Source organism: Aliirhizobium smilacinae (assembly GCF_006335145.1).
Taxonomy (GTDB): domain Bacteria; phylum Pseudomonadota; class Alphaproteobacteria; order Rhizobiales; family Rhizobiaceae; genus Neorhizobium; species Neorhizobium smilacinae.
The window spans coordinates 744,591-801,434 of sequence record NZ_VDMN01000002.1 but is presented as its reverse complement, the minus strand read 5'-3'; the positions used below and the strand labels follow the sequence as shown (position 1 = coordinate 801,434).

Sequence of the window (56,844 nt, the reverse complement as noted above, 5' to 3'; positions counted from 1 at the left end):
GGATGATGCAATCGCACATAACGCGCCAGATCGAGCCCGTCTGCCTGCCCCGGCATATCGATATCGGTCAGAAGAATATCGAAGGTCACGTTGTAGCGAAGCAGTTCGATGGCTTCATCGGCAGAGGACACCTCCACGACATCCCAGCCAAATCGCCGCATGCTATCCGCAGCATCCAGACGCAGAAGAAACTCATCTTCGGCGATGAGAATGCGTCTTGCAGCTTTCTCGGCACCCGCTGCTCCGGAGAAATATGCAGGTATCATTCGCCTCGCCCTTCCGATCCGGTGGCAGAATTCGCGAGACCACCTTTGGTTCCGCGATTTTCAAAAGCCACGAATACGCCCATACCACCGAAATCAGGAATGACGGACCGGAAAGTGGACTAATGAGGTACGATCATTGGTCGTCCGGTTATCGGGTCCGGCATAACCAAGGCTTTCAGGCCGAAAGCCGATAGCAGATTGTCTGGAGTGATGACGTCTTCAGGCTGACCTGCCGCCACCAGTCCATTGCCGCCGAACAGAATAAGATGGTCGGAGAACCGTACAGCCAGGTTCAGATCGTGAAGCACGGTGACAACCGTCGTTCCATGATCGCGATTTCGCTGCTGCAGCAGGGACAGAACCTCAAGCTGGTGCGCGAGATCAAGCCATGTCGTCGGCTCGTCGAGCAGGAGATATGGCGTATTCTGCGCCAGCACGAGCGCAATCCAGGCCCGTTGTCGCTGGCCGCCGGACAGTTCGTCGATCGGCCGATCGGCAAGATCGCTCAGCCCGACCTGTTCAAGAGCCTGCTGGCATACTCTGGCATCCTCCTCGCTCCATGGCGCAAGCAGCCCGCGCCATGGCGTCCGCCCCCGACGGACAAGATCGGATACCGTGATACCCTCCGGCGCCTTCGGCGATTGCGGCAGGATGGATAGACGGCGCGCCAACAAACGCGTATCGATCTTGCCTATATCGTCTCCCGAGAGACACACCTGTCCAGAGGTAGGTGCAATAAGGCGAGCGAGAGCCTTCAGAAACGTCGATTTTCCGCAACCATTCGGCCCGAGGATCGAGGTTACGCTTTGATCCGGCACAGCTATGGAAAGCTCCCGGATGACGACACGCTCGCGATAACCGAGAGTGAGGGATGTGGTGGTCAGCCCGGTTTCGATCATACTTCTCCCGCCTCAACTTCTTTCCAGAGCAGCCACAGCAGATATGGCGCCCCCATGATTCCGGTCATCACACCCACGGGCAATTGCAACCCCGGGATCGCCGAGCGCGATATGACATCCGCCAGAACGGTGATCGTTGCGCCCGCAATGGCTGCCGCCGTAAGACGTGAAGCCGGATGCTTGACGCCGGCGATCCGCATGCCCAGCGGTCCGGCCATCATCGCGACGAATGGCACCGGCCCCGCGACGGCCACTCCAACGGCCGCAAGAAGGACACCGGTGCAGATCAGCCCATATCGCGCACGCTCCACGCGCGCGCCAAGACCGGCGGCGAGTTCGTCGCCAAGCTCCAGCAGCGCCATGGCCCGAACCTGCAATGCAAGCACGATGAAGAGCAATGCCCCCAGTCCGAACACCTGCAGGACATGTCCCCAATTGCGCGCCGCCAGAGAACCGGTGAGCCAGCGCTGGGCATCAGCCGCCTCCTGAGGCGGCATCCGGATCACGAGGAAACTGCTGACGGCCGAGGCAAAAAAGCCGATGCCGATACCGACAAGGATCAGGGTCAGCGGCGATTGCCGACCGCCCCGATGAAACGACAGCCCGGAGACCAAGGCTGCCGCAACCAGCCCGCCCAATGCAGCGAGGATCGGCAGAGGAATGAACAGTCCGAAGGCAACGCCGGCGACCACGGCACAGCCTGCCCCGGACATGAAGCCCATCACATCCGGTGCCGCAAGTGGATTGCGCAGGAGTATCTGGAAGATCGTTCCGGACGCTCCCAGAGCCGCGCCTGCTCCAACAGCAGTCAATGTCGAGGGGCCGCGCAGAACTCGCAGCGTCAAGGCCCCCGGTCCGGTTCCGGTCATCAGTCCACGCAGGAGTTCTGCGGGCGTGACCATGATCTGCCCGACCGCCAGCGAAACAAGGATAGCTGCGGCCAGCAGGCCGGCAAGCAGCGCCCATCCTCTTAAAACAACGTTGCCGGAGCCCATGCCACTCACGTCAGCGCTCCGGGCTTCAGACGTCGCACGACGAAAATAAAGGCCGGTGCTCCGACCAGTGCCGTCATGATGCCAACGCGAATTTCGGCGGGCGCCACCACCAGCCGGCCAACCGTATCCGCAAGCAGGATCATCGATCCTCCGAGAATGGCCGACACCACAAGCTCGCGGCGCAGAACGTGCCGGCCGATACGGCGGGCAAGAGGCGGCACGACCAATCCGACAAAGGCAATCGGGCCTGCCACGGCGACGGCAGCGCCAGTCATCAGCGTAATCGCGGCAAGGGCAGAAAGCTGCACAGCACCGGGCTTCGTTCCCAGACCACGCGCCAACGTCGATCCGAGAGCAAGCGCTTCGATGCGAGGGGCGATGACCGCCGAAATCCCCGCGCCCACAACGAGCGCGATAAACATGGCTTCGAGCGGGCGTGCATTCGCTTGCGCAAGCGAGCCCGTGACCCAGAAGCGGAAGATCTCAAGCGTCTCGTTGCGGGAGAGAATGATCGCCGAGACCAGAGAGAGAAGCAAAGCATTGATCGCAACGCCAGCCAGTGTCAGCCTGACCGGGCTGCCGGCGCCACTTCGGGCACCACCGACAAGAAACACAGCGATCGAGGCTATCGCAGCGCCCGGAAATGCAAGTGCTGCCATCATGCCGCTATCGGCATAACCGGTCACCAGCGCACCGACAACGACAGCAAAAGCTGCTCCCGCGTTGACGCCCAGAAGGCCGGGATCTGCCAGCGGATTGCGCGTCACGGCCTGCATGACGGTGCCGGCCATTCCAAGGCCCGCACCGGCAATCAGGCCCGCGATGAGGCGGGGGGCGCGGACCGACCGGATGACTGCATGCGTAGGGTCGCTGGCATCAAAGGCAAAAAATGCCTGCCAGACGTCGACAATTCCGGCGTTACGCACGCCCACGACCAAGGTCAATGCGACGGCAACAAAAAACAGCAGTACGAGCCCGACAGCCGCTTTCAAGGCGCCAATCCCGCCGCAGTGCTGGACGCGACCGGCGTCTTGGGGTCACCGTCGAGAGCCAGAACGATGTCATCCTTCAGCGCTTCGAGAGCATAGGGCAAGGATAGGACGCTGCCGAAACTCAGCGCTGCGGCCATCACTTCACCGGCAAAAACCTCACGGCCCTCGATATGCGCGCGAAGCGTATTGCGCAGCGGCAAGGCCTTGATGTCCGGTACCTTGTCCGTGGTGGATACCCAGATCAGCAGGTTCGCATCCAGCGGAGACAGGTCTTCGGGCGAAAGGCGTGCATAAAAGCCTTGCGTCTCGGAGAGCGCCTGGATCTTCTGGGGTGGCTTGAAGCCGAGTTCCGACAGGAATGTCGCGCGGGTATCGGAACCAATGAAAGCGCCAGTCTCGCCGCCGAAATTATAAGCGCAGACCGCTGTCATGCCACTCCAGTCGCGATGAGCGTCGCGCACCGCCTGGAATTTTGCTTCGACATCTGCAATGCGTTTTTCGGCCAATTCCACCTTGCCCACAGCCTTGCCGAGCATCCGGGTCAGGTCATCCCAACTCGTACCATAGGCCGCCTTGTCCTTCGGCTGCATCAGCACCGGCGCAATCTGAGAGAGGACGTCATATTCGTCCTTCGATATGCCAGACCCCACCGCGACGATCAGATCCGGCTGCAGTCCCGCAACCACTTCCATCGAGACTTCGCCGGAAATCAGTTGGGGCTTGGCATCGCCGAGATAAGACCGTGCCCACGGCCAAACGCCGTAGGGTTGGTTGCCGAACCATTGACGTATCCCAACAGGCACGACATCAAGCGCCAGAAGTGCATCGTGAACATTGTAACCCAGGGACACGACGCGCTCGGCCGGTTTTAAAAGAACCGTTTCGCCAAACACGTGCTCGAATCGCAGCTCTCCGTCGGCCGCAGAAGCAGAACGTATGGACGGGAAGAATGGATCCAGACCGGCGGTCACGGCAACCGCACCGGATATCCCTGCGGCCATGCGCATTAGAACCTGACGGCGTTGCATGTCGTTGCCGGCCTTAGCCGTGTTTTCGCCAGAACCGACCGTTCGCATCACTCTTCCTATCATAATCAGCAGCGGCCTGTTTCATCCCGATGGCACAGCCGTCTCAACCCAAGCCGCAAAATAAAGGCATCCCTCGACAGAGCCGAGGAATGCCTGAACTTGAGTTAATTTACCAGGTATATTTCCACGTTGCTGCACCCTTCCAGCGATCACCGCGGAACAACGGGCGTGAAACACCGAGAAGACAACTCCCGGCTATCGCGCGCAGCGTTGCCTGGAGATAGCAAGACGTGCCGCCCGGTCCAAAATCAGGCCCCAGGCGATTTATCTTCCGGCGTCTTCAGATAACTGACAACGGCATCGGAGATCATCTGTTTGTGGCGTGCCATCAGTTGAGTCTCGGACAGGTCACGCCGAAAGATCGCGCCGAACGTGTAGCGGTTCGATACGCGGAAAAAACAGAATGCGCTGATCAGCATATGGACATCGATCGCGTCTGTCTGGCGAAGAAAAACGCCTTCTCTCACTCCTCTTGCAACGATCCTCTCCAGCGTCTGGACGATCGATATGTTCAAGTCACGAAGCGTTTCCGAGCGCCGCATATGCACGGCACAGTTGATGTTCTCGCTACTGACGAGGCGGATGAAGTCAGGATGCGCTTCGTCGTAGTCGAAAGTCTCGGAAATGAGGACTCGCAGCGCCTCCTCCGCTGACAGATCGTCAAGCTGCAGATCTGCTTCCAGAGTTCTGATCTGCCGGTAGGAGCGCTCCAACGCAGCGAGATAGAGGTCTTCCTTGCTACCGAAATAATAATAGATCATCCGCTTGGAGGTACGGGTCTTCTCGGCAATCGCGTCAACGCGCCCCCCGGCAAGGCCGTGCGTCGCAAACTCTTCGGTCGCAACATCCAGGATGTCCGCTTTTGTCCGCTCGGGATCGTTTTTTCTGCGGCTTGGGCGTTTTTCCGACATCGGAGCACTCCGTGGCCCCCTTGGCCGGAGCAAATTCAATGAAGGTGTCGTAACCCGCTTAAAACGGTCATTCAACACTTCCTCTTGCCAGTCCCCCATCAACTGATCTATCAGGAGCGGGACAGGGGTGCTCCGTATTGCCGGGGTTGAGATTCGGTCGCCATGACCGTGGACCCTTTAGCTGATCTGGATAATGCCAGCGGAGCGAGGTTTAAGATGTTTTCCGGCGCACAGATTTCCCTTTACCCGATGTCAGACGATTTCGTCGATGTCATCCTCGGCGCATTGTCCGCGCTCGATCCCTACCGGGACCAATTGCGAATCGAGACGGACGATATCTCGACACTCCTCGTCGGAACGCCAGATGTCGTGCTTGCAGCGATGCGTGACCTCTTCGTCGCAGCCGCGAAATCCGGCAAGCACTGCGTCATGCATGCGATGCTGTCACGTGGATGCCCGGGAGAACCGGATGATCCGATTTGCCATGTGCCCGAGTTGACCGGGCCACTGGCACCGATTGAAGAGCGCAAGGCGCAGGCATTGGCGGCCGTGTCTTCCATCCCCCTCGCCGGCCAGCCGACCGCAGCGCAATTTTCTCTCTATACGCTCGGCATCGGCCAGCACATGGATGAGATCTACGGATGCATCGACTTCATCAAGTCGTCAGGTGTGTTCGACCGGTCGAAGAATTTCTGCACCAAGCTGCGTGGCGACGCGGCGCCGGTTTTTGCGACTGTCGGCGAGGCCTTCGTCCGCTTCGGATCGCCTCAGGGTCACGTGACCATCGATCTGACCGTTTCGGCCAACAGCCCGACGACCCGCTAGCCAGGCTACGGATAACCCGATGTCGTCAAATGCTTCTCGCATGCCTGGCCGCATGATTTTCAATCATATCTGGCGAGCATTGCCTGCCCTCATCGCCGCCGGCAGCCTGCTGCTTGCATGGGAAATCTATTGCCGCTTCTCCGGCATATCGGAGACGACGTTGCCCGCGCCGTCCCAGGTTCTCCTTCAAGCCTGGCTCAACCGCGAAGCATTGTGGGTCAACACCGTGCCGACACTCCGGGCAACCTTGCTCGGCTTCTCGTTGTCACTTGTTCTGGCATTTCTTCTGTCAGTCCTGATCGACTTCTCCACATTGATGCGGCGAGCGCTGTTTCCGATTTTTATCGCCAGCCAGACCCTGCCACTGGTGGCGATTGCGCCATTGGTTGTGCTGTGGTTCGGCTTCGGTCTTCTACCGAAGATCCTGCTTGTGGCGCTTGTCACGTTTTTCCCCATGCTGGTCGCCCTTGCCGAAGGCTATGCCTCGACCGAAGAGGAAATCGAGGAACTGCTCGCCTCGATGGGAGCATCCCGCTGGAAGCGCTTCTGGCTCGCACGCCTGCCCTCCGCCGTTGCCTACTTCTTCGCAGGATTGCGCATATCGATCACCTATGCCGTGGTCGCGGCAATCTTCGCCGAATATGCCGGAGCCGCCAAAGGCCTCGGGATCTACATGCTCAACGCGAAAAACAATTTTCGCCCTGACCTCGTGCTCGCCGCCGTTCTTATCAGCTCGTTGCTGACCATGGTTCTGTTCAGCGCCACATGGGCTGTGCAGCGACTTGCAGCACCATGGATCGAGAGCAAATCCGGGAGAAGCAGATGACGCAAGCACTGCTTTCCCTCGATCGGATCTCACTGAGCTACGGCGATATCGATGTGCTGCGTGATGTCTCACTGGACGTCATGCCGGGCGAATTCGTATCGATCCTCGGCCCCTCCGGAGCCGGAAAGTCGACCATATTCAAACTGCTGACCGGCGCAGTGGCGGCACGCAGCGGCGAAATCCGCTTTGCCGGCAGACCGCTTGCATCGGACGACAAGCCTTTTGCCTTCATGCCGCAGCGTGATGCGCTGATGCCCTGGCGACGCATCATCGACAACACGACGCTTGGCCTCGAAGTGCAGGGAATGAGCCGAAAACAGGCTCGCAAACAGGTAGAGCCGCTGTTTGAAGAATTTGGTCTTGGCGGTTTCGAACAGCATTATCCGCACGCGCTTTCTGGCGGCATGCGCCAGCGAGCGGCACTACTGCGCACCGTGGTGCAGGATCGGCCCGTACTGCTGTTGGACGAGCCGTTCGGCGCTCTTGATGCGCTTACCCGCAACCAGATGCAGATCTGGCTCGAAGCGATGTGGCTGAAACACCGCTGGACCATCATCCTGATCACCCATGACGTCCGGGAGGCGGTGATGCTCTCCGACCGGATCCATCTGCTCTCGCCACGGCCGGCACGGGTGGAGCAGACGATTGCAGTTCCGCTACTGCGCCCACGTTTCAGCCATCCGACAGTCCGCACCGAGGCAGCGGTCATAGAGACCTCCATCCTCGGTTCTCTCCTATCTCCCGACAATCAAGAACAGGAAGGACCGACGCCATGAGCCATTTGTTGCTGAGCCGACGCGCCACCCTTGCGACACTCGCGGCCCTCGCCGTGCCGGCACTGCCGACCCGATCCCGCGCTGCGTCCAGGGTCTCGGTCGCGCTCGACTGGACGCCGAACACCAATCATATCGGCCTGTTCATCGCCAGAGATAAAAGCTTCTACAACGAAGCAGGCATCGACGTCGAAATCCTCCCCTATACGGACACGTCGGCCGGCACCCTGGTCGCGAACCATGTGGCAGATTTCGGCATCCTCGGCTCGATTGCGCTTCTCACCCAACGCACCGCAGGCGCCGATCTCGTCGCAACCTATGCGGTAGTACAGACCGAAACAGGCCGTCTGGTCTACAAGGGAGGCCGCGCGGACATCAGTCGCCCGAAGGATCTGGACGGCAAGACCTATGGCGGTTTCGGTTCGGCCTGGGAAACCGCGCTGATATCGTCGATCATCCGCCACGACGGCGGCAAGGGGGAGTTCGAGACGATCACGCTTGGCACCTCCGCCTATCAGGCATTGGAAAACGGTGCCGTCGATTTCACGCTGGAAGTCTACACCTGGGAAGGCGTGAAGGCCGAACTCGAGGGATTGAAACAGGGCGCTTTCCGCTACGCCGATTTCGGTGTGCCGGACGAGCACACGACTCTGATCGGTTCCAACAGCAAATTCCTGAGCGACAATCCCAAGGAAGCCACGGCTTTCCTGCAGGCGACCAGAAAAGGCTATCGGTTCGCCATCGAAAATCCGGACGAGGCAACCGACCTGCTGATTGCCGCCAACAAGGATGCGTTGACTGACAGAGCGCTGATACGAGCCTCTCTCAAGACCCTGATCGAGGGAAAATATCTCGCCAGCGCCGATGGCGTCATCGGCAATATCGATCCCTCGAAATTCGAGGCGATCGGCTCTTATGCCTATCAGGCCGGCATCCTCAAAGGTGCTGCCGGCAAGCAGCTTGATGCAAAACCAGATTTTTCCGGTTACTATACCAACGCGTTTCTGGCAGCACAGTGATGGAGAAAAGGCTCCGACCTTACAGGCTGGCGCCCTTCTTTTTCAGGCCCTGATGAATGCGAGAAGGTCAGGATTGAAACATCCGCCTGCGTGGTCAGCATGCCATGCGAGCAGCACGCCCTCACAGAATACCCCAGGCACGAAACCGGCCTCGGCCCGTCAACTCTCTCAATTGCAGTTCCGAAGCGATCTTCAAAGCTCCTTGCGGCGTGACGGAAAGGGACTTTGCAATCATGCCCGACGAAACCATCGGGCGGGACAGAACAAGATCGACAAGCTGCGGCAGTTTCGAGGACTGACGTCGTCCGGCAATCCGGTGCTGCATCTGTTGCCGCGCGAGCACAAGACGGTCATGTTCCTTCAATCCCGTTTCGGCCGCTTCGGTGATCGCATCGAGCAAGGCAAGCAGGCGAACAGTCTGCTGCCGGTCTGTGCGGCGTTCCCGCCCGACCTGCTTCAGCCCCAGATTGAATGCGGCAAGATGAGCAACCGTGACGCCCTCTTTCCTCAGGAGCGATGCGGCGAGCAACCGCCCTAACCACGGTGCATGCTGCAGCACCTGCAACTGGTTCCAGGCATCCAGTAGAAGCACCGCACGCAGAACCGGCGGCAAGCCCAAACTTTTTTCGAGTACGGCCTGCCATTCGGCAAGCCTTTCATCCTCGTTCCAATCGGGCTCATAAAGAAACGGGACACGCTCCTTCGTGTAGCTCGGTGGCGATGGGCTTAGCACCTGCGAAAGTGCGGCCTCGCTTCTGGCAACCACCGCATCGATCTCCGCCAGATACCGTGCCAGTGGATCCTCCACATCCTCCGGCTCTATCGACTTTATCTCCAGGGGTTTTTCTATGGACGAGGCCGAATGCTGATCTGCCGACTTCCCGCGCAACTGGCTCAGACCCTCGCGACTGAGCGCCCAGCTCGGATCGTGCTCCAGTATCCGTCGTCGCGTACGCAGGATATCGTATGCAATCGTCAGTTCATGGGTCGGGACACGAATGCCCATCGCGGCATCATGCAGAACAAGATCTTCCAGATGAACAAGCTCGCCGTCGATCCAGAGAGAGGCGACGGCATCGATGAAATGTGAGCGCTCGATCCATCCCGGCCCGACCGCCGATCGAGAGACGCGCTCATCCAGGCGTGTCATCGCCGCAGTCGCTCGGCAGACCGGCTCCAAGAGCCGATGCAATGGCAAATCTGCGAGATTATAGCGCATACATTTAACTGGCCCCAGAATCGGTGCCACATGATAACCAATAGAGCCGCCGGGGAGAAATTTCCCTTTCCGGTCGATTCTAAACTATTGCCGAGAGCTGTGAATATACGGCATGGCGTGAGGCTTCCACCACTTGCCACGATAAAGAACTAACGTTTTCCCCGAACAGGGGTTGGGTAGTCGAAACATCCTCGACACGAGACGAGCCTGCACTACCTATTGGTCCGGTAGCTCGATCACTCATGCGCCGGCATCAAGACCGGCCACCGTTCAGGGAAGACCCCATGTCGCTCACGAAGAAGTTTTCCGGCCTGCTGCTGGCCTTGTCTTTATCCGCCACGGCCGCTTCCGCGCAGGTGGTCGTTTCGTCAAAGATCGACACCGAGGGCGGTGTCCTTGGCAACATCATTCTTTCGGTTCTTCAGGCAAACGATATCCAGGCAACCGACCGTATTCAGCTCGGTGCAACGCCCGTTGTGCGCAAGGCAATCACCGCCGGCGAGATCGATATCTACCCCGAATATACCGGCAATGGCGCATTCTTCTTCGAAAAGGCCGACGATCCCGCCTGGAAAGACCCGAAGCAGGCCTATGAAACGGTGAAGAAGCTCGATCTCGAAGCCAACAAGATCGTCTGGCTCACCCCATCCCCGGCAAACAACACCTGGGGCATCGCCGTTCGCCAGGATGTCGCACAGGAAAACAGCCTCAAGACGCTGTCCGATCTCGGCAAATTTGTCAGCGGCGGCGGAAAAATCGTGCTGGCGGCCTCATCTGAATTCGTCAATTCAGCCGCCGCCCTCCCCGCTTTCCAGACGACATACGGCTTCAAATTCAAGCCGGAACAGCTGATCACGCTCTCAGGCGGTGACACCGCGGCGACGATCGCAGCTGCGGCGAACCAGACGAACGGCGCCAATGCGGCAATGGTCTATGGCACAGATGGCGGTATCGCTCCATCGGGTCTGGTCGTGCTGGAAGACGACAAGAAGGTGCAGCCCGTTTATCAGCCTGCACCGATCATCCGCCAGGATACGCTCGCCAAGAACCCGAAGATCGAGGAATTGCTGAAGCCCGTCTTCGAGAAACTGGATCTTGTGACTTTGCAGGAGCTGAACGGCCGCGTTCAGGTCGGTGGAGAACCGGCAAAATCCGTCGCCGAGGACTTTTTGAAAAAGAACGGCTTCATCAAGTAAGCCCTGAGCGAGGGAACGACGGCGTTGCGGGCAGGACTTGAGAAAACGGGCATGCTGATGGCTGCCATCGTTCTGGCGGCAACGCTTTTCCTGCCTTTCGTGGTGGTGAAGCCGAACCGGATCCTGCAGGGACAGGGCCGCTCGCTGGCGGAATCGCTTGCCCCCTGGGCCGGCACGGCCCTGACACTTGCACTCCTGCTCGTCGCCCTGTCTCTGATCTTCCGCCTGCCGACCGGCGTCAAGCTTGTCATCACGATGGTCTCTCTGGCAGCAACAATACTGGCACTCGGCGGGGCAGCGCATGCCCAACTGCCGCCCGGCAATAGTTACGCGCGCGTTTCACCCGGATCGGGCTTCTGGCTGCTGCTGTTCGGCCTTTCTCTCGCGACGATCGACGTGATTGCCAGACTGAAGCCCTCGCCTCAGTTTCGGCTGCTGCTTCTGCTGATCGCAGCGATCGTTATCGGTGGTATTTTTGCTTCCGGCATTCTCTCCGAAATCTCGGTGATCAAGGAATACTCCAATCGTTCGGATGCGTTCTGGGCGGAGATGAGACGGCACGTCACGCTGGCGCTCGGTTCCATGTGCCTGGCCTTTGTTCTGGGAGTGCCGATCGGCGTGTTGTGCAATCGGGTAAAATGGCTGCGGGCCAGCGCGCTGAACACACTCAATATCCTCCAGACCGTGCCGTCGATTGCGCTTTTCGGTCTGCTTATCCTGCCGCTCGGATGGATCGCCGCAAACATCCCGGGCGCGTCGGCGATCGGCATTGCCGGCATCGGCGTCGCGCCCGCCTTTGTCGCGCTCGTGCTCTATTCCCTATTGCCGGTCGTCGCCAACACGGTCGCCGGCCTCGAAAACGTGCCGCGCGAGGCAAATGATGCGGCACGTGGCGCCGGTATGACCGACATGCAGCGACTCGTATCGATCGAATTTCCACTGACTTTCCCGAGCCTGCTTGCGGCCGTCCGCATCGTCCTCATCCAGAATATCGGAATGGCAACGATTGCCGCATTGATCGGTGGCGGCGGCATGGGGGTCTTCGTCTTCCAGGGCCTTGGCCAGTCGGCCATGGACCTCGTCCTGCTCGGTGCCCTCCCGACGGTCGCCATGTCCTTTATCGCCGCGATCATTCTTGGTGCGCTGGTCGATTTCAGCACCTCTCCGGGCACGGAGGCCCGTTCCGCATGATCGACATCCAGTCCGTGACAAAGCGATATGGCGGCAAGGCCGTCGTTGATGCCGTCAGTTTTTCGGTTCCCGAGGGTTCGATCGCCGTCCTGGTCGGCACATCTGGATCAGGCAAGACGACGCTGCTGCGCATGATCAATCAGCTCGTCTCGCAGGACGAAGGCGCGATCCTGATCGGCGGGGAAGATACGCGCGGCATTCCGGGTCACGAGCTGCGCCGTCGGATCGGTTACGCAATCCAGGGCCACGGCCTGTTTCCCCATCGCACGGTAGCGGAGAACATCGCCACGGTTCCACGGCTGCTGAAATGGGAAAGGTCACGTATCGATGCCAAGGTTGCGGAACTGCTGACCCTCTTCCAGCTCGATCCCGCTCTTTATGCCGACCGTTATCCGCATCAGCTTTCGGGCGGACAGCAGCAACGTGTCGGTGTCGCCCGCGCACTTGCGGCCGAGCCAAAAATCCTTCTGATGGACGAGCCCTTCGGCGCGCTCGACCCCGTCCTCCGGGGCACCGCCCAGGACGAGCTGCTGGCAATCCAGAAACGGTTCGGCACCACCATCGTGATCGTAACCCACGATATCAACGAAGCCTTCCATCTTGGCGACACCATCGCCGTCATGGACAAGGGAAAACTCCTGCAATACGGGCATCCCATCGATCTCCTCAAAACACCGGCAACGCCATTCGTCGAAGGACTTGTCGGCACATTCGACCGCCCTTTCCGGCTATTGTCGCTCGGCACGATCGCTTCTGTCGTTGAACCGGGCGACGCACCCGGCGAGCCGATCGGCATCGACAAGACCCAACAGGAGGCGCTTGCCGCATTGATGTGGGCCGGTGCGCAGGTCCTGCCCGTGACGGCCGAAGATGGGGCGAAGCTTGGCCGCGTCCGTCTCGAAACATTGCTCGGTCAGGCGATCAGACCACAATGAAGTTTTGGCCGCTTATCCCCCGTCTCATTCTCCTCTCTCTGTTGATCGCTTTTCTGGTTTCGCCCGAAAGCTTCGAATTCCTGTTCAAGCCTCTGGTGCAGGCCAATGCCCCGGCGATCTACAACCAGGGAAGCCTTGCATCGCTGACGCTTCTGCATGTGAGGATGGTATTTTTCGCGACCTGCGCCGCGACGATCGTTGCCGTTGCGCTCGCTATTCTCGTCACCCGGCCATTCGGAGCTGAATTCCTGCCGCTTGCCCGAACGGTGGTCAATATCGGCCAGACCTTCCCGCCGGTCGCGGTGCTGGCACTTGCCGTTCCCGCCATGGGCTTCGGCAACGGGCCGACGCTGGTCGCGCTGTTTCTCTACGCCCTGCTGCCCGTGTTCGAGAACACAATGACGGCCCTGACGACGGTGCCGCGGGCGATCTCCGACGCAGCAAAGGGTAACGGCATGACCGCGCTCCAGACGTTTTGGCAGGTGGAATTGCCACTCAGCCTGCCGATGATCGTCGGTGGCATCAAGATATCCACGGTGATCGGGTTCGGCACGGCAACGATCGGTTCGACGGTCGCAGCCAAGACGCTGGGTGAAGTCATCATTGCCGGACTGAATTCCAACAATCTTGCCTTCATCCTGCAGGGAGCGCTCCTCGTCGCCGCCCTTGCGATCCTCGTCTTCGATCTTTTGTCGATGCTCGAACGATCGCTGATGAAATGGAAAGCCGCCTAGGCGGCTCTCCGATGGCTATCACTCCTCGCCGGAGCGCGGCTGTACCTGCTGCGGACCAAGGATCTCGCGCTTGCCGACATGGTTGGGGGCGCCAACAAGGCCTTCTTTTTCCATCCGCTCCACCAGCGAGGCGGCACGGTTGTAGCCGATAGACAGGCGGCGCTGGATATAGGAGGTCGAGCATTTCTTGTCGCGCTGGACGATCTTGACGGCACGCTCATAAAGATCGTCGCCATTGTCTTCGGCACCCATCGAGCTCTGGTCGAAGACGGCTACATCCTCTTCTTCCTCGATACCGTCGTCTTCCTCATCCTCAGTGACGCTGCCGAGATAGGATGGCTGGCCCTGGGTCTTCAGATGCGCGACGACCTTCTCCACCTCGTAATCCGAGACGAAGGGACCATGGACACGGGAGATCCGTCCGCCACCCTTCATGTGCAGCATGTCGCCTTGGCCGAGAAGGTGTTCGGCACCCTGTTCGCCGAGAATGGTGCGGCTGTCGATCTTCGACGTCACCTGGAAGGAGATGCGGGTCGGGAAGTTTGCCTTGATCGTGCCGGTGATGACGTCGACGGAGGGACGCTGGGTCGCCATGATCAGGTGGATGCCTGCGGCACGCGCCATCTGCGCCAGGCGCTGTACGGCGCCTTCGATCTCCTTGCCGGCAACCATCATAAGATCGGCCATTTCGTCGATGATGACGACGATATAGGGCAGCGCCGTCAGGTCGAGCGCCTGTTCCTCGAAGATCTGCTCGCCGGTGCTGCGGTCGAAGCCGACCGGCACGTTGATCATGATCGTTTCATTACGATTGCGCGCTTCGGAGACGCGGGCGTTGAAGCCGTCGATATTGCGGACATTGAGACGCGACATCTTACGGTAGCGCTCTTCCATCTCGCGCACGGCCCATTTCAGCGCCAGAACCGCCTTCTTCGGGTCGGTAACGACAGGCGTCAGCAGATGCGGAATACCGTCATAGACGGAAAGCTCCAGCATCTTAGGATCGACCATGATCAACCGGCATTCTTCCGGGCGAAGATGGTAGAGCAGCGACAGGATCATCGTATTGATGGCGACCGACTTGCCCGAACCGGTGGTGCCGGCGACAAGAAGATGTGGCATCTTTGCGAGTTCGGCGATGACCGGCTCACCGCCGATCGTCTTGCCGAGGCAGAGCGGCAGGCGGTAGTCGGTGCCGATATAGGAATTGCTCTCGACCAGTTCGCGCAGATAGACGGTCTCGCGCACCACATTCGGCAGTTCGATGCCGATGACGTTGCGGCCGGGAATAACGGCAACACGGGCAGACAGCGCCGACATGGAACGGGCGATATCGTCCGACAGGTTCATCACGCGCGAGGACTTTACGCCTGGTGCCGGAGCAAATTCGTAAAGTGTTACGACCGGACCGGGACGAACATCGATGATCTCGCCCTTGACGCCGAAATCTTCGAGAATGCTTTCGAGAAGCCCGGCGCTCTGTTCGAGCGCCTCCTGGCTCATCGTTTCTTCTTCGAGCGGGGCCGGCGGCTGCAGCAGATCGATTTCCGGGAACGTGTAGTCATCGGCGAACTGCAGGACGCGCGGCTTGCGGGCAACCACCGGTGCGGCAGGCTGGATCTCGATCGGCTCGATAGCCGCTACGGATTGTTCAACCACAGCTTCGGCTGGCGTAACATAGGCGGCAGCATCGATAAACGGCACAGACAGCGGCTCGATGGTCGTCTGTGCCGGCGCGATTTGCCTGATCGCGATCTGGCGATAAAGGTCGATGGCCGACGGAGCTTCGTGAACGACGGGCACGATCACCGGCGCGGCCGCAACGACGGCCGGCATTGGCGCAGGCGGCACGAAGCGGGTGACGGTCGGCTTAAGTGCGGCGGAAACCGGCTTCGGCAAGGGCTGGACGGCCGGAAGAACCCGCGGCGAAGCTTTCTGCTCGACGTTTTCCGAAGCACCCAGGCTCATCATCTCCCAAATGAGATGATCCGGAATGGACGTCGCGCGACGAACCGGTGCGTTTGCAACGGGTACAATTTCTGGCAGCACTGCGGCTGTAACACTCGACTGACGATATATCGGCTGCTCGACAACCCGTTGAATGGCTGCCTCGATCGGCTGCGAGACGGAAGCCGCTGGCGCGAAAGCCTTGCCGATCCGGCGCTGGAGATTATTCACTTGGGAGCCTGTATTTACATGGTGTGGAGCCGGATGGCCCTTGCTGACGGGGACAGCGACCGGCTGCGGCGCGTGTACGGAGGTCAGGCCGCCCACATGACCGGCATCTTCTGCCGCATCGTCCGTTTCCGATTCCGGTCTGGCGGGGCTGCGGCCCGGCGTGCGGGTGAAACGCACATTGGGCGCAAGAATGAACGCACGCTGCCAGGTCGGAAGCTTTTCGGGGTCGAGCTCGACCGCCGGGATGGGCTCCGGTAACGGCAGAGGCTGCTCCGCGTCATTGGCCGCCACGAACTCCTGTTCGTCGCTCCAATTCGCGTTTTCGCTTGGGGAAATGTCTTTGCGGGAAGGCGGAAAATGCATGTACGCGAAACCATCAAATAACGTGATCACACCGGTCTCTGTTAATAAAAAGAAAACCTTAACCAGGTGTTTCCGAGAACCGTCTTTTCCGCATCATTTTAGAACGAGCGAAGATGACCACTCATCTTCGAGCCGCAATACGAGCCAGAGAAATCCTTGCATTTACAGCGGCTTCAGCGCCGTTCGGCGTAGTCTATACGAACGATTCCATGACGCTGAAGCTTGTCATAAAATGTCTTGCGCGGAATACCGAGCGCTGCGATTGTCTGCTGCACGTCGCCGCCGAATTCGATCAGCGTTTCGCGGATGATATCCGCTTCGTAGCGCTCCAGACGCTCCGGCAGACCGGCGCCATTGGCAGAATCGGTGCGCGGCGCCGCTATGGACGGTTCAAGGCCGAGCACGAATCTTTCGGCATAATGAGAAAGCTCGCGGACGTTGCCCGGCCACGAATGATCCCTCAGGTGATCGACGACAGCGCGCGGCAGGTCGGGAACCTCACGATCAAACCGTCGCCCGGCCTTTCTGACAAAATAATTGAACAGAAGCGGAATATCGTCCCGTCGCTCCCTCAGCGGCGGGATTGTCAACGTCACCACGTTCAGCCGGTAATAAAGATCTTCGCGAAAGATGGATCTTTGATCCGGATGGCCGAGATCGACCTTGGAGGCAGCCACGACGCGCAGATCCACGGGTCGCACCTCATTGGTGCCGAGCGGCGTGACCTCGCGCATTTCCAGAACCCGCAGCATCTGCACCTGGGTGGAAAGCGGCATGCTCTCGATCTCGTCGAGGAACAGCGTCCCACCGCTCGAATGCTCTATCCGCCCGACGCGCTTCTTCTGCGCACCGGTAAAGGCACCGGCCTCATGACCGAAAAGTTCGCTCTCGATCACCTGTTCAGGAAGCGCGCCGCAGTTCAGCGCGACGAAGTTGCCGGTCGATCGTCTGCTCCATGAATGAAGAATGCTCGCCACGACCTCCTTACCGCTACCCGTTTCCCCCGTCACCAGCACGTCGACATCTGTACTGGCGATCTGGCGCAGCATATGGCGCAACCGCTCCATGACCGGCGTCTGGCCGATCAGCGGCAGACCATCATCGGCCTCCGACCCCACCGCCCTCAGCCGCCGGTTCTCCATCACGAGACCGCGCTTTTCCGCCGCATGCCTGACGCATTGGATCAATCGCTCGGCTGCAAACGGCTTTGCGAGGAAGTCGTAGACCCCGCTCTGGATCGCCTTGACCGCCATCGGTATGTCGCCGTGACCGGTTATCAGAATGACCGGCAACTCGCGATCAAAACCTGAAATCCGATCGAACAGCTGCAATCCGTCCAGTCCGGGCATGCGGATATCCGAGACGACCACACCCGGAAAACTGTCGTCGAGCTGGGACAGCGCTTCCTTGCCGGTCGAAAACGGCCGAACGTCGAAACCGGCAAGACTCAATGTCTGGGCCGTCGCCTTGAGGAGATCCTTGTCGTCATCAATGAGAAAAACAGACGCGGGTGCAGCCATTGCTCAGGCCCTCTTCAGATGAACGGTAAATCGTGTCCCGGTCTCGCCGGTTTTCACATCAAGCTGGCCGCCGTAGTCCGCCACGATGTCCTTGCAGATGACCAGGCCGAGGCCCAGACCCTTGTCTTTCGACGAGTTGAACGGCTGGAACAGTTCCGCCAGAATGTCGGGCGCGATGCCCGGACCGTTATCGGCAACGCTGATTGTGACCGTCTCGCCCGTCACAAGTGTCGAAACGGAAACCCGCCCCGTTTCACGCCCTTCGACCGCTTCAAGCGCGTTCTGCAACAGATTGATGAATACCTGCTCCAGCCTCAAGCGACTCCCCTTAACCTCCAGATCCTCCGCGATCGGCTCGATATCGAGCATGTCCAGCGACCCGGTGAACCGGCTTTTCAACAGCATGACGGCGCCTTCGAACACTTCGCCAAGCGATACGGGCTCGGCTCCAGTGCGGCCGCGGCGCGCCAGCGCCTTGAGATCGTCGGTGATGGCACCGATCCGGTCGGTGAGCGTGGCGATGAGATCGAGATTTTCCTTCACCGGCTGTATCTGCTGCCGTTCAAGGAAAACCTTGGAATTGTCGGCATAGGCACGAATGGTGGCAACCGGCTGATTGATTTCGTGTGCGACGCCGGCGGCAACCTGTCCCAGGATAGCCAGCCGGTTGGCCTGAACCAGGTCCTGCTGCACCGCCTGCAGCTTGACCTCGGTCGATTTTCGAGTGGAAATCTCCGCCTGCAGGTTGTCGCGTGTCAGGCTGAGATCGCGCGTCCGTTCGTCGACACGTCGCTCGAGTTCTTCACGGGCAGCTTGGGCCCGCACGATCATCATCTGCGCCATCTGCCGACGGCGTATCCAGACGGCCGCAACGGCCAACAGCACAAAAAGCGCCAATGCACCGATCAGCCGGAATTCGCGCATATCGGCCGCAACCGGACCGTCGATCGGCAGCAGATACTGGAAATGCCAGCCTGTCGAGACGACCGGCACCGATATCTGCAGATAACGGATTTGCCCACCGCCCGGAAGCAGCACCCTTATAATGTCGGCATCCGGTGCCAGTGTCTCAAGCCTTGTCATCGGCAAGGGCAGAAGAGGGGCGTCACCGAACTGCAGACTTTCGCGAATGGACGACAGGCTCGATTGCGCTAGCGGCTCGGTGGTCATGAAACGCCAGGACGGTATGGTCGTGACCAGTACGACATGATTGTCGTCGGTCACGAAGGATGGCCGTTGCGTATCGCGCCAATCGGCCTCCAGCTGGTCGAATTCCATCTTGGCCACGACGACGCCGAGCGGCTTGTCCGCAGGGCCGACCCGGTAGGAGATATAGAGTCCCGGTCGATTGCTGACGGAACCAAGCGCAAAATGCTCCGCGCCGCCTTCGGACATGCCGCGGGAAAAATAGCTGCGGAACGTGTAATCGTTGCCGACAAAGCTTTTTTCTTCGCGCCAGTTGCTGGCCGAGACCGCGATACCATCAGCCGCGACGACATAAATCACCGCAGCCTTTGTCGGATCGATCAGGTTCTCCAGTTTGCGACTGAGGGCAATTCTTGCCGCCGGATCATCGCTGGAAAGTGCGTCCATAACATCGCGATCCTGCGCCAGAAGCAGAGGCAGCGCCCGCGGGCGCTCCAGAACAGCCCGCAGCAAAGCAACCTTCAGGCTCGCCTCTGTCCGGCCCTGCATGGACAGCGCCGAAAGGGCCGAGGCTCGTCCGTAAATACCCGCGACGTAGAATACGGCAGCGCAGGCGACAACACAGACCAGACCGAAAACGATCCAGGTTCGGCGCATTGCCGGCGAGTAAGCGATGACTTGACGTATTGGCACGAAAACAATTGAGCATAAATCCGCACCACACGCAAATCCATCCGTGCGGAAAATCGCTCAAATACTAACATAGAAATGACTAAACGCAATTTAAGCAATAGTAATCAAGACCTTATGTCGCAGGCGACAAACTGGCACGCCTCTTGCTGCCTTCGTTTCGACATCAATGCGCCCGGGAAGAGCCAGATCGTTGGTTGCGGCGCGATGGAGGACACTATGATTGAAGTACCCGCATCCACGCAGCCGCGTGCTCCCCTACCCTTCTATCGCCACCTCTATGTTCAGGTCATCGTCGCGATCATCGCCGGCATGCTGATCGGACATTACTGGCCCGATTTCGGCGCGAGCCTGAAGCCGCTTGGCGACGCATTCATCAAGCTGGTCAAGATGATTATCGCTCCGGTGATCTTCCTGACTGTTGCCACCGGCATCGCCGGCATGTCGGACCTGAAAAAGGTCGGGCGCGTCGCCGGCAAGGCGATGATCTACTTCCTGACATTCTCGACACTGGCCCTCATCGTCGGCCTCATCGTCGGCAACGTCTTGCAGCCCGGCGCCGGCATGAACATCGACCCGGCCTCGCTCGATGGCAAGGCTGTCGCCGCTTATGCCACCAAGGCGCATGAGACGACGATCACCGGCTTCCTAATGAACATCATCCCGGACACGATCGTCGGCGCTTTCGCCCAGGGCGACATTCTCCAGGTTCTGTTCTTCTCGGTCCTGTTCGGTATCGCTCTCGGCATGGTCGGCGAACGCGGCAAGCCGGTCACCGATTTCCTGACGGCGCTTACCGCTCCGGTGTTCCGTCTCGTCGCCATTCTGATGAAAGCCGCACCGATCGGCGCATTCGGCGCCATGGCCTTCACGATCGGCAAATACGGCATTGGCTCTGTCGCCAACCTCGCCTTCCTCATCCTCACCTTCTACATCACCGCAGTGCTCTTCGTTGTGGTCGTGCTGGGTGCCGTGGCGAAGTATAACGGCTTCTCCATCTTCGCCCTGCTCCGCTATATCAAGGAAGAACTGCTGCTCGTGCTCGGCACGTCTTCCTCGGAAGCAGCCCTGCCGAACCTGATGCAGAAGATGGAACGTGCCGGCTGCAAGCGCTCGGTTGTCGGCCTGGTCATTCCGACCGGTTATTCCTTCAACCTCGACGGCACCAACATCTACATGACGCTGGCGGCTTTGTTCATCGCCCAGGCTACCGGCATCGATCTGTCGCTCACCGACCAGATCCTGCTGTTGCTGGTCGCGATGCTGTCGTCCAAGGGTGCTGCTGGCATTACTGGCGCGGGCTTCATCACGCTGGCCGCCACGCTCTCGGTCGTTCCGTCGGTTCCGGTCGCCGGTATGGCGCTCATCCTCGGCATCGATCGTTTCATGTCGGAATGCCGCGCGCTGACCAACCTTGTCGGCAACGCCGTCGCCACCATCGTAGTCGCACGCTGGGAAGGCGAACTCGACAAGGACATGCTCGACGCTGCCCTGTCGTCGCGTACCAGCGACATCAAGACGGCGCAGTTGCAGCCGGCCGAATAAGCCTCCCAAGGCTTGGATGGGGCGCGAGCCCCTCCCTAATCTGCCGCCTCCGGGCGGCAGATCTGTTTTTGACCTCTGCTTGTCAGGCGAGACTTTTGCCGAACCGCGCAAAGCTTTCGGCCAGCACTGTCGTCCCGGCACCGGGTTGCTCAGGCCGTTTGTAGACACCGCCGACGACATCCGCCGGTTCCTCGAAGTGATCCTTGATCCAGGGGATATATTCGAGAATTGTCGAGGCCGGATGCCAATAGCTCAGATGCACATGCACCTGGCTCATCTCGCCGGCATGCGGCACGACCGGCAGGCGATGCGCCAGCGCCAGATCGGCGACCTGAATATATTCGGTAACACCGCCAAGGCGCGTCACGTCGGGCTGCACATAGGCAACCGCCCCGGCGCTGATGAAGCTGCGGAAGGCATCGACCGTATAGAGCTGCTCACCGAGCGCCACCGGAATGGTCGAGGATCGCGCGAGCAGCCTGTGGCTCTCGACATCGTCATACCACATCGGCTCCTCGAACCAGTAAATATCGAGATCACGGGCCTGTTCGCAAAAACGCTGGCAGGTCGGCAGGTCCCACTTGCCGTTTCCGTCGATAGCGATGCGGATATCCGCTCCCAGCCGCTTGCGAACCGATTCCAGCCGACGAACATCCACATTCGGATCGTCGTGACCGACCTTCAGCTTGATCCGGGTAAAACCATCCTGCTCGACCGCACGGGCTGAACCGGACAAAAGGTCGTCGAGCGAGAAGGACAGCCAGCCGATATCGGTATTATAGGCCTCCAGCCGTTCGGTTCTGGCACCACCGAGATAGGACCAGAGCGGCAGGCCGGCCTTCTTGCTCTTCAGGTCCCAGATCGCGACATCGACCGCGGCAAGCGCAAGATGGGTGATACCGGCCCGACCGACCCATTGCAGCGAAGGATGCCGGGCAAGCTTTGTCCAGATCCTCTGGTGGTCATTGGCATCCTCGCCGATCAGAAGTGGGGCATAGCAGTCGCGGATGCAGGCAGTGATCAGCCGGTCGGACGCAAGATGCGCATGGGTACCGGTAAAACCATAACCGGTCAGCCCATCCGTGGTGGTGATCGCCACGCCGACCACACCCCAATGGGTGATGCTGTGGGTCGAATCGGAGATCGACGCCGATGTCAGCGGCAGATGAAGGATGAATGGTTCCAGAGACTTGATCTTCAATGTCGGCTCCTCCCGATGATCGTTGTCACAGATTGAATTCAGCGTCGCCCAGACGCTCCAGATAGGGCACATTAGGCGGCGAAAGGTTGCGGGCGGCATTGGCGATGCGCAGCATCGCGCGATCCCGCGAAATTTTCAGATGGCTCGCCAGTGCCGCGCCGGCATCTTCAATCCGGCCAGCCATCAGGCGCTCGAAAACCTCGGCATGCTCCAGCAGAAACGGCTCGTCTTCGATGAACGGCGCCTTGGGCTGATAAAGGCGGTGATGAGCCACGAGGATCGCCTGCGGCAGGCTGATCGCCTGCATCAGGGGGGCGTTGTCGCAATGACCTAGCAACTGGCCGTGAAGCTGCTGTTCCACCGCATCCAGCATCGCGCCATCTGCTGCATCACCGGCTTCAATGGCGCTTTCCAGATCCCGCATCAAAACCGGCAGCAGGCTCTCCGGGAGCCGTCGAAAAGCCTGTTCGAGCGCAAGCGGTTCGAGCGTCCATCGCAATTCGTAGAGTTGGCTGACGTGCCTAGCGGTCAGTGCAGGCGCATGCCAGCGACCGGCATCATCCTTGCTGACGATGCCGCGCTGCTGCAATCTCGCCACCACCTCGCGGGCGACGGTGCGACTCACGCCAAAGGATTTCGCCAGCGCGACCTCATTGATGCGCCAGCTGGCGATCGACGTGCGCGATACGATGTTCATTTCCACCTGACGATAGATCAGTTCCCAGCTCGCTAGAAAATGAAGCTGAATATCCTCCTGGGTGGGCAGATAGGCGGGGCTGCCAGCTTCATGGCTTGCGGAACCGACTCCGGCGACGACCTGATATCCTCGCCCGCCTGATTTGCGAACGAGCCCCAGCGCCTCCAATTCCATCAATGCCTGTCGCGCCGGAGCCCTGCTGATCCCGAAACGTTTCGCAATAGCGGTTTCGTTCAGCCTTGCGGCGTCATGCCACCCACCCGAGCGGATTTCCGACGCGACCACTGCCAAAGCGCGCTGATAGAGCTTGGGAGAACGCCCCGGTACGGCATCACTCGGCTCCTCCGTCATGTCCCTGCCTCCCGAAGTGTCGCACCAGCGAAAATCGCAACCGACCGTCTTCATTCATTTGCATTCGCGGAAACGAATGTCTAGTGTACACAAAAGACATAATCTTGAGGAAATGCCATGGATGCCTCACATCAGACAGTCTCGCTTTCGGATCTCGACCGGTTTTGCCGCGACATTCTGAAAGGTTGCGGCGCGAATGAAGAGACCGCGAATGCAACGACGCGGGCCATGATGCATGCCACACGCTGCGGCGTGGATAGCCACGGCGTGCGGTTGCTGGCTCACTACGTCAAGGCTCTGGAAGGCGGCCGGCTCAACAAGACTCCGAACGTTCAGAAGGTGTCAGGCTTTGGAGCTGTCGAGACATTGGACGCGGATCACGCACAAGGTGCGGTCGGCGCTTATGCCGGGATGGATCGAGCGATAGACCTTGCGAAGAAATTCGGCATCGGCGCGGTCGGCATCCGCAACAATTCCCACTTTGGCGCTGCAGGCGCCTTTTCCATCGAGGCCGCAAGACAGGGGCTGATCGGCCTCTCGTTCTGCAACTCGGACAGCTTCGTCCGGCTCCATGACGGCGCCTCGCGCTTTCACGGCACCAATCCGATTTCGATGGCCGTTCCCGTCGCGGGTGACGACCCGTGGCTGCTCGACATGGCAACCAGCGCAGTCCCCTTTAACCGCGTGCTGCTCTACCGCAGCACAGGAACGCAACTTCCGCAGGGTGTCGCATCTGACGAAGCCGGCATCAATACGACCGACCCTAATCTCACCGAGATGCTTGCCCCTCTTGGCGACGCGTTCGGCTTCAAGGGCGCAGGCCTTGCCGGCATTGCAGAAATCTTCAGCGCCGTGCTCACGGGCATGCGCCTCAGCTTCGACATCCCTTCGATGATGGGAGAAGACATGCAGACGCCGCGCCAGCTCGGTGCCTTCGTCATCGCAATCCAGCCCGAGGCTTTTGTCGATAGGGCAACGTTCGAAGCCGGCATGCAGCGTTATGTGGAAACGCTGCGGACCTCGCCGGCCCGTGCCGAGGCGTTTGTCATGGCACCCGGCGATCGCGAATGGAAAGTCGCGGGACATCGCGAAGCCAACGGCGTCGAGCTCGATCCTGTCACGAGAGCAGCCTTTCTAGAGCTTTCCGGCGCCTATGGCGTCTCCATGCCGGCATGAACAAGTTTCTGGGAGGAACGCACTTGACGAATGATAATTGGTAAGACAATCTGACCACATGACGCGGGAGGAGAGACGCGTCAGGAGGTTTTCATGTTTGTCGCGCTTGAACCACGCCGGCTTTATCGCCAGGCCGCGGAACAGCTTCGTACGCTCATTCAGTCGGGAGAAATCCCGGTCGGAGAACGGCTGCCGGCCGAACGCGAGCTGGCCGAACGACTGGGCGTATCACGCCCTACCGTTCGAGAAGCCTTGATCGTTCTGGAGGTCGAAGGGCTTGTGCAGATCCGCATGGGCTCGGGCGTTTACGTGAACCGCAGAGTAGCCGGTGACACTAAAATCCTGGCCGCAGACGATAGCGAAGCTCCATTCGAAATTCTGCAGGCACGATGCATCATCGAAAGTGCAATTGCGGAAGAGGCCGCAAGGCATGTCGATGAAACCGGCATCCGAAGCCTCGACCTGATTCTTGAAGAGATGGAAGACGCGCTGGAAAACTCGGAGCGAGCCTTGGCGCTCGACCGGGCCTTCCATACGGCGATCGCCGATATCATCGGCAACTCGTCGCTGAATGTCTTTATCGGCCTGATCTACGACAAACGCTCTTCGCCCTTCTTCGAAAAGCTCGCGAGCTATTTCGAGGGGCCGCACACGTGGCGAGCGGCGCTGGAAGAACACAGGATCATCCGCAATGCTCTGGCAGCGCGGGATCCGGCAGCGGCACGCGAGGCGATGCGCATGCATCTGACGCTGTCGCAAAAGAGATTCTCGGAAAGCTTCGGAGAGGAGCCGACGAGAGAGGAGTGATCGAGACCGCGAGGAGGCGGCCGGTCAGGGAGTAATCTGAACGCAATTCGGGAGGACAGAATGAGTTCGAGATTGAAGACACTGCTCGGTGCAGCGGCTATCGTCGTGGCGTCGGCATTGACCGCGCATGCGGAAACCACCTTGAAATGGGCGCATGTCTACGAGACATCCGAACCCTTCCACACGGAATCGGTCTGGGCGGCTCAGGAGATCGCCAAGCGCACCAATGGACGTTACAAGATCGACGTCTATCCAGCTTCCCAGCTCGGCAAGGAAGCCGATATCAACCAGGGCCTGAAGCTCGGCACCGTCGACATGATCATCTCGGGCTCCAGCTTCGCGGCCCGCGATTTCAAGCCGATCGGCGTCACCTATTTCCCCTATATCTTCCGTGACCCGAGCCACCTGATCGCCTACACGAAGAGCGACGTGTTCAAGCGCCTCGCCAAGGGCTACGAGGACAAGACCGGCAACGTCATCACCGCCGTCAGCTATTACGGCACGCGCCACACGACATCCAACACCGCCATCACCAAATGCTCCGATCTGAAGGGCGTGAAGATGCGCGTGCCGGATGTTCCGGCCTATCTCGCCATGCCACGCGCCTGCGGTGCCAACACTACGCCGATCGCCTTTGCAGAAGTCTATCTCGCCCTGCAGAACGGCACGGTTGACGCGCAGGAAAACCCGCTGACCACGATCGAAGCCAAGAAGTTCTTCGAAGTGCAGAAGAACATCGTGCTTTCCGGCCATATCGTCGACCACCTCAACACCGTCATCTCCAAGAGCCGCTGGGCAAGCCTGTCGGATGAAGACAAGACGATCTTCCGCGAAGTCATGCAGGAAGCTGCAGCGAAAACCACGAAGATCATCGAGGACCGCGAAAAAGCATTGGTCGACGATTTCAAGAAGCGCGGCCTGAATGTCGTCGAAGTCGACAAGGCCGATTTTGAGAAGAACGTTCTCGAGAAGGTGAAGTTCGAGGACTTCGGCTACGAAAAGTCCGATTGGGAAGCGATCCGCGCCATCCAATGATCCCGTTCGGCGCGGTCGACAAAAGACCGCGCCGGCTTCTCTTGAATGGGACACACTCATGTCGACAGCACCGGAAATTCACACTCAGGTCACTCCTGAGGAGCTAGCGCATACCTTCGACGAGGCCCCGGTCGACGTCGATCTCAAGATTTACGCCTTCGAAGACTGGATCACGCTCGGCCTCTTCTGGCTGATGACGGGCTGCGTCTTCCTGCAATTCTTTACCCGCTACGTCCTCAACGACAGTTATGCCTGGACCGAGGAAATCGCCGTCAACTGCCTGATCGGCGTGGTCTTTCTGGGCTCCGTCATGTGTGTGCGGATGTCGCGCCACATCCAGGTGGACGTGCTTTATCACTATCTTCCCGCGCGCCTGACCCGCGTGATGGCGACCCTTGTCGATATAATCCGCATCTCTTTCTTCACCTACGGCTCGTGGCTGATGTGGCGTTATATGGAAGTCGTCGCGGGTGAGGAAATGGTCACTGTCGATCTCCCTCGCGACATCGTCTTCTACTCTGTTCTGGTGGCATTCGTCCTGATGCTGCTGCGTTCCATCCAGGTCTTCGTTGCCAATATGCGCCGTGGTTATTCGGTGCTTGAGCGGCCCGAAGCCTTCCAGAGCGAGGGCTGAACATGCTGCTGCTTATTGGATCCTTTCTGGCGCTGATGCTGCTCGGCGTCCCCGTTGCCGTATCTATGGCGACATCGTCGCTCGCCTATATCGTCATCTACGGCGTCGCCCCTGACATCATCGCCGCCCAGCGCATGATCGCCGGCGTCGAGAGCTTTCCGCTTCTTGCCGTCCCCTTCTTCATCCTTGCCGGCAACCTGATGAACGTCGCAGGCGTCACCGGCCGCATCTACTCCTTCGCAGTCGCGCTCGTCGGCTGGATGAAGGGCGGTCTGGCGCAGGTCAACATCATCGGCTCGGTGGTCTTTTCCGGCATGTCAGGCACGGCGCTTGCCGATGCGGCCGGCATCGGCACGATCGAAATCAAGGCGATGAAGGACCACGGTTATCCGGTAGAGGCCGCAGTTGGCGTCACCGCCGCTTCGGCTACGCTTGGGCCGATCTTCCCGCCGTCGCTGCCCTTCGTCATCTACGGCATGATGGCAAACGTCTCGATCGGCGCGCTGTTCATGGCCGGCATCATCCCGGGCGTCGTCATGACAGTCCTGATGATGATTACGGTCGCCGTCTTCGCCTATGTCAAGCGTTGGGGTTCGGACACGCCGTTCAGCCTGAAGACAATCTTCGGAGCATCTCTGGAAGTCATCGTCGTGATGATGGTGCCGCTCGGCATCTATCTGCTGACACTGTTCGGCCTGTCGCTCAATCTCGCGGTCGGGATTGCGCTGGTCGTGCTGATTGCCTGCGACTGGTATTTCGACTTCTCGGCCGTGATGGCGCTGATGACCCCGGTCATCCTGATCGGCGGCATGACGATGGGCTGGTTCACGCCGACGGAAGCCGCCGTCGCAGCCGTGCTGTGGTCGCTGTTCCTCGGTCTCGTCCGGTATCGTACGATGACCTTCAGAAGCCTCGCAAAAGCGACGATGGATACGGTCGAGACCACGGCTTCGGTCCTGTTCATCGTCGCTGCAGCTTCGGTCTTCGCCTGGTTGCTGACGGTCAGCCAGACAGCACAGCTGCTTTCGACGGCCATTACCGGCCTTACCGACAGCAAGTGGGTCTTCCTAATCCTTGTCAACCTGCTGATGCTCTTCGTCGGCTGCTTCCTCGATACGATCGCGGCAATCACCATCCTTGTGCCGATCCTGCTGCCTCTCGTGCTGCAGTTCGACATCGATCCGGTGCATTTCGGCCTGATCATGACGCTGAACCTGATGATCGGCCTGCTCCATCCGCCGCTTGGCATGGTGCTCTTCGTCCTCTCGCGCGTCGCCAAACTGTCGGTGGAGCGCACGACGATCGCCATCCTGCCCTGGCTGGTGCCGCTTTTCGTTGCGCTGATCATCATCACCTTCGTCCCAGCCGTCACGCTCTGGCTGCCGACCGAAATGGGTCTGATCCGCTAAGAATTCGGCCTGCGCCGGCTGACGGCGCAGGCATTCCATTCCCAATCGAAGGCATGACACCATGTTGACGAAGATCGTTCGTCTTTACGGCAAACAGGACCTGAAGGTCGAAACGCAGGAATGCCCCGAACCCGCCGCTGGCGAGGTCCGGCTGAAAATGGCCTGGGGCGGCATCTGCGGCTCCGACCTCCACTACTTTCAGGATGGCGGTTTCGGCCCGGTCAGGGTGCGCGAACCGATTATCAGTGGCCACGAAGCTTCCGGCTTCATCGAGGCGGTAGGTACCGGCGTTACCGGACTTGCACCCGGCACACTCGTCGCCGTCAACCCGTCTCAGCCCTGTGGCCATTGCCACTATTGCAAGATCGGCCAACCGATCCATTGCCTCGACATGAAATTCATGGGATCGGCCATGCGCCTTCCCCATGAACAGGGCATGTTCCGCGAACGGCTGATCGTTCCAGCGATCCAGTGCTTTCCGATCGAAGGCGATGCGTCTGCCGCAGAAGCGGCTTGTGCCGAGCCGCTTGCCGTCTGCCTTCATGCGGTTGCCCAGGCCGGTGATCTTTCCGGCAAGACTATTCTCGTCACCGGCGCCGGACCGATCGGCCTGCTGGTTGTCGCAGCTGCCCGTCACGCGGGTGCTGCGCGGATAACCGTCACCGACCTTGCCGATGCAGCCCTGTCGCGCGGCCCGGCCATGGGCGCGGACGAGACCATCAACGTTTCGAAGCCCGATGCGCTTTCCCCCTATCAGAAGGACAAGGGAACGTTCGATATCGTATTCGAATGCTCGGCTGCCGGCCCCGCTCTTGTCTCAGCATTCCAGTGCGTCAAACCACGCGGCACCATCGTGCAGGTCGGCGTCACCGGTGAACTGTCCGTCCCGGTCAACATGCTGGTCGGCAAGGAGATCGTCTGGCGCGGCTCGCAACGGTTCCACGCGGAATTCGCCCGGGCGGTCGAACTGATCGGCAGCCGCGCGATCGATGTCCGACCGATCCTTTCCCACACATTCCCGATCGATGAGGCGCTCGAAGCCTTCCAGCAGGCAGGCGACCGCACCGCCGCCTGCAAGGTGCAGATCGCTCTCGGCTAATTCAAAGGAAGACATATGCGACACACATGGCGATGGTTCGGACCGGTCGACAAGGTCACAGTGAGAGATGCCGCCCAGGCAGGTGCCGAGGGTATAGTCAGCGCCCTGCACCACATCCCGACAGGTGCAGTCTGGCCGGCTGACGAGATCGAAAAACGCCACGACCAGATCCGCTCAGGCGGCCTCTTCTGGGACGTGGTGGAAAGCGTGCCCGTCTCCGAAGATATCAAGACCCAGACCGGCGACTGGCGCGAGCATGTCACCAACTGGCAGGAAAGCCTGCGTCGCCTGTCAGCCTCCGGTATCAGGACGGTTTGCTACAATTTCATGCCCGTCCTCGACTGGACCCGCACCGATCTACGCTGGGAAACACGCCATGGCGCCAAGGCCATGCGCTTCGACCTCACCGATTTCATCGCCTTCGACATCCACATCCTGAAACGGCCGGGAGCAGCAGGCGATTATCCCGAAAGGCTTCAGGACGAAGCCGCGAAGCGTTTTTCCACGCTGGACGATGCGCGGATCGCAGCGCTTGGCAAAAATATCGGCGCTGGCCTGCCGGGTTCGGCGGATGGCTACACACTGGCGCAACTGCTCGAGAAGCTGCGCACCTATCACGGCATCGACCGCGCCCGACTGCAGGCGAACCTCATCGATTTCCTCACCGAAGTCGTGCCGGTCGCCGAAGAGGTCGGCATCAACATCTGCGCCCATCCGGATGATCCGCCGTGGCCGCTACTCGGCCTGCCGCGTATTCTCTCCACCGAAGACGATTACGCCCACATGCTTGCTCAAGTGGATAGCCGCGCCAATGGCGTGACGCTGTGCTCCGGTTCTCTCGGCGCTCGTGCCGACAATGATCTGGCCGCGATTGCCACCCGTTTTGCCGACCGGATCCATTTCGTCCACCTGCGCAATGTCACCCGCGACGACGACAGCCTGCCCTGCTCCTTCTTCGAGGACGAACATCTGGAAGGCGGCACCGACATGGTGGCGGTGATCGCCGCATTGCTGACGGAAGAAAAACGACGCAAAGCCGAAGGCCGGGAAGATCACCAGATCCCCATGCGCCCCGACCACGGCCAGGAAATTCTCGACGATTTGTCACGCGGCGCCCAGCCCGGTTATCCGGCCATCGGCCGCTCGAAGGGGCTGGCCGAACTGCGTGGCATCGAACGGGCGTTAAGCCACGCTCAATATGGATTGCGCCTATGAGCTCGCATCTTTCCGCCGAAACCAAACTTCCGTCATCCGTCGCGATGCCGGGATATGACCGTAACGACCTGCATCCGGGCATCCTGCATTTCGGCCTCGGTGCCTTCCACCGCGCGCATCAGGGCATCCATACCCAGCGGGCGCTGCAGAGCGAATTCGGCCCCTGGGGCATCGTCGCCGTCAACCTGCGTTCACCCGAACCGGTCGAAGCATTGGCGGCTCAGGACGGTCTCTATTCGATCACCGTGCGCGACAGCGACGGCGAAACGAGCGAAGTGGTCGGCGCCACCGTCGACTGGCTCTGCGCTGCGACAGATAGGGAGCGTGTGCTCACCTATCTCGCCAGCCCTTTCATCCATATCGTCACCCTGACCGTCTCGGAAAAGGCTTACGGCCTGCACCCTTCGACCGGCGGCCTCGACGAGACGCACCCCGGCATCGCTAACGACCTGGCCAATCCCGACGCTCCGGTCGGCGCAGTCGGTTATCTCGTCGCCGGCCTCGCCTCGCGCCGCGACAAGGGCATGCGCCCCTTCACCATCCTCTGCTGCGACAACCTTCCGTCCAACGGCAAGGTCGTGCGGCGGCTGGTGTTGGACATGGCCGAACGGCGCGATGCTGAACTGGCGAAATGGATCCGCGAAGAAGTCACCTTCCCCTCCTCCATGGTCGACCGCATCGTGCCCGCAGCGACCGATGACAGCCGAACCCGCGCCAAAAGCCTGCTCGGTGTGGAGGATATGCTCGCGCTCGACACCGAACCCTTCATGCAATGGGTGATCGAGGACGCGTTCGTTTCCGGCCGTCCAGCCTGGGAGGCAGGCGGCGCGTTGTTCGTCGAGAACGTCGAACCCTATGAGAAGATGAAGCTACGTCTGCTCAACGGCTCGCACACGATGATCGCCCATCTCGGCCTGCTCAAGGGACTGGAATGCGTGCGTGACGTGATGGCCGTGCCGGAATTCGTAGCGATGACCAAGGATCACATGCGGGCAGCCGCTGCGACGCTCGACCCCGTCCCCGGCATTGATCTCGATTTCTACATGAACCAGTTGATCGAGCGTTTCAGCAACCGCGCCATCGCCCATCGCAATATCCAGATCGCCATGGATTCAAGCCAGAAATTGCCGCAGCGCATCTTCTCGCCGGCAATCGAAGCCCTGGCCAATGGATCGGATGGTGGAAGTTTCGCCCGTGTCGTCGGCCTCTGGATCGCAGCCTTGATCCGCTTCAACGATTGCAATGATCCGCGCAGAGACGAACTGCTGAACGCCGCGCGCACAGCAGATGCGCGGGATTACACGGCGAGCTTCGTCGCCATCGATGGCCTCATTCCTCCGCAGCTTGCCCAATCCCGCGCTTGGCGCGATCTCGTCAGTCGCGAGGTGGCGGCATGGCTTTGATATCCACATTTCACAGCAAGACACCCCGATTTAATTGCAGGAGTTCATCATGAAGGCGCTCGTCTGTATCGAGCCCGGCCGTCTCGCGCTTGAGGATCGTACCGACCCGGTGCGCGCAGAGGGCGAGGTCAAGGTCCGTATCCGCCATGTCGGTATCTGCGGCACGGATTTTCACATATTCGGCGGCAAGCATCCGTTTCTCGAATACCCGCGCGTGATGGGCCACGAGCTTTCCGGCACGGTCGAGGAAGCGCCCTCGGGCAGCAGCCTGAAATCGGGCCAGCCCGTCTATATCGTTCCCTATCTCTCCTGCGGCACCTGCCAGGCCTGCCGCCGAGGCATTACCAATGCCTGCCGCAATATCGAAGTGCTCGGCGTCCATCGCGACGGCGGCATGGCGGAATATGTCTGCGTTCCGGAGAGCAACGTCATTCCAACCGGAAACATTCCGCTGGAAGACGCCGCAATGATCGAGTTTCTGGCGATCGGCGCCCATGGCGTGAAGCGCGGCGCGATTACCGCCGAAGACCGTGTTCTCGTCACCGGTTCAGGCCCGATCGGCATGTCGGCGATCATTTTTGCCAAAGCCCGCGGCGCGCATGTCACGGTCATGGATACCCGCGAGGACCGCCTCGCCTTCGCCGTCGAAAAGCTCGGCGCCGACGAAACGATCTTCGCCGATGCCGATGCGGAACAGACGGCAGAACGGCAGACCGGCGGTGAATGGTATGATGTCGTCATCGACGCCACTGGCAACGCCATTCCGATGCAGCGCGGTTTCAACTTCCTCGCCCATGGCGCGCGTTACGTGCTGCTCTCGGTCGTGAGACAGGACATCACCTTCTCCGACCCGGAATTTCACAAGCGCGAGGCAACACTGATCGCCAGCCGCAACGCCCAGCCGGATGATTTCGCCGAGGTCGTCCGCCAGATCGAGGCAGGCCGCGTGCCGACCCGGGCACTCAACACCCACCGTGCACCGCTTGCCGATGCCGTCCATCTGTTTTCCGAATGGTTCAAACCGGAAGCCGGCGTGATCAAGGCCATTCTGGACGTTTGAAACTTCTCCCTCCAACAGAAAAGGCGCTGGTAAGGCGCCTTTTTCGTATATCCATTTCGGGTTGCTCAGGCCGCCTTTGGCCTTCCGAACTGATAGGCCTCGATCGATTGCGGCTTCATCTCGATCGAGAAGCCCGGCCGCGTCGGCGGCATATAGGCAGCATTCTTTATGATGCAGGGGTCGATGAAATGTTCGTGCAGATGGTCAACATATTCGATCACGCGGCCTTCCTTCGTCCCCGAGACGGCGATGTAGTCGATCATCGACAGGTGCTGCACATATTCGCACAGGCCCACGCCGCCGGCATGCGGCCAGACCGCCTTGCCGTATTTGGCTGCGATCAGCAGTACCGCCAGAACTTCGTTCAAGCCTCCCATTCGGCAGGCATCGATCTGCACGATGTCGATCGCGCCTTCGGCGATAAACTGCTTGAACATGATGCGGTTCTGGCACATTTCGCCGGTCGCGACCTTCACCGGCGCAATCGCCTCGCGAATTTTCTTGTGGCCGGCAATGTCGTCCGGGCTGGTCGGCTCCTCGATGAAGAAGGGATTGGCGAAGGAGAGTGCCTTCACCCAGTCGATCGCCTGGTTCACATCCCAGACCTGGTTGGCATCGATCATCATGTAACGATCCGGGCCGATCACCTCGCGGCAAATGGTGAGCCTGCGGATATCGTCCTCCAGATCACGGCCGACCTTCATCTTCACATGGCTGAAGCCGGCATCGACCGCTTCCTGCGCCAGGCGCCGCAGCTTGTCGTCGGGATAACCGAGCCAGCCGGCGGATGTCGTATAGCAGGCGTAACCTTCGTTTTCTAGGATGGCGACGCGCTCCGCCTTGCCGCTTTCGGCCTTGCGCAGGATGTCGATCGCCTCGTCGCGGGTGAGCGCATCCGTCAGGTAACGATAGTCGACGATGTCGGCGATCTCTTCCGGAGACATGGTGGAGACGAATTTCCACACCGGCATGCCCGCTTCCTTGGCAAGCGCATCCCAGAGCGCGTTGACCACGGCGCCAGTCGCCAGATGCATGGCGCCCTTATCCGGCCCGATCCAGCGCAACTGGCTGTCGCCGGTCAGGTGCCGCCAGAACTTTCCGGGCGCCGCGCGCATTTCCGCCAGATCCTTGCCGACCACCAGATGGCGCATCGCCTCGATCGCCATGCAGCAAATGTCGTTGCCGCGGCCGATGGTGAAGGTCAGGCCATGGCCGGAAATGCCCTCGCGGTCGGTTTCGAGGATGACATAGGCGGCCGAATAATCCGGATCGGGGTTCATCGCATCCGACCCGTCGAGGCTTGCCGAAGTCGGAAAGCGCAGGTCGAAAACACGAAGATTGGTGATGCGGGTCATGGTCTGCGGCCTCCTCTGCCGGCGAATGTCTGGTGAAATCGGCGCGCCAGCCTCCTGCCAGTGCGCCGATCGATTGGCTTAGATGTCGGCCTGGAAGGTCTGCTTCTGGGTGCCGAGGCCTTCGATGCCCAGTTCGACGACATCGCCGGGCTTCAGGTAACGTGGCGGCTTGAGGCCCATGCCGACGCCCGGAGGCGTGCCGGTGGAGATCACATCGCCCGGATGCAGCGACATGAACTGCGACAGGTAGGACACGAGGAAGGAGACGCCGTAGACCATGGTCTTGGACGAACCGTCCTGCATCTTCTCGCCGTTGACCGTCAGCCACATGCCGAGGTTCTGCGGGTCCGGAACCTCGTCCTTGGTGACGAGCCAGGGCCCCATCGGGCCGAACGTGTCGCAGGACTTGCCCTTGGTCCACTGGCCCGAGCGTTCCGTCTGGAAGGCGCGTTCGGAGACGTCGTTGGTGACGCAATAACCGGCGACATAATCAAGCGCGTCGGCTTCGCTCACATATTTGGCGGTCTTGCCGATGACTACGGCGAGCTCGACCTCCCAGTCGGTCTTTTCAGAGCCGCGCGGAATGGTGACGTCGTCATTCGGGCCGACGATGGCCGACGAGGCCTTCATGAAGATGATCGGTTCCGGCGGCACGGTCGCGCCGGTCTCGGCAGCATGGTCGGAATAGTTGAGACCGATGCAGATGAACTTGCCGGTGCCGGCAACGCAGGGGCCAAGACGCGGCGAACCTTCGACCAGCGGCAGGCTGTTGAGATCGATCGCGCCGAGCTTGGCCAGCGCATCGGGGGCCAGTGCCACGCCCGAGAGGTCGGTGACGTGGGCAGACAGATCGCGGATCTTGCCGTCGGCATCGACGATTGCGGGCTTTTCCGCACCGGGTGCGCCATAACGGAGGAATTTCATGGAGATAGTCCTTTCAGTTCAAATCTTGCTGTTCAAAAAATGACTCAGATCGACCAGCCGCCGTCAATGCCGACGGCCTGACCGGTCGTGTAGGTAGCGCCGGCGAGATAGACCGCCAGTTCCGCGATCTCTTCCGGGCTGCCGAGACGACCCATAGGCTGGCGGGCGATGAAGGCCGCACGGGCTTCGTCATAATTGCCCTGGGCCCGCATGCGTTGCTCGAGCGAGGGGCTTTCCACCGTGCCGGGGCAAATCGCATTGCAGCGGATGCCGCGCGTCACATAGTCGGCAGCGATCGCCTTGGTCAGCCCGATCACGGCCGCTTTCGTCGTGCCATAGGCGCAACGGTTCGGCACGCCCTTGGAGCTCGATGCGATCGAGGCCATGTTGATGATCGTGCCATCGCCTCGCTCCAGCATGCCCGGCAGTACGGCCCTGATGGTGCGCACCATGGCGCGGACATTGAGATCGAAGGCGAAATCGAGATCCTTGTCCGTCATCTCCAGCACCGAGCCGCCATGTACGACGCCGGCGCAGTTGAACAGCACATCGACAGCACCGATGCGCTCGAAAAACGCCGTCACCGAGCCTGCATCAAGCACATCGAGCTTCGACGTTTCGATATTGGCCTCGCCCTTGAGTGACGCCAGAGCTTCGTCATTGATATCGGTCGCCCAGACCTTGGCACCGGCCGCTGCATAGGCCAGCGCACTTGCCCGACCTATTCCCTGACCGGCAGCGGTCACCACAACCACCTTGCCTCCTAGCTTAGTCATCTCTTCTCCCTTTCAGTCGAGATGGAACACCTCATCCATCGATGCCCACCATTCCCCATCCTTTCGCGTTGCGAAAGGCCTTTGGCAGGGAATGCAGTACGTCCACCATTCCTGGTTATTCTCACTGGCCTCCATCATCGCCATATCAGTAGCGAAATCAGTGCCATGGTATTCCCAGTAGCCGAACAGCAGGTTCTCCGGCTCGCGCAGGAAAATCGAATAATTCTTGATATTGCATCGCGATATAAGGTCGAGGATTTCCGGCCAGACTGCGGCATGCAGCGCCTTGTATTCCTCCACCTTTTCCGGCGCGAGGCCGATCACCATTCCCATTCTTTGCATTTCAGGCTCCCTGCAGGCCGTAGAAACGGCGGGCATTGCCGCCGAACACTGCATCATGATCGGCTTCGGGAACGATCTGCCGGCATTGCGTGATCCATCCGGCATAACTGCCGGCCAGATTGACGACAGGCCAGTCGCTGCCCCAGATCACCCGCTCGGCTCCGAACAGCTCAAGGATCGTCTCGATATAAGGCCGCAACGCCTCGGGTTTCTGGTCGCCCGCCTCCGTCAGCAGACCGGAGAGCTTGCAGGAAACATTGGGAAGCTCGGCAAGCCTCAGCATGCCATGCCGCCAGTCCCGGTAATGGCCCTCCGCAATCCGCGGCTTGGCACCATGATTGATGACGATCGGCAGGCCGGGATGACGGCGGGCAAAGGCGTGCAGCGCCGAAAGATGCGGTTCCAGAACCAGTGCGTCGAAAACCAGATGATGCGCCATCATCGCATCGACCGCCGGCTCCAGCGCCGGATCGTCGATCCAGTCAGGATCGGCGATGCCCTGCAGCATCGGCCGCAGTCCCTTGAGCTTGGGCGATCTGGCCAGTTCGGCAATCACATCGGGCGCATCAACCGCCTTCATCTCCACCCAGCCGACGACACCGAGAATGGTCTCGCTCTCCTCAGTCAGCTCCAGCATGAAACGGGTATCGTCAACGCTTGGCAACGACTGCACGAGGATCGTGCCGCCGACATCCGCGGCCTCGATCTCCGGTGCCAGATCTTGGGGCAGGAAATCGCGGTGGATGGCGGCGAGTTCCGGCGGCGGCCAGTCGCCCTTGCGGTCTTTCATCAGCCAGAAATGCTGGTGGGCATCGATGATCATCGGCTCAACCACCCGCAACCGGGGCATCGGCGGAAATCACCCCCTTGTCCTTCAGTCGTGTCCAGAAGGAAGCCGGGATTTCCTGCTCGAACCAGCCGACATTGGCCTTCATCTGCTCGCCGTTGCGGGCGCCCGACACGATGGTGACGACGGCCGGATGCAGCGCGGGGAAGGCGAGCGCCGCTGCCTGCATGGCAACACCTTCGGCCTCGCAGGCCGCTTCGATCTCGCCGACGCGGGCGAGAATATCGGCAGGCGCATCGGCATAGTTGAACTTGCGATTGCCCGCCAGAAGGCCGGAATTGAAGGCGCCGGCAACGACGATGCCGACACCCTGGCGATGGCAACGATCGAGAAGCGGCAGGCTTTCCTCATGTTCCAGCAGCGTATAGCGACCGGCGAGCATTGAGACGTCGATGTCGCATTCGTCCATCGCATCGGCAACCGCCTGCCATTCGTTGACGCCAAGCCCGATCGCCTTGACCATGCCGGACACACGCAACTCGCCGAGCGCTCGAAAACCGCCACCCTTGGTCAGCTGGTCCCAGTAGTGCTGGTGACGGTCGCCATGGGTGGCGCGGCCGATATCGTGGACATAGAGAATGTCGGGCTTGAACACACCGAGACGCTGACGGCTCGCCTCGAAGGAGCGCATGATCGCGTCATAGCTGTAATCGTAATGCGGCCGGAACGGCAGCGGTGCGACATAGGCGTCCTCTTCCGGCCCCACCGTTTCGTCCGGCACCATGATGCGTCCGACCTTGGTGCTGAGCACATAATCGTCCCGCTCGCGGTCCGTCACCATCGTGCCCAGACGGCGCTCCGAACGGGTATAACCGTAGAAAGGTGCCGTATCGAAATAGCGGATTCCGGCATCCCAGGCGGCCTCGAAGGCGCTCAAGGATTCCTGATAGGGGGTCAGCCGGTAGAGATTGCCCATCTGGGCGCAGCCGAGGCCCATCAGCGTGAATGAGACGTCGCGATCGCGCAGCCTGCGCCTGTCCGAAACCTTCATGATAGTATCAAATCCCGATCATTTTCGAAAAGGAGCGCGCGGGCGACAGCCACCCGCGCGCCGGTCTGCTTAATAGAGAACGTTCTTGGCTTCCGGTTTGTCGATATTGTCCTTGGTGACCACGACGACGCCCGTATCGACGGTCTTATCGACCTTCTGCTTGGCGAGGATGGAGGCCAGCGTCTGGATGCCCTTTTCGCCCATCTGGTAGGAGCCCTGGACGACGGTCGCGGTCAGCGTGCCGTCTTTCACGAATTCCTGCAGGTCCTGGTTTCCGTCGAAGCCGATCGCCACGATCTTGCCAGCCTTGCCGGCCTGCTTGATCGCCCGGCCCATGCCGATCGCCGTCGGCTCATTGGCACCGAAAATGCCCTTGAGGTCGCTATTGGCGGCCAGAACGTCGGTGGTCTGGTTGAGCGCGGTCGCCATCTGCGACTGCGAATAATAGGGACCGACGATCTCGAGCTTGGAATTGGCCTTGATGTAATCGGTAAAGCCACCGACGCGACCGATCTCGGAACCGGCACCGGCGACATAGGACATGACGGCGATCTTGCCGGTCGTGCCGACCTTCTCGATCAGCGCCTTGGCGGCCAGTTCACCGGCCTTGCGGTTGTCGGTGGCCAGGAACGACTGGTAATATTTGTCGGCGCCGCTGGCGAGCTGGCTGTCGATGATGACGACCGGAATGCGCGCTTCCCAGGCCTTTTTAACGGCCGGCACAAGCGCGTCCGGATCGGACGGCGCAAGCAGGATCGCCGAAACCTTACGGTTTACGGCGTTCTCGACCATGTTGACCTCGTCGGCGATGGCGGATTCGGCCGCAGGGCCCTGGAAGGTCATCGTATTGCCCTTGGCACTTCCTATCGCGGCCTCCGCGCCCTTCTGCACGTTCTGCCAGAAGGTCGAGTTGACCGTCTTGACGATGACGGCGATTTCGCCCGCCGATGCGGCGGATGCCCCGGCAAAGGCAAGTGCCGACGCCATCAGGACCGTTGCAAGTCTACGCATGTCTTTCCTCCTCGAATGACCCAAAAGGGTCCGTTTAAAGGGAAGGCTCCTCCCCTCCCCGTGGCTTCGTAAGTCAGGCACGGCCCCGGCCGATGCCTTTGTCTTCAGCGGCGGTTGCGCAACTGGTCGATCCAGACGGTGACCAGAATGACGAGGCCGATGATGATCTGCTGGGTGAAGGCGGATACGCCGTTCATATTCAAACCATTGCGCAATATGCCGATGACGAAGGCACCGATGATGGTGCCCGAGATCGTGCCCACACCGCCGATCAGCGACGTGCCGCCGATGACGGCACTGGCGATCGCATCAAGCTCGTAGGCGACACCTTCGTTCGGCTGGGCGGTGACGAGACGCGACATCAGCACGCAGCCGGTCAGCCCCGCAAGCGCGCCGGACACGACATAGGTAAAAGCGGTGACGCGGGACACGTTGACGCCGGAAAGTCTTGCGGCATCGGCATTCGAACCGATCGCGTAGATATAGCGGCCAAGCACCGTGCGGTTCAGCACGAAGGCGGCGATCAGGCCGATTACGATCATCAGCACGACCGGATAGGGAATGCCGGGAAAGGTGACGACCGGAAAACCCTGTTCGTCAATCGATTCAATGCGAAACAGCGATCCATTGCCAAGTTCGCCAAACGCCTCGCCAAGACCCGAGACTGCGCGTGCGCCGGTGATCTGCAAGGCAACACCACGGGCGATCAGCATCATGCCGAGCGTGGCGATGAAGGGCGGCAGCTTGAGCTGCGTCACCATCAGGCCGTTGATCAGCCCGCAGAGCGCGCCGGTCAGGATGCCGAGAAGCATGGCGATTGAGATCGGCAATTGCAGTTCCTTGACGGCAAGCGCCGCCACCACGCCGGCAAGCGCCAGAACCGAGCCGACCGACAGATCGATGCCGCCGGTGATGATGACGTAAGTTGCACCGATGCCCAGAAGTGCGATCGATGTCACCTGCAGGGCGATCGTCATGCCGTTGCCGACTGTCATGAAGGCGCTGCTGGTGGCCGAAAACACTGCCGCCAGCACAACGAGACTGCCGAGGGCTGCAAACTTCTGGATGATGTCCTTCTGCCGATCGCTGAGGCGGCGCCCCTGACCCGTCGGCTTCGGCACCGGCTGCTCTACCGGTTTTTCGCTGGTCATGTCGGCCATGCTCACTATTCCTTATCGCCGCGCCGGCCGCTGCCGGACGCGTAATGCATGATTTCTTCCTGGTTCGTGTCGCGGGTCGTAAGTGTCGCGGTGATGCGTCCGCCATGGAAAACGGCGATGCGGTCGGACATGCCGAGCACTTCCGGCAGTTCCGAACTGATCAGCACGATGCCGATGCCGCGGGCGGCAAGCTCGTCCATGATCTGGTAGATGGCGAATTTTGCACCGACATCGATGCCGCGCGTCGGCTCGTCGAAAAACATGATCCGCGGCTCGCGAAACAGCCATTTGCCGATGATGATCTTCTGCTGGTTGCCGCCAGACAATAGCCGCACCGGCTGGCTGAGGCTCGGCGTACGAATGTTCAAGAGATCGACATAACGCTGGCCGGCTTCGCGATGGCGCTTGCGATCGATGACGCCGAACCGGCTCGCGACCGCCGCCATGCGGGCCATGACCAGATTGGCATCGACCGGCATCTTGATCGCCAGCCCCTGCGCCTTGCGGTCTTCGGACAGATAGGCGATGCCCGCCTCAATGGCGCTGCGTGGGTCGCTGATCTTCAACTCATTGCCGTCGAGCGTGACCGTACCGGCATCGAGCGCGTCGGCACCGAAAATGGCGCGAGCGACCTCGGTGCGCCCGGCGCCCATCAATCCGGCAAAGCCTAAAATCTCGCCCCGGCGAATGTCGAAGCCGATATCGGTAAAGACGCCGCGTCTGGTCAGACCGGTTGCCGAGAAAATCACCTCTTCGCCGGGCTTGCGCGTCGGTTCGGGAAACTTGTCCTCCAGCGATCGGCCGACCATGCGCGCGACAATATCGTCGACCGTGAGATCCTCGAAATCGTCGGTCGAGATGTAACGACCGTCACGCAGCACGGTGACGCGATCGACGATCTCTGCCATCTCGTCCAGCCGGTGGGAGATATAGATGATGCCGGTGCCCTGGGCCTTCAGATCGCGGATCACCTTGAACAGGAGCTGCGCCTCCTGCTCGGTGAGCGACGAGGTCGGCTCGTCCATGATCAGCACGGTTGCATCAAGGGAAAGCGCCTTGGCGATCTCGACCATCTGGCACTGGGCGACAGACAAGGTGCGCACCTGTACGTTGGGGTCGATATCGACACCCAGCCGTGCCAGACAGCGGCGAGCATCGGCGATCAGCTTCTTGCGATCGACGAGAAAACCGTGGCGCGGCTCGCGGGCAAGATAGATGTTTTCCGCCACCGTCAGATGCGGGACGAGATTGAGTTCCTGGTGAATGATGGCAATGCCGGCGGCTTCCGACTGCAAGGTCGAAGCAAATTGCACGGTCTCGCCCTTGAAGGTGATCGAACCTGAATTCGGCTGATAGACGCCGCTGATGATCTTCATCAGCGTCGATTTTCCGGCGCCGTTTTCGCCGCAGACGGCATGCACTTCGCCGGCGCGCAGATCGAAACTGACGCCCGACAGCGCCTTGACGCCTGGAAACTCCTTCGACACGCCCTCCAGCTTCAACAGCACAGAAGGCACAGTCGTTCCAGCAGCACCAGCAGCTTGCGGCACTCCTCCCATCGCGATCTCCTCTTCGCGCAAGGGCTTCCCACGGCCCTTGTGTTTTATCAAAGACCGGCAAGCAGATTTGGTCAAGCCAATTTGAAGATTTTTCTTGCACCTTGCCAAAATTTGACGCCAACTGCCGGCAGAATGCTTACGAAATGCGCAATTGGCCTGACCTCAATGACGGATACACGACGCCTCTACCAACAGACCGCAGATCGCGTCCGGCAGCTTATTGCCAAGGGCGAGTATCAGGCGGGAGCCCGCCTGCCCGCCGAACGGGAGCTTGCCCAGCAGCTCGGCGTATCGCGCCCGTCGCTGCGCGAGGCGCTGATCGCACTGGAGATCGACGGTACGATCGAGATCCGCATGGGATCGGGCATCTATGTGCTGAACACGGCCAAACCGGCCGGCAACGGAAGGTCGCTGGGGGAAAGCCCGTCCGAATTGATGCAGGCGCGAGCGGTGATCGAAAGCGCGATCATTGTCCAGGCCGCCGCCGCCATCACGGATGCAACACTGGTCAAGCTGCGCGAGACACTTGAAGCGATGGCCGACGATATTGCCCATGCGCGAAAACCGCTGGAACAAGACCGGGCATTTCACCTGATCATCGCCGAAAGTACCGGCAATACGCTGTTGGTGGAAATCGTCGAAAACCTGTTCGACGAGCGTCACAGCCCGATGACCGCCGGCATCCGCGGGCATTTCGAGACAACGGAAAGCTGGACGTCAGCCTTGACGGAACATCGCGCCATACTGGCAGCTTTGGAAGCGCGCGACCCGCTGGCGGCACAGGCGGCGATGCATTCGCACCTTACCGCCTCCGGCCGCCGTTGGCTCGAAAATTGAGGCTGCATTACAGAGCGCGGATGTAGTTGCTCAGCCGCTCGGCCGCATCCTCGATCTGCTTCGGATCGCGCAGATAACAGGCACGCAGGAACGTCTGGCCACCCGGTCCGAACGCAGTACCCGGTGCCAGGCCGACACCCGTCGCATCGACGATCTTGAAGGCTTCAGCCCGCGCATCGGTGACGCCGTCAATCTTGAGGAAAGCATAAAGCGCGCCGGGCGGCCTTCCGGTCTCGACCCGGTTAGTCGCCACCAGCGCGTCACAGAGAATGTCGCGCGAGGTTCGCGCCCGCTCGATATTGGTGCGGATGAAATCGTCGCCGTAATCGAGAGCCGCAATCGCGCCCTTCTGCATGAATTGCGCCACACCGGAGGTGGAATACTGGATGAGATTGGTCAGCGTCTGGCCGATTTCGGCGGGCGCCACCATCCAGCCGACCCGCCAGCCGGTCATGCACCAGTTCTTCGAAAACGACTGGGCAAAGATGATCCGGTCTTCCGGCTCCATCACGTCCATGAAGGACGGCGCGCGGGCGCCATCGAAATAATAGAGGCCGTAGATTTCGTCGGCGATGATCCATAGGCCATGTTTACGAGCGAGATCGAGCACGGCGGCCAGATCGTCCTTCGTTGCCGTCCAGCCGGTCGGGTTGGATGGCGAATTGATGAAGAGCGCCTTGGTCTTTGGGGTGATCGCAGATGCCAGACGATCGATATCGATCTTCCATTGTCCGTCGATGAAATCGAGGAGGACGGGCTTCGGTGTCACCTCAGCCACAAGGGCAGCATTCATCGCATTCGGCCATGACGGCGAGAAATAGAGGATTTCGTCGCCGGCCGAGACCGAAGCCTGAAGCGCCAGCACGATCGACTGCATGCCCGATCCGGTGACATAGATATTATCGACCGAAAGGCTGGTGGCGTAGTGGCGCTGATAATAACGCAGGATCGCCTGGCGAAGCTCGGGTATCCCTTGTGTCCAGGTATAGAAGGTCTCGCCGGCGGCAAGCGCCTCTCCGGCCACCTTTGTGATGAAATCCGGCGTCGGCAGATCGCCTTCGCCGATCCAGAGCGGCATCAGGTTTTCGCGACCTCGCGCATAGGCGACGATTTCGCCAATACCGCTGCGAGGTGCTGCCGCGGCACGGGCGCTAATATCCGGTCTGATAAAGTTCATGAAGGGTGTCTCGACTTGAAGAAAATCAAATTGCAGGGCGCAAGGACTAAGCGTGTCGATTGTGGCCGTCAACGGCAGACCCGAAAGGTCTGACACGAAAATGCTCAGAGCCGCGCCCTTGTGCTGCGCGGGGTCGCCAGAAGCAGGTTCGTTTCGCTGGCGGTGATGCCCTGTACAAGCCGGATACGGCGCAGCACATTGTCGAAATCGGCAAGCGTCTGGGTTCCCAGTTCCACGACAAGATCCCAGCGGCCGTTCGTCGTATGGATTTCGGAGACCTCCGGAAACCCGCCAAGTGTCTGGATCACCCGGTCGGCTACCCTACCTTCGATCTCAACCATCATGATGCCGCGCACCGGAAGTTCCACGGCATCCGCCCTCAGGATCACCGTATAACCGAGAATATTGCCGCTCCGCTCCAGCTTTTCCATCCGCGCACGGACCGTCGCTCGCGATGTGCCGAGATCGGCCGCAAGATCGGATATGCTGCGGCGCGCGTCGTGACGCAAAAGCGTCACCAGCTTGTGGTCGAATTCATCCATGGACAGATTGATAAATCATGCTGCCAAAATGAAAAGCCATTTCATCAAATTTGGCAAATAGGTCTGTTCATTTCGCCATGAACCCATGATCTTTTTCAAGCAAATGGAGTAACAATATGCATTGCAGACTTATCGGCATCCCTCTTCAAGACGGCGCATCGCAGCTTGGTTGCGAAATGGGACCGAGCGCGTTTCGTGTCGCCGACCTCAAGGGTGCACTCGAGGGCCTCGGCCACGAGGTCACCGATATCGGCAATGTCGTGATCAGTGATCTGCCGGATGTCACCCATCCGAATGCCGCCGTGCGCAACCTGCCTCAGATTGCCGCCTGGACAAAACTTCTGACCGAGGTCGCCTATCGCGAAAGCGGGCAAGGCATGCCGATCTTCATGGGCGGCGATCATGCGCTGTCTGCCGGTACCGTTGCCGGCATTGCCCGGCGCGCATCCGAAACCGGACGCCCGCTTTTCGTGCTGTGGCTCGACGCGCATACCGATTTCCACACGCTCGATTCGACCACAAGCGGCAATCTTCACGGCCTGCCGGCCGCCTATTACACCGGCCGTCCGGGTTTCGACGGTTACCTGCCGCCGCTTTCCCATCCGGTCGATCCGGCCAATGTCTGCATGATCGGCATCCGCAGCGTCGATCCGGCCGAGCGGGATGCGTTGAAGGAAAACGCAGTCACCGTGCATGACATGCGCACGATCGACGAACATGGCGTCGCCGTGCTGCTGCGCCGTTTCATCGAGCGTGTCGAAGCGGCAAACGGCCTGCTGCATGTCAGCCTCGATGTCGATTTCCTCGACCCGTCGGTCGCGCCGGCCGTCGGCACCACCGTTCCGGGCGGCGCCACCTTCCGCGAAGCGCATCTGGTGATGGAAATGCTGCATGACAGCGGGCTGGTCACCAGCCTTGATCTCGTCGAGCTCAACCCCTTCCTCGACGAGCGCGGCCGCACCGCCACGCTTCTCGTCGATCTCACTGCAAGCCTGATGGGCCGCAAGGTCCTCGACCGACCGACAAGGAGCTATTGATGCCGGCTGAACAGAATCTCAACATCGTCCCCTTCATCAGTGTCGAGAACATGATGGATCTGGTGCTCTCCACCGGCACCGAGACCTTTTTGACCGAACTCGCCGCCTATGTGGAGGAGGACTTTCGTCGTTGGGAGCTGTTCGACAAGGTCGCGCGCATCGCCTCGCATTCCCGTGACGGGGTAATCGAGCTGATGCCGGCGAGCGACGGCACGCTCTACGCCTTCAAATACGTCAACGGGCATCCGAAAAACGCGAGGAGCGGTCGCCAGACAGTGACCGCCTTCGGCGTATTGTCGGATGTCGATAGCGGCTACCCCCTGCTTCTGTCGGAAATGACGATCCTGACCGCGCTCAGGACCGCGGCCACATCCGCCGTCGCGGCAAGGCATCTGGCGCCCAAGGGTGCAAGGACCATGGCATTGATCGGCAACGGTGCCCAGAGCGAGTTTCAGGCGCTGGCCTTCAAGTCGCTGCTCGGCATCGAGAACCTGAGGCTCTACGACATCGATCCTGACGCAACCGACCGGTGCCGCCGCAACCTCTCGCAGGTTGGCCTGAACATCACCGCCTGTCGCAGCGCCGAAGAAGCGGTCGAAGGTGCCGAGATCATCACCACCGCCACCGCCGACAAGCAGAATGCCACGATCCTCTCCGACAACATGATCGGCCCCGGCGTCCATATCAACGCCGTCGGCGGCGATTGCCCCGGCAAGACGGAACTTCACCGGGATATCCTCAAGCGCTCGTCGATCTTCGTCGAATATCCGCCGCAGACCCGCGTCGAGGGCGAGATCCAGCAGCTCGACCCCAATCATCCGGTGACCGAACTTTGGCAGGTCATCACCGGCCGAACTGACGGTCGGCAAGACGCGCGAGAAATCACCCTGTTCGACAGCGTCGGTTTCGCAACGGAAGATTTTTCAGCGCTTCGGTACGTCTATGACAAGCTGAAGGGGAGCACCCGGTTCGAAAAACTCGATCTGGTCGCAGATCCGGACGAACCGCGCGACCTGTTCGGGATGCTTTTGCGCCGCCAGGCGGCAGCGCTGCAACCCACCTGATTTCAGCCCCGCGTCGTGGGGTTGCGGCCGGCGTCGATCTGGCCCGGCCGGCCATCCAGCACGAGATGCGAGATCTTCGGCTCCGTGCGGGCGATCACCTTGCCGCGCCGGATGACCGCAAGCCGCGTCGGCTTCAGCCGCAATGCTTCCAGCACGTCTTCCGCCTGTAGCATCAGGAGGTCGGCATTGCAGCCGACCGACAGGCCGTAATTTTCAAGCCCCATCGTCTTTGCCGAATTCACCGTCAAGGCGTCAAAAATCTTCTTCTTGTCCTCGACACCAGACATCTGCGCCACATGGATGGCCATATGGCCGACTTCCAGCATGTCGCCCGAGCCCATCGAGTACCACGGGTCCATAACGCAGTCATGGCCGAAGGAGACGTTGAGGCCGGCTGACATCAACTCACGCACACGGGTCATGCCGCGCCGCTTCGGATAGGTGTCGTGGCGGCCCTGCAGCATGATGTTGATCAGCGGGTTAGGAATGACGTTGATCTGCGCTTCCGCCATCAGCGTGATCAGCTTCGAGACATAATAATTGTCCATCGAATGCATCGAGGTTAGGTGCGAACCGGCAACGCGTCCCTGCAGGCCGAAACGGACCGTCTGGGCAGACAGGGTCTCGATATGGCGCGACATCGGGTCGTCGGTTTCGTCGCAATGCATGTCGACCGGCAGGCCGCGATCGGCGGCGATGCGGCAGAGCGCTTCTACGGAGGCCGCACCATCCTGCATGGTCCGCTCGAAATGCGGAATGCCGCCGACGATATCGACGCCCATGTCGAGCGCCCGCTCCAGAGATTTTACGCCGTCGGCCGCGCGATAATATCCGTCCTGCGGGAAGGCGACCAGCTGCAGGTCGATATAGGGCGCAACGCGCTCCTTCACTTCCAGCATCGCTTCCGCCGTCACCAGCCGCGGATCGGACGTATCGACATGGGTGCGGATATGCAGAAGCCCCTGGGACACAGCGAGATCGCAATAGGCGAGCGCGCGTTCGACCAGCGCTTCCTTCGTCAGCTGCGGACGCAACTCGCCCCACAGCGCAATACCTTCCAGCAATGTGCCGGAGACGTTCATCCGCGGCAAGCCGAGCGACAGTGTGGCATCCATGTGGAAATGCGGATCGATGAAGGAGGTGCTTACCAACCGGTTCGTCGCATCGATGGTTTCCCGCGCCTCGCCTGCGATATTGGCTTCGATCGCGGCGATCTTGCCGGCCGAAACCGCGATATCGATGCCCTTGCGGCCATCCGGCAGGTTGGCATTTTTGATGATGAGATCAAACATGGAAGGCTCCTCGGAATAAAATGTCAGCGCTCGCCGCGCCGGTATGGCTGCATCAGCGCCTGCGGCACACGGGCACGCCGTGCCATGACAGCCAGTGCGACGATGGACAGAAGATAGGGAATCATCAGGAAAATCTGGTAGGGCACGACACCGTTCAGAACCGTTTGCAAACGCAACTGGAAGGCATCGAACAGCGCAAACAGGATCGCGCCGAGCAGCGCCCGCTCCGGCCTCCATGACGCGAAAACGACTAGCGCGATGCAGATCCAGCCGCGGCCCTGAACCATGGTCGGAAAGAAGCTGTTGAAGGCCGAAAGCGTCAGGAACGCGCCGCCGACGCCCATCAGCGCGCTTCCGGCGATGACTGCGCCGTAACGAACCGCCATCGGATTGACGCCCTGCGCCTCTGCCGCATGCGGGTTTTCGCCGGTCATGCGGATCGCCAGCCCGACCGGCGTGCGGGCGATCACATAGGCAAGCGCGATGGCAAGCCCGATCGCCAGATAGGTCGGCGCCGTCTGGTTGAAAAAGGCGGGGCCGAAAAAGGGAAGCGAGGACAGGCCGGGAATATCGAGCGGCTGAAACGGCGTGATCGTCGGCGGCGTGCCGGCAACCGGCACCATCAGCCGGAAGACGTAGTAGGCGAAGCTTGAGGCGAACAGCGTCACGCCGAGGCCGGACACATGTTGCGAGAGACCGAGCGTCACGGTCAGCGCGGAATGCAAAAGGCCGAACATCGCTCCACCGAGAGCCGCCGCCAATACGCCCACCCAGAGATCGGCACCGTTATAGACGGTCAGCCATCCGACCATTGCGCCGAAAGTCATGATGCCTTCGATGCCGAGGTTCAGCACGCCGGCGCGCTCGGACAAAAGCGCACCGATGGTGCCGAGAATGAGAGGCGTCGCGATACGCAGCACGGCAGCCCAGAGGCCGGCGGAAGCGAGGATATCGAAAAGCGCGCTCATCGGCGTATCCTGTATTGCGTGAAGAAGACCGCGACCAGCATGGAGAGAAGCGACAAGGCCACCGTCACATCGGCAATATAGGTCGGAATGCCCATGCTGCGGCTCATGCCGTCGGCACCGACGAACATCGTGGCCGTAAATAGCGCCGCCAGCACCACACCAAGCGGATTGAGGTTGGCCAGCATGGCAACAACGATGCCGGAATAACCGTAACCGGGCGAAAGATCGGTCGTCACGTATCCCTTGACGCCCAGAACCTCGATCGTGCCGGCAAGGCCCGCCAGACCACCCGAGATCATCGCGACGATCACCAGAGTGCGGCCGAGCGGCACGCCTGCAAAGACAGCCCCGGATGGGTTGAGGCCGGCCGCCCGCGACTGAACACCGAAGACGGTGCGCGTCTGGACGAAATAAATGAGAAAGGCGATCACCACGGCAATGCCAAGTCCGATATGCAGCCGCGAGCGGGCCAGCAGCTTGGGCAACCGGGCGGCGGCATCCACCGCTTCCGATTGCGGCCAGCCGAAGGCGGCCGGATCCTTCAACACGCCGTCGATCAGCATCGAGACGAACAGAAGTGCGACAAAATTCAGAAGCAGCGTCGTCACCACTTCATCGACCGAGAAGCGCAGACGCAACGACAGCGGCACCAGCAGCAGAACCATCCCGGCGACTGCGCCGACGGCGAAAAGCAGCGGGATTTGCAAAAGCGACGGCAGGCCCGCGAACAGATGCACACTTGCAGCAGACGCCGCGATGGCGCCGAGATAGAACTGCCCCTCGCCGCCAATATTCCACAGCCGCGCCCGGAAAGCGACGGCTGCGGCAAGGCCGGTCAGGATCAGCGGCGAGGCGCGCGTCAGAGTCTCGGTCGCAGACAAGCGCGATCCGAAGGCGCTGGTCAGGATTTTCCAATAGGCCTGGAAGACCGGCGCACCGGCAAGCGCTATCAGCACGCCGGCAATGGCAAGGGCTGCGACTACAGCCAGAATTGGTGTCGCGATCACCAGCAGCGTCGAGCGATGTTCACGCCTCTCAAACCGCATGGGTCGTGTCCTCCCATTCCCCGGCCATCATCAGGCCGAGCCTCTGCGCATCGACGTCCTCTGCATTGACGGAGGGCGACAGCCGGCCACCGACAATCGCCTGAATGCGATCGGCCAGCGCCATCACCTCATCGAGATCTTCGGAGATCAAAAGCACCGCCGTCCCCGCCCTGCGCGCCTCAAGAATACGTTCATGCACGGCCGCTACCGCACCCTCGTCCAGACCACGTGCCGGCTGGGCAGCAAGCAGGATTTTCGGGTGTTCGATCAGGTTTCGGCCAAGGATCAGCTTCTGCATGTTGCCGCCCGACAGGAGCCGTATACGGCTGGTCGGCGTTCCCCCGCGCACGTCAAAACCATCGATGATCTTTTGCGCAAAGCCGATGCCCGCCTTGCGATCGACCAGCCCGGCCTTGGAAAATTCCGGCAGCCGTTCCAGCACGGCATTTTCCCAGATCGCCATCTCGCCGATCGCCCCGTCACGGTTGCGATCCTCGGGAATACGGCCGATGCCATTCGCTACGGCATCCGCCACGGTCAGGTCACCGACGCCCTTGCCGAACAGGACGAGATCGCCGGCTGTCCGGCCGATCGTACCGCTGAGCAATTGCGCCAGCACCGCCTGGCCATTGCCGGATACGCCGATAATGCCCAGAACTTCCCCGGCCCGCAGGCGAAAATCGACGGCTTTCAGGCGATCCACGCCACCGGAACGGACGGTCACGCCGGCTGCTTCCAGCACGATCTCGCCGGGGGTAGAGGCTTCGCGCAACGGGCGCGTCACCTTGCGGCCGACCATAAGCTCGGCCAGTTCCGCCTTGCTGGTATCGCCCGCCCGGCGCTCGGCCACCAGCTTGCCACCGCGCAGCACGACGATCCGGTCGGCGGTCGCCATCACCTCGTCGAGCTTGTGGGAAATGAAGATCAGCGACAGGCCCTGGGCGGCCATATCCTTCAGCGTTGAAAACAGCGTCTCGGCTTCCAGCTTGGTCAAAACCGCCGTCGGTTCGTCGAGAACCAGAATGCGCGCATCGTTATAAAGCGCTTTCAGGATTTCCACGCGCTGCTGTTCGCCGACGGACAGATCACCGAGGCGGGCATCCGGATCGACCTTGAGGCCGAAACGCTGCGAGATCTCGACAAGCTTCTTGCGCCCGGCAGAGACATTCGAGCCGAGGGACCAGAGGTTTTCCGTGCCGGTCATGACGTTTTCGAGCACGGTGAGGTTCGGCGCCAGCGAAAAATGCTGATGCACCATGCCGATCCCGGCGCGGATCGCCGCGCGCGGTTTTCCCGGCGGCAACGCCTCGCCCATCACCGAAACTGAGCCGGTATCCGGCACGTAATGGCCGAACAGGATGCTCATCAGCGTCGTCTTGCCGGCGCCGTTTTCGCCCAGGAGCGCAACGATCTCGCCTTTCGCCAGCGACAGCGAAATATCGTCATTGGCGAGATTGTCGCCAAAACGCTTGCTGACGTTCGAAATGTCGAGAACGGTCTCAGTCATCATCCAAGGCCTGCAATGGGAAAACGGTGCGACCAGCGCTCTTCGCGCTCCAGCCTTGCGGCGAGCGCTAGAAGCAGAGCCTCCTGCCCCATAGGGGCAATGATCTGCACCGGCAAGGGCAGCCCGGTTTTATCCACGCCGAAAGGCAGGGTGATCGCCGGGAAACCCGATATGTTGGCCAGTGCCGCCAGCGGCGCAAACGAGCCCATGCGTGCAAAATGCAGGTCGGTATCGCGATGATCGGTCGGGAACGAGCCGATCGGCCTCGGCGCCGAGGTCAGCATCGGCGTCAGCAACACGTCGAAACGATCGAACAGCGCCCAAAGATCGCGGCTGACATAGACCATCGCCTGCACCAGATCCCAGACCTGGACGCCGCTCAATCGGCCACCTTCTTCGGCAACCGCCTGTGTCATCGGCTCCCACAACGAGGCATCGATATCCGGTACTTTTGCAAGGCTCGCAAGATTGATGGCAATCACATCGCGAAACGCCCTCCCCGCTGCCTCGACGATTGCGCTTATGTCGTCCCATGCGAGCGGGATGATCTCATGCCCCTGCGCCTCAAGAACGCGCGCCGCGTCTTCCACGGCGCCGGCGCGAAGCGGATCGATGGGAAACGCGGGGCCTAGATCGGTCAGCAGGCCAATCCGCATTTTTCCAGCGGGTGCTGGCGCCTGCTCGACCGGCGGATAAGGGCCGCTGGCAGAACCGGAAAGGATGGAAAAGGCCAGTTCCGCATCGCGCACCGAGCGACAAACGGCAAGTTCGCTGGCGATGCCGCCGAGATGATTGGTAAACAGCGGCCCGGCCGCCATCGCGCCGCGACCGGGTTTCAGCCCCACCAGACCGCAGCAGGCGGCAGGCACACGTATCGAACCGCCGGCATCGGTGGCATGGGCAATCGAAACGATACCGGCCGCAACCGCGGCAGCCGCACCGCCCGAGGAACCGCCAGACATCAGATTTGGATCGAGCGGGTTGCGCGAGATCGGCCCGATCGCCGGTTCACTCGCCAGCGAAAGCCCGAATTCCGGTGTCGTGGTGATCCCGAACAGGCAAAGTCCGGCGTTACGGAAACGGACGGCAAGGTCGGAATCGGCCGTTCCATCCTGCCTTGGAAGGGATTTCGACCCGGCGCCGACCGGAAACCCTTGGAAGGGACCACCGAGATCCTTGGCAAGCGTCGGCACGCCACCGAAGGGCATCGACTTCCGCTGATCTACCGGCAGCGCGTCAAACGCATCTGCCGATGCTAATCCCAGTTCGGCATCGAGATAACATAGAGCGCCGAGCGCCTGATATTTTTCAGCAGCGGCAAGCGATCTCTCCATCGCCTGCCGCGCCGTCATCTGTCCGCGGCCGATCGCTTCGGCAAGAGCTGTCGCGTCGGCCTGCATCTGTTGCGCTTACTTCGGTTCGTTCATGTTGCGCGGCACTTCGAACGTGCCGGCCTTGATTTCAGCGCGCTTGGCTTCCATTGCGGATTCCGCATCGGCCGACGCAACGCCCTTCTTGTAGACGATATCGCTGCCGCCCTCTTTCAGAAGACCATAGGCCGTGTAATCCTTGCCGACCGGCTTGCCGGCCGCAACGTCGGCGATCGCCGCATTGAGGATCGGGCGGAAACCCCAAAGCGCGTTGGCGAATACGGTGTCCGGGTAGCGCGGCGTATAGTCGATCAGCGAACCGACGGCCTTAATGCCACGTTCCTTGGCGGCATCGGCCGTGCCGATGCGTTCACCGAACAGGATGTCAGCGCCGGCATCGATCTGGGCAAGACCTGCCTCGCGGGCCTTCGGCGGGTCGAAGAAGGTACCGATGAAGGAAACGAGCAGCTTGGCATCCGGGTTGACGGCCTTGACGCCTTCACCGAACGCGTTGATCAGCATGTTGACTTCCGGGATCGGCATGGCGCCGACGGCACCGACCGTGTTGCTCTTGGTCATCTTGCCGGCCAGCATGCCGGCGAGATAGGCGCCGTCATGGTTCCAGGTGCCGAACACGCCGAAATTGTCACCGGCCTGCTTGCCGCTCGAGCCGAGAACGAAGGCTGTCTCCGGATATTCGCCGGCCACTTCGCGGGCTTCGCTTTCAACCGCATAAGCTTCGCCGATGATCAGCTTGTTGCCCTGTTCGGCATATTCGCGCATGGCGCGGCCGTAATCGGTGCCGGAAACGCCTTCGGAGAAGACATATTCGATCACGCCTTCCTTGGCCGCCTGCTGAAGCGCTGCATGCAGCACCGAGTTCCAGGCATTTTCGACCGGAGAACCGTGGATACCGGCAACCTTGAGCGGCGCAGCCGCGCGTGCAGCCGGAATGAAGGCGCTGGCGCCGACTGCTGCGGCGGATGCGATCAACGTGCGGCGAGACAGTTTGAAGTCGTATGTCATGGACGAAATCCCCTCATTATCATTGGGTCAATTCTGTAGGCAGCGCTCAAAAGAGTGTCAAGCGAATGGCACGCCTACAAAATAAGCATGGGCTCATTTTCGTGGGCGTCACGGTACCCCCTTAGTCGCGTCGATCATCCTTGGCCATGCGACCAAGAGGGTGCCAAGCACAAGTTCACGGCTTCGTGAACTCGAAATTCAGAGCGCTCATTTTCGCGCCAAACCCCCTGCGATCTATGAAGATAGAGGCAAAGCAAAGCGGGTGCTTTGCCGCGCGATGCTAATACAATTGTGTTTTTTTATGGACATATCGGCTGCCCCTACCTACCTTTTGAGCTGTACTCGGCCGGTCGAACGTATTCCTTCGTGGAGATCTCGATTGGTCCGATCCACATGTTTCTCGCAGCCTTCCTGATGCATCGAGAGATTTGGCTGCAGACCCGATCCGCGGCGGCGATACTTTTTCGCCGCCTTTTAGTGTTTTGATATCCTTCAACGCCGACCAGTTCGGATGTTGTTCTTGAGGACGTCACAAAAGGAGAATGCCGGCGCTATCGAGCGCGGCCCAAGATTGAATGGCTTTTGCAACTGAAAATGACGCGTCGGCTCAGCCGGCTTCGACCAAGATCAGTCTAAACAACGTATACAAGATATTCGGCGAACGGCCCGACAAGGCCCTGGATATGGTCCGCGCCGGAAAAACGAAATCGGAAATTCACGCCCAGACCGGCTGTTCGGTCGGCGTCAACAACGCCAGCTTCGAAATCAAGGCCGGCGAAATCTTCGTCATCATGGGCCTTTCGGGCTCCGGCAAATCCACTCTTCTTCGCCTTCTCAACCGTCTGATCGAACCGACCGCAGGCTCGATCGAAATCGACGGTCGCGACATTACCAAAATATCACGCCGCGAACTTATCGAAGTCCGCCGCCGCGACATCAGCATGGTGTTCCAGTCCTTTGCGCTTCTGCCCAATCGCACGGTGCTCAACAACGCCGCCTTCGGTCTCGAAGTCGCCGGCATCAGTGAGGCTGAACGCAAGGCAAAAGCACTCGCGGCACTCAGCGCCGTCGGTCTGGACGGATATGCCGACAGCATGCCCGATCAGCTGTCCGGCGGCATGAAACAGCGCGTCGGACTTGCCCGTGCGCTTGCCAGCGAACCGACCATTCTTCTGATGGACGAAGCGTTCTCCGCTCTCGACCCGCTGATCCGCACCGAGATGCAGGATGAACTTGTTCGTCTTCAGGCGGAGCAAAGCCGCACGATCGTTTTCGTCAGCCATGATCTCGACGAGGCGATGCGCATCGGCGACCGCATCTGCATCATGCAGAACGGCAATGTAATCCAGGTCGGCACACCCGATGAAATCGTCATGAGCCCGGCAAATGACTACGTCCGGTCTTTCTTCCGCAATGTCGATGTTTCTCAGGTCTTCAAGGCCGGCGACGTTGCACGCAAGACCCAGATTACCATCATCGAACGCCAGGGCACGACCGCTGCGGCGGCATTGGAGCGGATGAAGCATTTCGACCGCGAATACGCCATCATCCTCGGCCGCGACAAGACTTATCACGGCATGGTCAGCCAGACCTCGCTTCTGGAGAAGATGCGGGCCAAGGCGGCCGATCCCTATCGCGGCGCCTTCCTGTCGGAGATCGAGCCGATCCCGGCCGACGAGCCTTTGTCGAACGTGCTTGGCAAGGTCGCCGCCAGCCCATGGCCCGTGCCCGTTGTTGACGACAGCAAGCGCTATCTCGGCTCCATCAGCAAATCGATGCTGCTCGAAACGCTCGACCGCGCCAGCTGATCTCCAGCTCTCCCTATAACCGGCCAACCACCGGAGACAGATTATGAACTTCGATATCGGTAACGGCGTCGACGCCGCCGTCAATTACGTTTTGGACAATTTTTCCCCTGTCCTCGATGCCATCGCCGCCGTAATCGGCTTCGTGACCGGCAACATTCAGAATGCGCTCGTCGCCATTCCGATGCCGGTCGGCATCGCCATCTTCGTCGCGCTCTCGCTGTGGCGCGTCAGTTTCAGCTTCGGCGTACTTACCGGCGCAGCACTCTGGCTCGTCCACCAGATGGGACTTTGGGGTGCCATGATGGAGACGCTGTCGCTGGTCATTGCCTCGACCTTGATGGCAATCCTCATCGGCCTGCCGCTTGGCATTGCCATGGCCCGCAAGGATACCGTTGCAGCGATCGTGCGGCCGATCCTCGACCTGATGCAGACCATGCCGGCCTTCGTCTATCTCATCCCAGCCGCCATGTTCTTCGGCCTCGGCGCAGTGCCCGGTGCGATCGCAACGGTGATCTTCGCGATGCCGCCGGTGGTGCGCTTGACCAATCTCGGCATTCGCCAAGTGCATGCCGAATTCATCGAAGCCGGCAATGCCTTCGGCTGCACCTCGAGGCAGCTGCTGTTCAAGGTGCAACTGCCCAACGCCATGCCCTCGATCATGGCCGGCATCAACCAGACGATCATGCTGTCGCTGTCGATGGTGGTGATCGCCTCGATGATCGGCGCCGGCGGCATCGGCAACACGGTTCTGACCGGCATCCAGCGTCTTGACGTAGGCACCGGTTTCGAAGGCGGCCTCGCCGTCGT

52 protein-coding genes (2 of these 52 running past the window's edge) are annotated in these 56,844 nt (G+C 60.5%); 23 read left to right on the top strand and 29 right to left on the bottom strand.

Annotated features, from left to right (window positions below; translation table 11 throughout):
- The 6 genes from FHP24_RS14430 to FHP24_RS14405 form a co-directional block, all read right to left on the bottom strand.
- Positions 1-266, bottom strand: partial view of a response regulator gene (locus FHP24_RS14430; RefSeq protein ID WP_139676877.1) — the 5' portion only. Its footprint begins 145 nt before the window's first position; 266 of the gene's 411 nt are visible here — the first part of the coding sequence; it begins with the start codon at positions 264-266; its stop codon lies off the left edge, out of view.
- Positions 267-385: 119 nt separating this feature from the next.
- The gene (locus tag FHP24_RS14425) at positions 386-1,165 is read right to left on the bottom strand and encodes an ABC transporter ATP-binding protein (protein ID WP_139676876.1); all 780 of its coding nucleotides are present in this window, start codon (positions 1,163-1,165) and stop codon (positions 386-388) included.
- Positions 1,162-2,160, bottom strand: coding sequence for a FecCD family ABC transporter permease (locus tag FHP24_RS14420; protein WP_246091761.1), 999 nt, complete (start codon positions 2,158-2,160; stop codon positions 1,162-1,164). The genes FHP24_RS14425 and FHP24_RS14420 overlap by 4 nt, the downstream gene beginning before the upstream one ends.
- A gap of 5 nt (positions 2,161-2,165) precedes the next feature.
- On the bottom strand, positions 2,166-3,152 hold the full coding sequence (locus FHP24_RS14415) for a FecCD family ABC transporter permease (RefSeq protein ID WP_180355997.1): 987 nt from the start codon (positions 3,150-3,152) through the stop codon (positions 2,166-2,168).
- Positions 3,149-4,228 (bottom strand): ABC transporter substrate-binding protein, encoded by a 1,080-nt coding sequence (locus FHP24_RS14410; RefSeq protein ID WP_180355996.1) that lies wholly within the window; start codon positions 4,226-4,228, stop codon positions 3,149-3,151. Before FHP24_RS14410 ends, FHP24_RS14415 begins: the two co-directional genes overlap by 4 nt.
- Before the next feature lie 260 nt (positions 4,229-4,488).
- On the bottom strand, positions 4,489-5,151 hold the full coding sequence (locus FHP24_RS14405) for a TetR/AcrR family transcriptional regulator (RefSeq protein WP_139676872.1): 663 nt from the start codon (positions 5,149-5,151) through the stop codon (positions 4,489-4,491).
- Positions 5,152-5,367: 216 nt separating this feature from the next.
- On the opposite strand from FHP24_RS14405, the gene FHP24_RS14400 reads away from it, so the two are divergent.
- From FHP24_RS14400 to FHP24_RS14385, 4 genes are read left to right on the top strand one after another with little or no spacing between them, the layout of a single operon-like run.
- Entirely contained in the window at positions 5,368-5,976 is a 609-nt protein-coding gene (locus tag FHP24_RS14400) for a YkoF family thiamine/hydroxymethylpyrimidine-binding protein (protein ID WP_139676871.1), read from the top strand.
- A 19-nt stretch (positions 5,977-5,995) separates the two neighbouring features.
- Positions 5,996-6,802 carry an ABC transporter permease gene (locus tag FHP24_RS14395; protein WP_139676870.1) on the top strand — a complete coding sequence of 269 codons (807 nt, stop codon included), beginning with the start codon at positions 5,996-5,998 and terminating at the stop codon, positions 6,800-6,802.
- Positions 6,799-7,578 (top strand): ABC transporter ATP-binding protein, encoded by a 780-nt coding sequence (locus FHP24_RS14390; RefSeq protein ID WP_139676869.1) that lies wholly within the window; start codon positions 6,799-6,801, stop codon positions 7,576-7,578. The genes FHP24_RS14395 and FHP24_RS14390 overlap by 4 nt, the downstream gene beginning before the upstream one ends.
- Positions 7,575-8,594, top strand: a complete 1,020-nt coding sequence (locus FHP24_RS14385; protein ID WP_139676868.1) for an ABC transporter substrate-binding protein — start codon at positions 7,575-7,577, stop codon at positions 8,592-8,594. The genes FHP24_RS14390 and FHP24_RS14385 overlap by 4 nt, the downstream gene beginning before the upstream one ends.
- Before the next feature lie 121 nt (positions 8,595-8,715).
- Here the strand turns inward: FHP24_RS14385 and FHP24_RS14380 are convergent, their stop codons facing one another.
- Positions 8,716-9,813, bottom strand: a complete 1,098-nt coding sequence (locus FHP24_RS14380) for an RHE_PE00001 family protein (RefSeq protein WP_139676867.1) — start codon at positions 9,811-9,813, stop codon at positions 8,716-8,718.
- A gap of 284 nt (positions 9,814-10,097) precedes the next feature.
- On the opposite strand from FHP24_RS14380, the gene osmF reads away from it, so the two are divergent.
- Genes osmF through FHP24_RS14360 form a run of 4 tightly spaced genes read left to right on the top strand, consistent with a single transcriptional unit; the run spans position 10,098 to position 13,869 of the window.
- Positions 10,098-11,009 carry a glycine betaine ABC transporter substrate-binding protein OsmF gene (gene osmF, locus FHP24_RS14375; RefSeq protein WP_139676866.1) on the top strand — a complete coding sequence of 304 codons (912 nt, stop codon included), beginning with the start codon at positions 10,098-10,100 and terminating at the stop codon, positions 11,007-11,009.
- Between the two features lie 51 nt (positions 11,010-11,060).
- Positions 11,061-12,200, top strand: coding sequence for an ABC transporter permease (locus tag FHP24_RS14370; RefSeq protein WP_139676865.1), 1,140 nt, complete (start codon positions 11,061-11,063; stop codon positions 12,198-12,200).
- Positions 12,197-13,135 (top strand): ABC transporter ATP-binding protein, encoded by a 939-nt coding sequence (locus FHP24_RS14365; RefSeq protein ID WP_139676864.1) that lies wholly within the window; start codon positions 12,197-12,199, stop codon positions 13,133-13,135. The genes FHP24_RS14370 and FHP24_RS14365 overlap by 4 nt, the downstream gene beginning before the upstream one ends.
- The gene (locus FHP24_RS14360; protein WP_139676863.1) at positions 13,132-13,869 is read left to right on the top strand and encodes an ABC transporter permease; all 738 of its coding nucleotides are present in this window, start codon (positions 13,132-13,134) and stop codon (positions 13,867-13,869) included. The genes FHP24_RS14365 and FHP24_RS14360 overlap by 4 nt, the downstream gene beginning before the upstream one ends.
- 18 nt (positions 13,870-13,887) lie before the next feature.
- Here the strand turns inward: FHP24_RS14360 and FHP24_RS14355 are convergent, their stop codons facing one another.
- From FHP24_RS14355 to FHP24_RS14345, 3 genes are all read right to left on the bottom strand, one after another.
- Entirely contained in the window at positions 13,888-16,338 is a 2,451-nt protein-coding gene (locus tag FHP24_RS14355; protein ID WP_394344618.1) for a DNA translocase FtsK, read from the bottom strand.
- A 245-nt stretch (positions 16,339-16,583) separates the two neighbouring features.
- A complete protein-coding gene (locus tag FHP24_RS14350) occupies positions 16,584-17,930 on the bottom strand; it encodes a sigma-54-dependent transcriptional regulator (RefSeq protein WP_139676862.1) in 1,347 nt (448 codons plus the stop codon).
- Between the two features lie 3 nt (positions 17,931-17,933).
- Entirely contained in the window at positions 17,934-19,733 is a 1,800-nt protein-coding gene (locus FHP24_RS14345) for a sensor histidine kinase (protein WP_139676985.1), read from the bottom strand.
- A 252-nt stretch (positions 19,734-19,985) separates the two neighbouring features.
- Here FHP24_RS14345 and FHP24_RS14340 point away from each other — a divergent pair, with 252 nt between their 5' ends.
- A complete protein-coding gene (locus FHP24_RS14340) occupies positions 19,986-21,311 on the top strand; it encodes a dicarboxylate/amino acid:cation symporter (RefSeq protein WP_139676861.1) in 1,326 nt (441 codons plus the stop codon).
- Between the two features lie 82 nt (positions 21,312-21,393).
- Here FHP24_RS14340 and FHP24_RS14335 read toward each other — a convergent pair whose 3' ends face one another.
- The gene (locus FHP24_RS14335) at positions 21,394-22,512 is read right to left on the bottom strand and encodes a mandelate racemase/muconate lactonizing enzyme family protein (protein ID WP_139676860.1); all 1,119 of its coding nucleotides are present in this window, start codon (positions 22,510-22,512) and stop codon (positions 21,394-21,396) included.
- A 25-nt stretch (positions 22,513-22,537) separates the two neighbouring features.
- Positions 22,538-23,560, bottom strand: a complete 1,023-nt coding sequence (locus FHP24_RS14330; RefSeq protein ID WP_180355995.1) for a GntR family transcriptional regulator — start codon at positions 23,558-23,560, stop codon at positions 22,538-22,540.
- 117 nt (positions 23,561-23,677) lie between these two features.
- Between FHP24_RS14330 and FHP24_RS14325 the strand changes: the two genes are divergently transcribed.
- The 9 genes from FHP24_RS14325 to FHP24_RS14285 all read left to right on the top strand — a co-directional run bounded on the left by FHP24_RS14325 (position 23,678) and on the right by FHP24_RS14285 (position 33,398).
- A complete protein-coding gene (locus tag FHP24_RS14325) occupies positions 23,678-24,736 on the top strand; it encodes an Ldh family oxidoreductase (protein ID WP_139676858.1) in 1,059 nt (352 codons plus the stop codon).
- A gap of 93 nt (positions 24,737-24,829) precedes the next feature.
- Entirely contained in the window at positions 24,830-25,543 is a 714-nt protein-coding gene (locus tag FHP24_RS14320; RefSeq protein WP_139676857.1) for a FadR/GntR family transcriptional regulator, read from the top strand.
- 60 nt (positions 25,544-25,603) lie between these two features.
- The gene (locus tag FHP24_RS14315; protein WP_139676856.1) at positions 25,604-26,578 is read left to right on the top strand and encodes a sialic acid TRAP transporter substrate-binding protein SiaP; all 975 of its coding nucleotides are present in this window, start codon (positions 25,604-25,606) and stop codon (positions 26,576-26,578) included.
- A gap of 58 nt (positions 26,579-26,636) precedes the next feature.
- Positions 26,637-27,212 (top strand): TRAP transporter small permease, encoded by a 576-nt coding sequence (locus FHP24_RS14310; protein WP_139676855.1) that lies wholly within the window; start codon positions 26,637-26,639, stop codon positions 27,210-27,212.
- 2 nt (positions 27,213-27,214) lie between these two features.
- Positions 27,215-28,621: a TRAP transporter large permease gene (locus tag FHP24_RS14305; protein WP_139676854.1), complete on the top strand. Its 1,407-nt coding sequence runs from the start codon at positions 27,215-27,217 to the stop codon at positions 28,619-28,621.
- A gap of 61 nt (positions 28,622-28,682) precedes the next feature.
- Positions 28,683-29,720 carry an L-idonate 5-dehydrogenase gene (locus FHP24_RS14300; RefSeq protein ID WP_139676853.1) on the top strand — a complete coding sequence of 346 codons (1,038 nt, stop codon included), beginning with the start codon at positions 28,683-28,685 and terminating at the stop codon, positions 29,718-29,720.
- A 15-nt stretch (positions 29,721-29,735) separates the two neighbouring features.
- On the top strand, positions 29,736-30,935 hold the full coding sequence (gene uxuA / locus FHP24_RS14295; protein WP_139676852.1) for a mannonate dehydratase: 1,200 nt from the start codon (positions 29,736-29,738) through the stop codon (positions 30,933-30,935).
- Positions 30,932-32,338: a mannitol dehydrogenase family protein gene (locus tag FHP24_RS14290; protein ID WP_139676851.1), complete on the top strand. Its 1,407-nt coding sequence runs from the start codon at positions 30,932-30,934 to the stop codon at positions 32,336-32,338. The genes uxuA and FHP24_RS14290 overlap by 4 nt, the downstream gene beginning before the upstream one ends.
- Positions 32,339-32,387: 49 nt before the next feature.
- Positions 32,388-33,398: a zinc-binding alcohol dehydrogenase family protein gene (locus FHP24_RS14285; protein ID WP_139676850.1), complete on the top strand. Its 1,011-nt coding sequence runs from the start codon at positions 32,388-32,390 to the stop codon at positions 33,396-33,398.
- A 65-nt stretch (positions 33,399-33,463) separates the two neighbouring features.
- On the opposite strand, the gene FHP24_RS14280 is transcribed toward FHP24_RS14285, so the two are convergent.
- From FHP24_RS14280 to FHP24_RS14240, 9 genes are all read right to left on the bottom strand, one after another.
- Positions 33,464-34,753 (bottom strand): L-fuconate dehydratase, encoded by a 1,290-nt coding sequence (locus FHP24_RS14280; protein ID WP_139676849.1) that lies wholly within the window; start codon positions 34,751-34,753, stop codon positions 33,464-33,466.
- A 78-nt stretch (positions 34,754-34,831) separates the two neighbouring features.
- Positions 34,832-35,677, bottom strand: coding sequence for a fumarylacetoacetate hydrolase family protein (locus FHP24_RS14275; RefSeq protein ID WP_139676848.1), 846 nt, complete (start codon positions 35,675-35,677; stop codon positions 34,832-34,834).
- Positions 35,678-35,721: 44 nt separating this feature from the next.
- Entirely contained in the window at positions 35,722-36,453 is a 732-nt protein-coding gene (locus FHP24_RS14270; protein WP_139676847.1) for an SDR family oxidoreductase, read from the bottom strand.
- A 12-nt stretch (positions 36,454-36,465) separates the two neighbouring features.
- Entirely contained in the window at positions 36,466-36,795 is a 330-nt protein-coding gene (locus FHP24_RS14265) for an L-rhamnose mutarotase (protein WP_139676846.1), read from the bottom strand.
- Between the two features lies 1 nt (position 36,796).
- Entirely contained in the window at positions 36,797-37,618 is an 822-nt protein-coding gene (locus tag FHP24_RS14260) for an amidohydrolase family protein (RefSeq protein WP_139676845.1), read from the bottom strand.
- A 4-nt stretch (positions 37,619-37,622) separates the two neighbouring features.
- Complete coding sequence (locus FHP24_RS14255; protein WP_139676844.1) at positions 37,623-38,633, bottom strand: aldo/keto reductase; 1,011 nt, start codon at positions 38,631-38,633, stop codon at positions 37,623-37,625.
- A 69-nt stretch (positions 38,634-38,702) separates the two neighbouring features.
- Entirely contained in the window at positions 38,703-39,644 is a 942-nt protein-coding gene (locus FHP24_RS14250) for an ABC transporter substrate-binding protein (RefSeq protein ID WP_139676843.1), read from the bottom strand.
- Between the two features lie 104 nt (positions 39,645-39,748).
- A complete protein-coding gene (locus tag FHP24_RS14245) occupies positions 39,749-40,804 on the bottom strand; it encodes an ABC transporter permease (protein WP_139676842.1) in 1,056 nt (351 codons plus the stop codon).
- A 5-nt stretch (positions 40,805-40,809) separates the two neighbouring features.
- Positions 40,810-42,363 carry a sugar ABC transporter ATP-binding protein gene (locus tag FHP24_RS14240; RefSeq protein WP_139676841.1) on the bottom strand — a complete coding sequence of 518 codons (1,554 nt, stop codon included), beginning with the start codon at positions 42,361-42,363 and terminating at the stop codon, positions 40,810-40,812.
- A 165-nt stretch (positions 42,364-42,528) separates the two neighbouring features.
- On the opposite strand from FHP24_RS14240, the gene FHP24_RS14235 reads away from it, so the two are divergent.
- On the top strand, positions 42,529-43,200 hold the full coding sequence (locus tag FHP24_RS14235; RefSeq protein WP_139676840.1) for a FadR/GntR family transcriptional regulator: 672 nt from the start codon (positions 42,529-42,531) through the stop codon (positions 43,198-43,200).
- Positions 43,201-43,207: 7 nt separating this feature from the next.
- On the opposite strand, the gene FHP24_RS14230 is transcribed toward FHP24_RS14235, so the two are convergent.
- The gene (locus FHP24_RS14230) at positions 43,208-44,377 is read right to left on the bottom strand and encodes a pyridoxal phosphate-dependent aminotransferase (RefSeq protein ID WP_139676839.1); all 1,170 of its coding nucleotides are present in this window, start codon (positions 44,375-44,377) and stop codon (positions 43,208-43,210) included.
- Positions 44,378-44,481: 104 nt separating this feature from the next.
- Positions 44,482-44,919 (bottom strand): Lrp/AsnC family transcriptional regulator, encoded by a 438-nt coding sequence (locus tag FHP24_RS14225; RefSeq protein WP_139676838.1) that lies wholly within the window; start codon positions 44,917-44,919, stop codon positions 44,482-44,484.
- Positions 44,920-45,035: 116 nt separating this feature from the next.
- Here FHP24_RS14225 and rocF point away from each other — a divergent pair, with 116 nt between their 5' ends.
- The gene (gene rocF, locus FHP24_RS14220) at positions 45,036-45,956 is read left to right on the top strand and encodes an arginase (RefSeq protein ID WP_139676837.1); all 921 of its coding nucleotides are present in this window, start codon (positions 45,036-45,038) and stop codon (positions 45,954-45,956) included.
- Positions 45,956-47,020, top strand: coding sequence for an ornithine cyclodeaminase (locus tag FHP24_RS14215; protein ID WP_139676836.1), 1,065 nt, complete (start codon positions 45,956-45,958; stop codon positions 47,018-47,020). Before rocF ends, FHP24_RS14215 begins: the two co-directional genes overlap by 1 nt.
- A gap of 2 nt (positions 47,021-47,022) precedes the next feature.
- On the opposite strand, the gene FHP24_RS14210 is transcribed toward FHP24_RS14215, so the two are convergent.
- From FHP24_RS14210 to FHP24_RS14185, 6 genes are read right to left on the bottom strand one after another with little or no spacing between them, the layout of a single operon-like run.
- On the bottom strand, positions 47,023-48,312 hold the full coding sequence (locus FHP24_RS14210; protein WP_139676835.1) for an amidohydrolase family protein: 1,290 nt from the start codon (positions 48,310-48,312) through the stop codon (positions 47,023-47,025).
- Between the two features lie 23 nt (positions 48,313-48,335).
- Positions 48,336-49,280 carry an ABC transporter permease gene (locus FHP24_RS14205; RefSeq protein WP_139676834.1) on the bottom strand — a complete coding sequence of 315 codons (945 nt, stop codon included), beginning with the start codon at positions 49,278-49,280 and terminating at the stop codon, positions 48,336-48,338.
- Complete coding sequence (locus tag FHP24_RS14200; protein WP_139676833.1) at positions 49,277-50,326, bottom strand: ABC transporter permease; 1,050 nt, start codon at positions 50,324-50,326, stop codon at positions 49,277-49,279. The genes FHP24_RS14205 and FHP24_RS14200 overlap by 4 nt, the downstream gene beginning before the upstream one ends.
- Entirely contained in the window at positions 50,316-51,833 is a 1,518-nt protein-coding gene (locus FHP24_RS14195) for an ABC transporter ATP-binding protein (protein ID WP_139676984.1), read from the bottom strand. The genes FHP24_RS14200 and FHP24_RS14195 overlap by 11 nt, the downstream gene beginning before the upstream one ends.
- On the bottom strand, positions 51,833-53,233 hold the full coding sequence (locus FHP24_RS14190; RefSeq protein WP_139676832.1) for an amidase: 1,401 nt from the start codon (positions 53,231-53,233) through the stop codon (positions 51,833-51,835). Before FHP24_RS14190 ends, FHP24_RS14195 begins: the two co-directional genes overlap by 1 nt.
- A 9-nt stretch (positions 53,234-53,242) precedes the next feature.
- Positions 53,243-54,229: a BMP family protein gene (locus FHP24_RS14185; protein WP_139676831.1), complete on the bottom strand. Its 987-nt coding sequence runs from the start codon at positions 54,227-54,229 to the stop codon at positions 53,243-53,245.
- Positions 54,230-54,804: 575 nt separating this feature from the next.
- Between FHP24_RS14185 and proV the strand changes: the two genes are divergently transcribed.
- Together proV and FHP24_RS14175 are read left to right on the top strand one after the other, a co-directional pair.
- Positions 54,805-56,037: a glycine betaine/L-proline ABC transporter ATP-binding protein ProV gene (proV, locus tag FHP24_RS14180; protein WP_139676830.1), complete on the top strand. Its 1,233-nt coding sequence runs from the start codon at positions 54,805-54,807 to the stop codon at positions 56,035-56,037.
- Positions 56,038-56,080: 43 nt separating this feature from the next.
- Positions 56,081-56,844, top strand: partial view of an ABC transporter permease gene (locus tag FHP24_RS14175; RefSeq protein ID WP_139676829.1) — the 5' portion only. The gene runs 118 nt beyond the window's last position; only the first 764 of its 882 coding nucleotides appear in the window; its start codon is at positions 56,081-56,083; the stop codon falls past the right edge of the window.

What these genes read in the sequence shown, in the direction of transcription:
- FHP24_RS14425 (WP_139676876.1), bottom strand. Translation starts at nt 1,165, where the DNA reads ATGATCGAAACCGGGCTGACCACCACATCCCTCACTCTCGGTTATCGC.
- FHP24_RS14420 (WP_246091761.1), bottom strand. Translation starts at nt 2,160, where the DNA reads ATGGGCTCCGGCAACGTTGTTTTAAGAGGATGGGCGCTGCTTGCCGGC.
- FHP24_RS14410 (WP_180355996.1), bottom strand. Translation starts at nt 4,228, where the DNA reads ATGCGAACGGTCGGTTCTGGCGAAAACACGGCTAAGGCCGGCAACGAC.
- FHP24_RS14405 (WP_139676872.1), bottom strand. Translation starts at nt 5,151, where the DNA reads ATGTCGGAAAAACGCCCAAGCCGCAGAAAAAACGATCCCGAGCGGACA.
- FHP24_RS14400 (WP_139676871.1), top strand. Translation starts at nt 5,368, where the DNA reads ATGTTTTCCGGCGCACAGATTTCCCTTTACCCGATGTCAGACGATTTC.
- FHP24_RS14395 (WP_139676870.1), top strand. Translation starts at nt 5,996, where the DNA reads ATGTCGTCAAATGCTTCTCGCATGCCTGGCCGCATGATTTTCAATCAT.
- FHP24_RS14390 (WP_139676869.1), top strand. Translation starts at nt 6,799, where the DNA reads ATGACGCAAGCACTGCTTTCCCTCGATCGGATCTCACTGAGCTACGGC.
- FHP24_RS14385 (WP_139676868.1), top strand. Translation starts at nt 7,575, where the DNA reads ATGAGCCATTTGTTGCTGAGCCGACGCGCCACCCTTGCGACACTCGCG.
- FHP24_RS14380 (WP_139676867.1), bottom strand. Translation starts at nt 9,813, where the DNA reads ATGCGCTATAATCTCGCAGATTTGCCATTGCATCGGCTCTTGGAGCCG.
- osmF (WP_139676866.1), top strand. Translation starts at nt 10,098, where the DNA reads ATGTCGCTCACGAAGAAGTTTTCCGGCCTGCTGCTGGCCTTGTCTTTA.
- FHP24_RS14370 (WP_139676865.1), top strand. Translation starts at nt 11,061, where the DNA reads ATGCTGATGGCTGCCATCGTTCTGGCGGCAACGCTTTTCCTGCCTTTC.
- FHP24_RS14365 (WP_139676864.1), top strand. Translation starts at nt 12,197, where the DNA reads ATGATCGACATCCAGTCCGTGACAAAGCGATATGGCGGCAAGGCCGTC.
- FHP24_RS14360 (WP_139676863.1), top strand. Translation starts at nt 13,132, where the DNA reads ATGAAGTTTTGGCCGCTTATCCCCCGTCTCATTCTCCTCTCTCTGTTG.
- FHP24_RS14350 (WP_139676862.1), bottom strand. Translation starts at nt 17,930, where the DNA reads ATGGCTGCACCCGCGTCTGTTTTTCTCATTGATGACGACAAGGATCTC.
- FHP24_RS14345 (WP_139676985.1), bottom strand. Translation starts at nt 19,733, where the DNA reads ATGCGCCGAACCTGGATCGTTTTCGGTCTGGTCTGTGTTGTCGCCTGC.
- FHP24_RS14340 (WP_139676861.1), top strand. Translation starts at nt 19,986, where the DNA reads ATGATTGAAGTACCCGCATCCACGCAGCCGCGTGCTCCCCTACCCTTC.
- FHP24_RS14330 (WP_180355995.1), bottom strand. Translation starts at nt 23,560, where the DNA reads ATGACGGAGGAGCCGAGTGATGCCGTACCGGGGCGTTCTCCCAAGCTC.
- FHP24_RS14325 (WP_139676858.1), top strand. Translation starts at nt 23,678, where the DNA reads ATGGATGCCTCACATCAGACAGTCTCGCTTTCGGATCTCGACCGGTTT.
- FHP24_RS14320 (WP_139676857.1), top strand. Translation starts at nt 24,830, where the DNA reads ATGTTTGTCGCGCTTGAACCACGCCGGCTTTATCGCCAGGCCGCGGAA.
- FHP24_RS14315 (WP_139676856.1), top strand. Translation starts at nt 25,604, where the DNA reads ATGAGTTCGAGATTGAAGACACTGCTCGGTGCAGCGGCTATCGTCGTG.
- FHP24_RS14310 (WP_139676855.1), top strand. Translation starts at nt 26,637, where the DNA reads ATGTCGACAGCACCGGAAATTCACACTCAGGTCACTCCTGAGGAGCTA.
- FHP24_RS14305 (WP_139676854.1), top strand. Translation starts at nt 27,215, where the DNA reads ATGCTGCTGCTTATTGGATCCTTTCTGGCGCTGATGCTGCTCGGCGTC.
- FHP24_RS14300 (WP_139676853.1), top strand. Translation starts at nt 28,683, where the DNA reads ATGTTGACGAAGATCGTTCGTCTTTACGGCAAACAGGACCTGAAGGTC.
- uxuA (WP_139676852.1), top strand. Translation starts at nt 29,736, where the DNA reads ATGCGACACACATGGCGATGGTTCGGACCGGTCGACAAGGTCACAGTG.
- FHP24_RS14290 (WP_139676851.1), top strand. Translation starts at nt 30,932, where the DNA reads ATGAGCTCGCATCTTTCCGCCGAAACCAAACTTCCGTCATCCGTCGCG.
- FHP24_RS14285 (WP_139676850.1), top strand. Translation starts at nt 32,388, where the DNA reads ATGAAGGCGCTCGTCTGTATCGAGCCCGGCCGTCTCGCGCTTGAGGAT.
- FHP24_RS14280 (WP_139676849.1), bottom strand. Translation starts at nt 34,753, where the DNA reads ATGACCCGCATCACCAATCTTCGTGTTTTCGACCTGCGCTTTCCGACT.
- FHP24_RS14275 (WP_139676848.1), bottom strand. Translation starts at nt 35,677, where the DNA reads ATGAAATTCCTCCGTTATGGCGCACCCGGTGCGGAAAAGCCCGCAATC.
- FHP24_RS14270 (WP_139676847.1), bottom strand. Translation starts at nt 36,453, where the DNA reads ATGACTAAGCTAGGAGGCAAGGTGGTTGTGGTGACCGCTGCCGGTCAG.
- FHP24_RS14265 (WP_139676846.1), bottom strand. Translation starts at nt 36,795, where the DNA reads ATGCAAAGAATGGGAATGGTGATCGGCCTCGCGCCGGAAAAGGTGGAG.
- FHP24_RS14260 (WP_139676845.1), bottom strand. Translation starts at nt 37,618, where the DNA reads ATGATCATCGATGCCCACCAGCATTTCTGGCTGATGAAAGACCGCAAG.
- FHP24_RS14255 (WP_139676844.1), bottom strand. Translation starts at nt 38,633, where the DNA reads ATGAAGGTTTCGGACAGGCGCAGGCTGCGCGATCGCGACGTCTCATTC.
- FHP24_RS14250 (WP_139676843.1), bottom strand. Translation starts at nt 39,644, where the DNA reads ATGCGTAGACTTGCAACGGTCCTGATGGCGTCGGCACTTGCCTTTGCC.
- FHP24_RS14245 (WP_139676842.1), bottom strand. Translation starts at nt 40,804, where the DNA reads ATGGCCGACATGACCAGCGAAAAACCGGTAGAGCAGCCGGTGCCGAAG.
- FHP24_RS14240 (WP_139676841.1), bottom strand. Translation starts at nt 42,363, where the DNA reads ATGGGAGGAGTGCCGCAAGCTGCTGGTGCTGCTGGAACGACTGTGCCT.
- FHP24_RS14235 (WP_139676840.1), top strand. Translation starts at nt 42,529, where the DNA reads ATGACGGATACACGACGCCTCTACCAACAGACCGCAGATCGCGTCCGG.
- FHP24_RS14230 (WP_139676839.1), bottom strand. Translation starts at nt 44,377, where the DNA reads ATGAACTTTATCAGACCGGATATTAGCGCCCGTGCCGCGGCAGCACCT.
- FHP24_RS14225 (WP_139676838.1), bottom strand. Translation starts at nt 44,919, where the DNA reads ATGGATGAATTCGACCACAAGCTGGTGACGCTTTTGCGTCACGACGCG.
- rocF (WP_139676837.1), top strand. Translation starts at nt 45,036, where the DNA reads ATGCATTGCAGACTTATCGGCATCCCTCTTCAAGACGGCGCATCGCAG.
- FHP24_RS14215 (WP_139676836.1), top strand. Translation starts at nt 45,956, where the DNA reads ATGCCGGCTGAACAGAATCTCAACATCGTCCCCTTCATCAGTGTCGAG.
- FHP24_RS14210 (WP_139676835.1), bottom strand. Translation starts at nt 48,312, where the DNA reads ATGTTTGATCTCATCATCAAAAATGCCAACCTGCCGGATGGCCGCAAG.
- FHP24_RS14205 (WP_139676834.1), bottom strand. Translation starts at nt 49,280, where the DNA reads ATGAGCGCGCTTTTCGATATCCTCGCTTCCGCCGGCCTCTGGGCTGCC.
- FHP24_RS14200 (WP_139676833.1), bottom strand. Translation starts at nt 50,326, where the DNA reads ATGCGGTTTGAGAGGCGTGAACATCGCTCGACGCTGCTGGTGATCGCG.
- FHP24_RS14195 (WP_139676984.1), bottom strand. Translation starts at nt 51,833, where the DNA reads ATGACTGAGACCGTTCTCGACATTTCGAACGTCAGCAAGCGTTTTGGC.
- FHP24_RS14190 (WP_139676832.1), bottom strand. Translation starts at nt 53,233, where the DNA reads ATGCAGGCCGACGCGACAGCTCTTGCCGAAGCGATCGGCCGCGGACAG.
- FHP24_RS14185 (WP_139676831.1), bottom strand. Translation starts at nt 54,229, where the DNA reads ATGACATACGACTTCAAACTGTCTCGCCGCACGTTGATCGCATCCGCC.
- proV (WP_139676830.1), top strand. Translation starts at nt 54,805, where the DNA reads ATGGCTTTTGCAACTGAAAATGACGCGTCGGCTCAGCCGGCTTCGACC.